Source organism: Telluria sp. ZT3P26, from assembly GCF_059686035.1.
The window spans coordinates 113540-171210 of sequence record NZ_JCASII010000002.1 but is presented as its reverse complement, the minus strand read 5'-3'; the positions used below and the strand labels follow the sequence as shown (position 1 = coordinate 171210).

Here is a 57671-nt window from a genome sequence, read left to right as displayed (position 1 = left end):
AGCCGCGATGCGTGCCCTGTCCGGGTTCGCCGGTAGCACCATTTTTTGCATCACATGAGCAATATGTCACAAAAATGTGACGGTCGAGATATACTAGCTGGTCAATATCTTGCTTGTAACTGTTGGTGAAGAAAGAGTCCGAATGAAGTCCAGTCCGATTGCCGCCACCGCGTCTGCCATCCCGGCTCCTGATCACAAGGATGAGCTGCTCACGGCCCGGCAACTGCGCACGATCGCCGAACTGGGCGATGATGTGGCATTTGCCATTGCGCTGCCTGCGGGGAGCGTGCGCTATCTGAGCCCGGCGTTTGCCGCGCTCAGCGGCTATGACGCCGGGACGTTGCAGGGCGCGCTCGACGGCGACAGTGCCTCGCCGCTGGCGCCACTGGCGGCGTGGTTGCGCACGACGGCAGCCGGCACGCCGGGGGTGCGCAACCGGCGCGAATTCGATCTGTTCGATGCCGAGCGCCGCCCGCTGGCGCTGGAAGCGCTGGCCATCGTGTCGCCGGACGACACCTCCACGCTGGTCGGCCTGTTGCGTGACCTGTCGGTCCGGCGCGGCCATGACAGCGAACACAAGCGGTTTGCCAGCATGCTCAATCACGAATTCCGTACGCCGCTGGCGACGATCGATGGCGCGATCCAGCGGCTGGAAGCGACCTCCAGCCATGCCGAGGAATCGGTGCGTGTCCGCTACCGCAAGATTGGCGCCGCGGTCGATCGCCTGATCGGGATGCTCGACGAATACCTGTCGCCGGACCGCATGGCCACGCTCGGGCGCACCCGCCAGCCCAACACGATCACGGTCGGTGAACTGGTCGAGACGGGCGCGGCCCAGATCCGCGCCGCCGGGCGCGTGGCCGTGTTGCAGCTGGAGGATGTCGAATCGATCCTGCGCGGCGAACCGGAAGGCCTGCGGCTGGCGCTGAAGGTCATGATCGACAATGCGCTGGCGTTTTCGCCGCCCGCCAGCGACGTCACCGTGCGCGTGCGGCGCAGCGGCGGCGGGGTCGAGATCGCCGTACTCGATTGTGGTGCGGGCGTGCCGCCGGACGACGCCTCGCGGGTCTTTGACAAGGGGTATCGCGGCCGCAACGCCGCCGGGCTGCCGGGCAGTGGCCTGGGGCTGTACATGGCGCGCTCGATCATCGAAGTCCACGGCGGCGTATTGAGCCTGGCCGCGGGGCAGCAGGGCGCCGGCGCCGAGTTCCGGCTCTGGATGCCGGCGCTGGTCTTATAGAGGATATAGAGGAATAACTCCTTGCTTCGGGTAGCCTCAGCAGTGATAATCGGGACCGCGCTTCCGCGTGGATAACGCTACCATCGGTATCAACGACGGACAGGTGACTAATATGGCAAAGGCATGACGCAGATACTGATAGTTGAAGACAATGGCGAATACGCCGACGACATGGCCGAGTTCCTGAACGAGCTGGACCACGACGTCACGATCGCCAGGACCGCCAGTGAGATGTGGGCGGCGCTGACGCGCACGCCGGCTGCGGTCGTGGTGCTCGACCTCGGGTTGCCAGACGAAGATGGCTTCAATGTCATCCCGCGCATGCGCCAGCTGTACCCGGAAATCGGGCTGCTGGTACTGACGGGCCGGGTAGCGTTCGACCACCGCATCCTGGGCCTGCGCCTGGGCGCCGACCATTATCTGACCAAGCCGATCAAGTTCCCGGAACTGGCCGCCCACATCGAGGCACTCGACCGCCGGGTGCGCCCGCAGGATCCGGCACCGGCACCAAGCAAGTGGATGCTGCGCGTAAGCGCGCGCCAGCTCGAGCTGATGGGCAAGGTCGTCGACCTGACCGAAAAGGAATGCAACTTCCTGCACCTGCTGACGATCAACACGCGCCCGGTGCCGCGTCACGTGATCGTCGCCGGCATGGGGGGCGACGACCCGGACGCCAGCCGCCGCGTCGACATGCTGGTCTACCGCCTGCGCAAGAAAGCCCGCTCCGGCCTCGGCCAGGACCTCCCCCTGCGCAGCGCCTATGGCGAAGGCTACAGCCTCTCCGCCGGCTTCACCCTCTCCTGACCGCCGCCTCTGCCCTCCCACAATGAGGGTCAGAGTCGAATTATTGGCCAATTTCCACTCAGACAATTAGGGTCAGAGTCGAATTATTGGCCAATTTTCTTTGGTCAATTGGCTGAATGACTCACTTTGGCACAAAAAATCTTGGCAGAAATTGCGCCTGGGTTCTAGCTTGATTAATTGGGGACAGAGTCAGGCCAATGTTGAGGGTGCTTGCGATTAATTAGGGACAGAGTCGTTTTCCATTGTAGAATTTGGGCTCTTCGCACACATCCGACGCCATGGCACGCCAACCTCGACTCATCGTTCCCGAGCAACCGCACCACGTGATCCAACGCGGCAATAACCGCCAGATCATTTACAGGGAAGAGGCGGATTACCAGCGATTTCTCGTCTGGCTCAAGGAAGGCGCGCGGTTTTATGACGTGGCGATCCACGCTTATGTCCTGATGCCGAACCATGTGCACTTGCTGGCAACCCCCAGTGACGCCACCGGCCTGGCGCTGATGATGCAGAAGGTTGGCCGACTCTATGTTCCGTGGTTTAACCATAAGTACGAGCGCAGCGGAGGCTTGTTCGAAGGCCGCTTCCGCACGTCGCTGATCGACTCGGACCGCTATTTCATGACCTGCAGCCGCTACATCGAGCTCAATCCGGTGCGCGCGCAGTTGTCGGCGGGCCCGGCGGAGTATCCGTGGTCGAGCTATGCCCATCACGCCGGGGCGCGCCTCGATACGCTCGTTAGCGATCACAGCCTGTTCTGGGCCCTGGGCAACACGCCATTCCAGCGCGAGGCGGCGTATATCGACATGGTGCAGCAAGGTCTGTCATCCGAGGAGGTCGATTTCATCACCAGCTCGATCCTGCGAAACAAGCCACTGGGTTCCGACACCTTCAAGAGCCAGCTCGAGCAAAAAACACAACGCCAGATCCTGCCAGCCAAGCGTGGCCGACCGTTTAATCCGCCCCTTCCACCGCTCGCGCAAGCGTAAAAAGCGCAATTCCCGACACCACGGCACGGTTATTCGTGCCGTTTTTTATTGGCTAAATGCTTTACGAATCAATGGCTTAGGTTCCAATGATAAGCATGCCCACAAACCAGAATGACTCTGTCCCCAATTATTGGATTTCTCAAAAAGTTGTCAAACAATTCGACTCTGACCCTAATTATTGAGGTTGACGGGGGATTTTGCATTGCACTATTCTCGGCATTCGATCCCGTAAAGATGTGGAGAATGTCGCATGATTGCCCAAGGTTTGTATGATCCCGCCAATGAACACGATGCTTGCGGTGTTGGCTTCATCGCCCATATCAAGGGCAACAAGAGTCATTCGATTGTTGAACAGGGTCTGCTGATCCTGAAGAACCTCGACCACCGGGGCGCCGTGGGCGCCGATGCGCTGATGGGCGACGGGGCGGGGATCCTGATCCAGATTCCGGACCAGTACTACCGCGACGAGATGGCGCGCCAGGGCGTCGAGTTGCCCCCGCCGGGCGAGTACGGCGTCGGCATGGTGTTCTTGCCGAAAGAGCATGCGTCGCGCATCGCCTGCGAGCAGGAGATCGAGCGCGCCGTGCGCATCGAAGGCCAGGTCGTCCTCGGCTGGCGCAACGTGCCGGTCGATGCGACGATGCCGATGTCGCCGTTCGTGCGCGCCAAGGAGCCGGTGATCCGCCAGATCTTCATCGGCCGCGGTCCGGACATTATGGTCACCGATGCACTCGAGCGTAAGCTGTACGTCATCCGCAAATCGTCCGGTCACGCGATCCAGGCCTTGAAACTCCTGCACGGCAAGGAGTTCTTCGTGCCGTCGATGTCGGCGCGCACCGTCGTCTACAAGGGCCTGCTGCTGGCCGACCAGGTGGGCGTGTTCTACAAGGATCTGCAGGATCCGCGCTGCATCTCGGCGCTGGCCCTGGTCCACCAGCGCTTCTCGACCAACACCTTCCCCGAGTGGCCGCTGGCCCACCCGTACCGCCTGATCGCCCACAACGGCGAGATCAATACCGTCAAGGGCAACTTCAACTGGACCCGCGCGCGCGAAGGCATCCTCAAGTCGGCCGTGCTGGGCGACGACCTGAACAAGCTGTTCCCGCTGATCTATGAAGGCCAGTCGGATACCGCCTGCTTCGACAACGCGCTTGAACTCCTGATCATGGCCGGCTACCCGATCGCCCAGGCGATGATGATGATGATCCCGGAAGCCTGGGAGAACCACGCGTCGATGGACGACAACCGCCGCGCCTTCTACGAATACCACGCCGCGATGATGGAGCCGTGGGACGGCCCGGCTGCGATGGCCTTCACCGACGGCCGCCACATCGGCGGTACGCTCGACCGCAACGGCCTGCGCCCGGCGCGCTACGTCATCACCGAGGACGACCTGGTCGTCATGGCGTCCGAATCGGGCGTGCTGCCGATTCCCGAATCGCGCATCGTCAAGAAGTGGCGCCTCCAGCCGGGCAAGATGTTCCTGATCGACCTCGAAGCGGGTCGCATCATCGACGACAAGGAACTGAAGGACACCTACGCCAACGCCAAGCCATACAAGGCGTGGATCAAGTCGGTGCGCATCAAACTGAATGAAATCAAGCTGACCGAATCGCAGCTGGCCGCCGGCCGCGCGAAGGATGCGCAGGGCGAAAAGCCGGCGCTGACGCTGCTCGACCGCCAGCAGGCGTTCGGCTACACGCAGGAAGACCTGAAGTTCCTGATGGCGCCGATGGCGGTGCTGGGCGAAGAAGCCACCGGCTCGATGGGCAACGATTCGCCACTGGCCGTCACGTCCAACAAACTCAAGCCGCTGTATAACTACTTCAAGCAGCTGTTCGCGCAGGTGACCAATCCGCCGATCGATCCGATCCGCGAAAGCATGGTCATGTCGCTGGTTTCGTTCATCGGCCCCAAGCCGAACATCCTCGACACCAACAACGTCAATCCGCCGATGCGCCTCGAGGTCGCGCAGCCGATCCTGAACTTCGACGACATGGCGCGCCTGCGCAATATCGGCCAGCATACCGGCGGCAAGTTCAAGGCCTATGAGCTGAACATCTGCTACCCGGTCGCCTGGGGCAAGGAAGGCATCGAAGCGTCGCTGGCCTCGCTGTGCGCCGAAGCGGTCGATGCCGTCAAGTCGGGCCACAACATCCTGATCGTGTCGGATCGCCGCATGTCGCCCGACCTGGTCGCGATCCCTGCGCTGTTGGCCACGTCGAGCGTGCACCAGCACCTGGTGGCGCGCGGCCTGCGCGCCTCCGCCGGCCTCGTGATCGAAACCGGTTCGGCACGCGAGACGCACCACTTTGCGCTGCTGGCCGGCTACGGCGCCGAAGCCGTGCACCCGTACCTGGCGCTCGAAACGCTGGCCGAGCTGGCGCATGGCCTGCCGCAGGAATTGTCGCTTGATACGGTCAGCTACAACTACATCAAGGCCGTCGGCAAGGGCCTGATGAAGGTGATGTCAAAGATGGGCATCTCCACCTACATGTCGTACTGCGGCGCGCAGATCTTCGAGGCCGTGGGCCTGAACAAATCGCTGGTCGACAAGTACTTCAAGGGCACCTCGTCGAACATCGAAGGCATCGGCCTGTTCGAAGTGGCCGAAGAAGCGCTGCGCCTGCACGCGCTGGCCTTTGGCGCCGATCCGGTGCTGGCCAATGCGCTGGACGTGGGCGGCGAGTACGCCTTCCGCGTGCGCGGCGAAGACCACCTGTGGACGCCTGACACGATCGCCAAGCTGCAGCACGCAACCCGTGCCAACAACTTCTCGACCTATAAGGAATACGCGCAGCTGATCAACGACCAGACGCGCCGTCACCTGACGCTGCGCGGCCTGTTCGAATTCAAGATCGACCGCGACAAGGCGATCCCGATCGAAGAAGTCGAATCGGCCAAGGACATCGTCAAGCGCTTTGCCACCGGCGCCATGTCGCTCGGCTCGATCAGCACCGAAGCCCACGCCACGCTGGCCATCGCGATGAACCGCATCGGCGGCAAGAGCAATACGGGCGAGGGCGGCGAAGATCCGGCGCGCTACATGAATGAATTCAAGGGCATCGCCATCAAGAAGGGCGAGTCGCTGGCCTCGCGCCTGGGCGATGGCCGCGTCGTGGTCGACATCCCGCTCGAAGACGGCGACTCGCTGCGCTCAAAAATCAAGCAGGTGGCGTCGGGCCGCTTTGGCGTCACCGCCGAATACCTGAACTCGGCCGATCAGATCCAGATCAAGATGGCGCAGGGCGCCAAGCCGGGCGAAGGCGGCCAGCTGCCGGGCCATAAAGTGTCCGAGTACATCGCGTCCCTGCGTTTCTCGGTGCCGGGTGTCGGCCTGATTTCGCCGCCGCCGCACCACGACATCTATTCGATCGAAGATCTGGCCCAGCTGATCCACGACCTGAAAAACGTGAACCCGCGCGCCTCGATCTCGGTCAAGCTGGTCTCGGAAGTGGGCATCGGCACGGTTGCTGCCGGTGTCTCGAAAGCCAAGGCCGATCACATCGTCGTGGCCGGCCACGATGGCGGCACGGGCGCCTCGCCCCTGTCGTCGGTCAAGCACGCCGGCACGCCGTGGGAGCTGGGCCTGGCCGAGACCCAGCAGACGCTGGTGCTCAATGGTTTGCGCAGCCGCATCCGTCTGCAAGCCGACGGCCAGATGCGCACCGGCCGCGACGTCGTCATCGCGGCGATGCTGGGCGCCGACGAAGTGGGCTTTGCCACTGCGCCGCTCGTGGTCGAAGGTTGCATCATGATGCGCAAGTGCCACCTGAATACCTGCCCGGTGGGCGTGGCCACGCAAGATCCGGTGCTGCGCGCGAAATTCCAGGGCAAACCCGAGCACGTGGTGAACTACTTCTTCTTCGTGGCCGAAGAAGCGCGCCAGATCATGGCGCAGCTGGGTATCCGCACCTATGACGAACTGATTGGCCGCGCCGACCTGCTCGACAAATCCAAGGCGATCGGGCACTGGAAGGCGCAGGGCCTGGACTTCTCGAACATCTTCTACCAGCCGAAAGTCGAGAGCCAGCGCGCCCTGTTCCACACCGAAGGCCAGGACCATGGCCTGGATAAGGCGCTCGATCACAAGCTGATCGCGCAAGCCAAGGCAGCCCTTGAAAAGGGCGAGCGCGTCTCGTTCATCTCGCCGGTCAAGAACCTGAACCGCACCGTCGGCGCCATGCTGTCGGGCGAAGTCGCCACGCGCTACGGCCATGCCGGCCTGCCGGACGACACGATCCACATCCAGCTGCAAGGCACGGCGGGCCAGTCTGCTGCTGCCTTCCTGGCCGGCGGCATCACGATGGACCTGGTCGGCGAAGGCAACGACTACGTTGGCAAGGGCCTGTCGGGCGGGCGCATCATCGTGCGGCCGAACACCGAGTTCCGTGGCTGGGCAGTCGACAACATCATCGTCGGTAACACCGTGCTGTATGGCGCGATCTCGGGCGAAGCCTTCTTCAACGGCGTGGCCGGCGAGCGCTTCGCGGTGCGCAACTCGGGCGCCACGGCCGTCGTCGAAGGCTGCGGCGACCACGGTTGCGAGTACATGACCGGCGGGACGGTGGCAGTGCTGGGCGATACGGGCCGCAACTTCGCGGCCGGCATGTCGGGCGGTGTCGCCTTCGTGTATGACCCGAAGGGCGAATTCGAAGCGCGCTGCAACACGACGATGGTCAATCTCGAGCGGGTGCTGGCGTCGAAAGACCAGACCGACCCGGCAGCCTGGCACAGCCAGTCGCGCACCAGCGAGCGCGAGTCGGACGAAGCGATCCTGCGCCGCCTGATCGAGCGCCACTTCAAGTACACCGGCAGCACGCGCGCGCGCAACCTGCTCGACGACTGGGCCAACAGCCGCAGCAAGTTCGTCAAGGTGTTCCCGACCGACTACAAGCGCGCGCTCGAAGAAATGCACTTCTCGAGCATGGAAGAAGCGAACGACAAGATCGATCAGGCCGCGTAAGCAGCCGCGGACCAACGACCAAGGAAAATATTGTGGGCAAAATTACCGGCTTCATGGAATTCGAACGGCAGGAAGAGGATCATCTCGAACCGGTCGCGCGTCTGAAGAACTACAAGGAATTCGTCATCACGCTGACCGACGCGCAGGCGAAGGTGCAGGGTGCGCGCTGCATGGATTGCGGCATCCCGTTCTGTAATACGGGCTGCCCGGTCAACAACATCATCCCGGACTGGAACGACCTGGTCTTCCATGGCAATTACCGCCACGCGCTTGAGAACCTGCACTCGACGAACAACTTCCCCGAGTTCACCGGCCGCATCTGCCCGGCGCCGTGCGAATCCGCCTGCACGCTCGGGATCAACGATGACCCGGTCGGCATCAAGTCGATCGAGCGCAAGATCATCGACACCGGCTGGGAGCACGGCTGGGTGGTGCCGCAGCCACCCGAGCAGCGCACGGGCCGCAAGGTCGCCGTCGTCGGTTCGGGGCCTGCCGGCCTGGCCGCGGCCCAGCAACTGGCGCGGGTCGGCCATGACGTGACGGTATTTGAAAAGAGCGATCGCCTGGGCGGCCTGCTGCGCTACGGGATCCCCGACTTCAAGATGGAAAAGGACCTGATCGACCGCCGCGTCGAGCAGATGCAGGCCGAGGGTGTCACGTTCCGCACCGGTGTGTTGATCGGCAAGGACTTCCCGGCGAGCGTGAGCAATATGGCGCGCGACACCATCTTCCCGGAAGACCTGGAAAAAGAATTCGACGCCGTCATCATGGCCGGCGGCGCCGAGCAGCCACGCGACCTGCCGGTGCCGGGCCGCCAGCTCAAGGGAGTGCACTTTGCGATGGACTTCCTGCCGCAGCAAAACCGTGTCAATGCCGGCGACAAGCTGAAGGACCAGCTGAAAGCCACCGGCAAGCACGTGATCGTCATCGGCGGCGGCGACACCGGCTCGGACTGCGTCGGCACCTCGAACCGCCACGGCGCGGCGTCGGTGACCCAGTTCGAACTGCTGCCACAGCCACCGGAGCACGAAAACAAGCCGCTGGTCTGGCCCTACTGGCCGACGCGCCTGCGCACCTCGTCGTCGCACGAAGAAGGCTGCGAGCGCGATTGGGCGGTGGCGACCAAGCGCCTGGAAGGCAAGGGCGGCAAGGTGGAAAAGCTGATCGCCTGCCGCGTCGAATGGAAGGACGGCAAGATGACGGAAGTGCCGGACTCCGAATTCGAACTGAAAGCCGATCTGGTGCTGCTGGCGATGGGCTTTGTGTCGCCCGTGCAGCAGGTGCTCGACGCCTTCGGCGTGCAGAAAGATCCACGCGGCAATGCACGCGCCACCACCGAGGGCGACCTGGCCTACCAGACGTCGAACCCGAAGGTGTTTACGGCGGGCGACATGCGGCGTGGACAATCGCTGGTGGTATGGGCGATCCGCGAGGGCCGTCAATGCGCGCGTGCGGTCGACGAGTTCCTGATGGGTTCGTCTGTCTTGCCACGCTAAGACATCAAGTGAATGGCGGCCGTGCAATGCGGCCGCCATCTTCGCCGGCTCCCCTGCAACCCGGCGACAATTGCATGACAAACTATTTATAAACTGTCACTTGCTAATTCGCAAAGCCATCCCCAATTGATGCTGCGGTGCAAAATAGCCTGGCACGCTGTTGTCGGATAAAGCGGTGTGTCCAGTTTGACTTATGTAAATATGTTTCAATTAGTTTGATTCCTAACAAGGAATTGCAATATTGTCATATATGCATAATCCAATAAAAACAATTGCTTACAACGTTAAATAGCTGACCACATAGTTATTAGTGTTGTAATGTCACGTCGTCTGCCGGGGGTAAAATCGGGTCCCCCAAGCGGGTAAATAGCTTTCTGCACTACAATACCGGATTCCCTAACCTCAAATGATGCTGTGTCGAACCTAGTCGAAATCCGCGATCTGCATTTTGCTTACGGTGAGCGTTCCATTCTGTCGAATCTGCGCATGGATTTCCCACGTGGCAAGCTCATTGCTGTCATGGGCGGGTCCGGTTGCGGCAAGACGACGGTGTTACGTCTCATCGGCGGCCAGATTCGCCCCCAGCGTGGCGAAGTCCGCATTGGCGGCGAAGTCGTGCACAGCCTTGATACGCAGGGCTTGTACCGCCTGCGCCGGCGCATGGGCATGCTGTTCCAGTTTGGCGCACTGTTTACCGACCTGTCGGTATTCGATAACGTGGCGTTTCCGCTGCGCGAGCACACCGACCTGCCCGAAGAACTCATCCGCGACCTCGTGCTCATGAAGCTCAACGCCGTGGGCCTGCGCAATGCGCACCGCCTCAAGCCGGCCGAGATTTCGGGCGGCATGGCGCGCCGTGTGGCCGTCGCGCGCGCCGTGGCGCTGGACCCTGAACTGATCATGTACGACGAGCCGTTCGCCGGCCTCGACCCGATCTCGATGGGCGTGACCGCGAACCTGATCCGCAACCTGAACGACGCCCTCGGCTCGACCTCGATCCTCGTCTCGCACGATGTGAAAGAGTGCTTCGCCATTGCCGACTACGTCTACTTCATGTCCGCTGGCAAAATCGTTGCAGAAGGCACGCCGACCGAACTGCGTGTGTCGACCGACCCGTACGTGCGCCAGTTCGTCAACGCCGAACCAGACGGCCCGGTGCCGTTCCATTATCCCGGCAAGACGCTGGCCGACGACCTGGGCCTGGGAGCGCGCACATGATCGCCCGTTTCCTCGGTTACATCGGCTGTACCGTGCGCGAAGGGCTGGCCGGTCTCGGCTTTGCCATCCGCTCGTTCCTCAGCATCCTGCGCGTGTCGCCAGGCGCATTCCGCCGTCCGGGTTTGATTTCCGAGCAGATTCACTTCATCGGTAACTATTCGCTGGTGATCATTGCCGTGTCGGGCCTGTTCGTCGGCATGGTGCTGGGCCTGCAGGGTTACTACACGCTGAACCAGTACGGCGCCGAGCAGATGCTGGGCCAGGTGGTCGCGTTGTCGCTCGTGCGCGAACTGGGTCCGGTCGTCACCGCGCTGCTGTTTGCCGGTCGCGCCGGCACCTCGCTGACGGCGCAGATCGGCCTCATGAAGGCGGGCGAGCAATTGTCGGCCATGGAAATGATGGCGATTAATCCGGTCCAACGGGTGCTGGCGCCGCGTTTCTGGGCAGGCGTGATCGCCATGCCGGTGCTGGCGACCGTGTTTTCGGCCGTTGGCGTGATGGGCGGCTATCTCGTCGGCGTGAAATTGATCGGCGTGGATGAAGGTTCTTTCTGGGCGCAGATGCAATCTGGCGTCGATGTGCGCGCTGACGTACTGAACGGCGTGATTAAAAGCTTTATCTTTGGCATCGCCGTGACCTTTACTGCCCTGTTCCAGGGGTACCAGGCCCAGCCGACGCCGGAAGACGTCTCGCGTGCGACCACGCGTACTGTCGTGATCGCATCGCTGCTGGTCTGGGGGCTGAACTTCGTCATGACCGCCCTGATGTTCAATAAATAACTAACACGGTTTTAGGGTAATAAAATGCATCGCAAAACTATCGACGTCTGGGTTGGCCTGTTCGTGCTGCTGGGTTTGGCGGCACTGCTGTTCCTGGCATTCCAGGCCGGCAATCTGAAGTCCATGTCGTTCGGGCAGACGTATTCCGTCAGCGGCCGGTTCGACAATATCGGTGGCCTCAAGCCGCAGGCGCCCGTCAAGAGCGCCGGTGTGGTGGTCGGCCGCGTGGGCGAGATTGCCTTTGACGACAAGAGCTTCCAGGCATCTGTGCGCCTCGATCTGGACACTGACTATAAATTCCCAAAAGATAGTTCGTTGAAGATCCTGACCGCGGGCCTGCTTGGCGAGCAATACATCGGTATCGAAGCCGGTGGCGACACGAACAACCTGGCTGAAGGCGATCGCATCATTCGCACCCAGTCGGCGACAGTCCTCGAAGACTTGATCAATCAATTTATCTACAGCAAGGCTGCTGATGGAAAGGAAGGTAGTCAATGAACTACACCAACACGCTTTCGCACCTGCGTCTCTGTGCCGCTGCCGCTGCTGTCCTGGTTCTGACCGGTTGCGCGACGACCGCGAACAATCCGCAGGATCCGCTCGAAGGCTATAACCGCGCCGTCTACTCGTTCAACGATGCCGTTGACCGCACCGTGCTCAAGCCGACCGCGACCGCCTACAAGAAGGTTGTACCGGGCTTCGCCCAGACGGGCGTGAACAATTTCTTTGGCAACCTGTCGGATGCCTGGAGCTCGATCAATAACTTCCTGCAAGGCAAGGGCGAAGCCGGCGCGACCGATTTTGGCCGCGTGGCAGTCAATTCGACCTTCGGCATCTTCGGCCTGCTGGACATCGCGTCCGAAGCCGGCATGCAGAAGCACAACGAAGATTTCGGCCAGACGCTGGGAAAATGGGGTGTGCCGAGCGGTCCGTACTTGATGTTGCCGCTGCTGGGCCCATCTACGGTGCGTGACACCGCAGCGCTGCCGGCGGACAGTGCCGGCAACATCTGGCGTTACAAAACGCCGGTCAACTGGCGCAATGTCGGCACCGGTGTCAACCTGATCGACAAACGCGCTACGCTGCTCGACGCCTCGGGCCTGATGGAAGACGCCGCACTGGACCGCTACGAGTTCCTGCGCGACGGCTATCTGCAGCGCCGCCAGAGCCAGGTCTACGACGGCAATGTGCCGCGCCAGGCTGATGACGTCGCCGAGCCAGCACCTTCCGAAACGAAGTAAGTTGAAAGGAATACGATGAAACCATTCATGCACCTGATCGCCGCCGCCGCAGTCACCGCTGCCTTTTCCACGAGTGTGATCGCCCAGCCTGCCGCCAGCGCCGAAGCGCCGGACGTGCTGGTCAAGCGCATCAGCGCCGAAGTGATCGACAGCGTCAAGAACGACAAGGCGATCCAGTCGGGCGACCGCAGCAAGATCATGGGTCTGGTCAATACCAAGATCCTGCCGTACGTCGATGCCGAAAAAATGACGCAGCAAGCAGCTGGCCGCCACTGGCGCACCGCCACGCCGGACCAGCAAAAGCGCCTGACCACCGAGTTCCGTAACCTGCTGGTCTACACGTACTCCGGTGCGCTGTCGACCATCAAGAACGAAACCGTGGAGTTCAAGCCGATGCGCGCTGCTGCCACCGATACCGATGTCGAAGTGCGCTCGCAGGTCAATGTCGCGCGCGGCGAGCCGATCACGCTGAACTATCGCCTGGCCAAAGAGAACAACAACGGCTGGAAGATCTATGACGTGAACATCCTGGGCGCCTGGCTGGTCGAGACCTACAAGAGCACCTTCAACAGCGAGATCAGCAAGAGCGGCGTCGATGGCCTGATCAAGCGCCTGGCCGACCGCAATGCGCAACTGGCGTCCAAGCCGCTGGCAGCGCCGGGCAAGTAATGGCCGAGGCAAATCCCATGCTGACGATCGATGCCATGACCTTCGACAGCGCCCGCCTGGCGCTGGCGCAGGGTGAAGCGGCGATCGGTCTTGGCGAGACCGTGTTCGACCTAGCCGGCGTGAAGTCGGCCGATTCGTCGGGCGTGGCCCTGCTGCTGGCCTGGCAGCGCCGCGCACTGAGCGCCGGGCACCGGCTCACGTTCATCAACGTGCCGGACAACGTGCGCAAGCTGGCGGCCCTGTACGGGGTCGACACGCTGGTCGCACCAGCATGAATACGGGCAGCTTCGGCTGCCCGTTTTGTTTGCGCGTTTCACCATCAGTGCCTGCACGGCCTCCGCCGGGTTTCTCCGCCTGGCCCGCTTGACATGGCAATTTCACCTATAATGGACTGTTTCCCCGCACGGTCCTGGTGCGTCCCCCAGCCGGCCTCCGTTTTGTTTTGACTATCGCGCGTCGCGCCTCCCATTTCGCATGACTGCAATCCAGATTGACCGTGTCGAGAAGAGCTACAAGGGCTTCAAGGCGCTCAAGGGCGTGTCCCTTTCCATCGAAGAGGGCGAGTTCTTTGGCCTGCTGGGCCCGAATGGCGCCGGCAAGACCACCCTTATTTCCACCATCGCGGGCCTGATCCGTCCCGACGCCGGCAGCGTGAAAATCCACGGCCACGATGTCGTGACCGATTTTCGCGAAGCGCGCAAGCGCCTGGGCGTCGTGCCGCAAGAGCTGGTGTTCGATCCGTTCTTCACGGTGCGCGAAACGCTGCGCCTGCAGTCGGGCTACTTCGACATCCGCAACAACGATGGCTGGATCGACGAAGTGATGCACAACCTCGACCTGACCGACAAGGCCGACGTCAACATGCGCGCGCTGTCGGGCGGCATGAAGCGGCGCGTGCTGGTGGCGCAGGCGCTCGTGCACCGTCCGCCCGTGATCGTGCTGGATGAACCGACCGCCGGCGTCGACGTCGAACTGCGCCAGACGCTGTGGAAATTCATCGCGCGCCTGAATCGCGAAGGCGGCCACACGGTGGTGCTCACCACCCACTATCTCGAAGAAGCGCAGGCCATGTGCCAGCGCGTGGCGATGCTCAAGCAGGGCAATGTGGTGGCGCTCGACACGATGAGCACCCTGCTGCGCCGCGTCTCGGGTTCGCAACTGGTCGTGCACCTGAAGTCCGGCGCACTGCCGGCTGAACTGCGTCCGCTCGTGTCGCACGACGAACCTGCCAACAACAACAAATACACGCTGCGCGTGAACGACTACGCCGATGTCGAGCCGATCCTGGCGCGCCTGCGCGAAGCCGGCGCCGTCATCGACGAGATGCAGCTGCAGCAGGCCGATCTGGAAGACATCTTCATCCAGATCATGGAAGAGGGTAAGCAATGAATCTGTTTTCGATCGGGTTCCGCACCCTGTTCTACAAAGAGTCGCTGCGTTTCTGGAAGGTGGCCACGCAGACCGTCGCCGCGCCCGTCGTCACCGCGATGCTGTATCTCGTCATCTTCGGCCACGTGCTCGATGGCCGGGTCGAGATGCTCGAAGGCGTGGCCTACACGTCGTTCCTGATTCCTGGCCTGGTGATGATGAGCGTGCTGCAAAACGCGTTCGCCAATTCGTCGTCGTCGCTGATCCAGTCCAAGATCAGCGGCAACCTGGTGTTCATCCTGCTCGCGCCGCTGTCGCACGCCGAGATCCTGGCGGCGTATGTCGGCGCGGCGGTGCTGCGCGGGATCGCGGTCGGCGCCGGCGTGTTTGCGATTACCGCCTGGTTCGCACACCTGACGTTTGTCGCGCCGGTGTGGATCGTCGTGTTCGCGATTCTGGGCGCTGCGATTCTCGGCACCATGGGCGTCATTGCCGGCATCTGGGCCGAAAAATTCGACCAGCTGGCCGCGTTCCAGAACTTCCTGATCATGCCGGCCACGTTCCTGGCCGGGGTGTTCTATTCGGTACAAAAACTGCCGCCATTCTGGCTGGCCGTCTCGCATTTCAACCCGTTCTTTTATATGATTGACGGGTTCCGTTACGGGTTCTTCGGGCAGTCCGACGTGTCGCCCTGGACCAGCCTGGCCATCGTGTCCGTGTTCTTCGCGGTGCTGACGGCCATGGCGATCAACCTGCTCAAGCGCGGCTACAAGCTGCGCCACTAAAAATTTTTGGAGTTATCGTGGCCACCACACCCGAACTGATACACGGCTATCTCAGCGCCGGCCTGGAATGCACCCACCTGACCGTCAATGGCGACGGCCAGCACTTCGAGGCGGTGATCGTCTCGCCAGCGTTCGTCGGCAAGCGCCCGATCCAGCGCCACCAGATCGTGTACGCCGCGCTGGGCGACCGCATGCGCGAGGAAATCCACGCGCTGTCGATGAAAACCCTGACCCCTGAAGAATTCAAAGGCTAATCATGGACAAGCTCCAGATCGTTGGCGGCAAACGCCTGCAAGGTGACATCGCGATTTCCGGCGCCAAGAATGCGGCGTTGCCCATCCTGTGCGCGGGCCTGCTCACCGCGGGTGACCTGCACCTGTCCAACGTGCCGCGCCTGCATGACGTGCGCACGATGCTCAAGCTGCTGGAAACCACCGGCCTGAAAATCGATCTGGACGACGAAAACGTCACCATGAACGGCAGCGCGATCAACAACCTGGTCGCGCCGTACGAACTGGTAAAAACCATGCGCGCCTCGATCCTGGTGCTGGGCCCCCTGCTGGCGCGCTTCGGCGAAGCCAAGGTGTCGCTGCCGGGCGGCTGCGCCATCGGCTCGCGCCCGGTCGACCAGCACATCCAGGGCCTGCGCGCGATGGGCGCCGAGATCACGATCGAAGGCGGCTATATCCACGCCAGGGCCACGAAGCTCAAGGGCGCGCGCATCCGCACCGACATGATCACCGTCACCGGCACCGAGAACCTGCTCATGGCCGCAACGCTGGCCGACGGCGAGACGGTGCTTGAAAACGCCGCGCGCGAGCCGGAAGTGACCGACCTGGCCAATCTGCTGGTGGCCATGGGCGCGAAGATCGAGGGCATCGGCACCGACCGCCTGGTGATCCAGGGCGTGCCGGAACTGCATTGCGCCAGCCATGCCGTGATCTCGGACCGCATCGAAGCGGCGACCTTCCTGTGCGCCGTCGCGGCCACCGGGGGCGACATCCAGCTGACCAACACCCGCACCGACATCTTCGACGTGGCGCTTGATAAACTGCGCGAAATCGGCCTGCAACTGACCGTCGGCACCGACACCATCCGCGCCAGGATGGATGGCCGCCCGCAGCCGGTGTCGTTCCGCACGACCGAGTATCCGGGCTTCCCGACCGACATGCAGGCGCAGTTCATGGCCGTCAACACGATCGCCGGCGGCGCCTCGCGCGTGACCGAGACGATCTTCGAGAACCGCTTCATGCACGTGCAAGAGATGAACCGCCTCGGCGCGCAGATCACGACCGACGGCAATACCGCGTTCATCGATGGCGTCACGCGCCTGATCGGCGCACCGGTCATGGCAACCGACCTGCGCGCGTCCGCTTCGCTCGTCATCGCCGGCATGGCCGCCGAAGGCACGACGCTGATCGACCGCATCTACCACCTCGACCGCGGCTACGACCGCATGGAAGTGAAGCTGTCGGCGGTGGGCGCCGACATCGTCCGCATCAAGTAATCACATCGAATCACCATGACTTTTACCAGCAATACGGACGAGACCCAGCTGATCCTGGCGCTGTCCAAGGGCCGCATCTTCGAAGACACCCTGCCGCTGCTGTCGGCGGCCGGGATCGAGGTGCTGGAAAATCCCGAGACCTCGCGCAAGCTGATCCTGCCGACCAATGACCCGGGCGTGCGCGTGCTGATCGTGCGCGCCTCCGACGTGCCGACCTACGTCCAGTACGGCGCCGCCGATTTCGGCGTGGCCGGCAAGGACGTGCTGCTCGAGCATGGCGGCGAAGGGCTGTACCAGCCGATCGACCTGCGCATCGCCGAATGCCGCATGTCGGTCGCGGTCAACGCGGGCTTCGACTACGACAGCGCTGTGCGCCAGGGCGCGCGCCTGCGCGTGGCGACCAAGTTCGTCAACACGGCGCGCGAGCACTTTGCCCGCAAGGGCGTGCACGTCGACCTGATCAAGCTGTATGGCTCGATGGAGCTGGCACCGCTGGTGGGCCTGTCCGACGCCATCGTCGACGTGGTCTCGACCGGCGGCACGCTGCGCGCCAACAACCTGGTCGAAGTCGAAAAGATCATGGACATCTCCTCGCGCCTGGTGGTCAACCAGGCTGCGCTCAAGCTCAAGCGCGAGCGCCTGCAACCGATCCTGGACGCGTTCGAACGCGCCTCCAACGCAAAAGGCTAGACGCAAAATGGCAGTACAGATCCGCAAGCTCGATTCGACCGCACCCGACTTTGCCACCACGCTGAGCGCGCTGCTCGCGTTTGAAGCCGAAACCGACGATGCCATCGAACTGGCCGTGGCCGGCATCCTGCGCGATGTAAAAGCGCGGGGCGACGCCGCCGTGCTCGACTACACGAACAAATTCGACCGCATCCCGAACGGCGGCGCGACCTCGATGGCGCAGTTCGACGTCAAGCAGGCCGAGCTTGAAGCAGCGCTGGCCGCGCTGCCCGACGACCAGCGCGCCGCGCTGCAGGTCGCGGCCGACCGTGTGCGCGTGTACCACGAACGCCAGAAGGAATCGTCGACCGGCTTTACCTTCACCGAACCTGACGGCACCGTGTTGGGTCAGCGCGTCACGCCCCTGGACCGGGTCGGCATCTATGTCCCGGGCGGCAAGGCGGCGTATCCGTCGTCGGTCCTGATGAACGCGATTCCGGCCCACGTGGCCGGCGTCAAGGAAATCATCATGGTGGTGCCGACCCCGGACGGCGTGAAGAACCAGATGGTGCTGGCTGCGGCGGCGATTGCCGGCGTCACGCGCGTGATCACCATTGGCGGCGCGCAGGCAGTCGGCGCGCTGGCGTATGGCACCGAAACCATCGGGGCCGTCGACAAGATCGTCGGCCCGGGCAACGCGTATGTCGCCGCCGCCAAACGCCGCGTGTTCGGCACGGTCGGCATCGACATGATCGCGGGCCCGTCCGAAATCCTCGTGCTGTGCGATGGCACGACCGATCCCGACTGGGTCGCGATGGACCTGTTTTCGCAGGCCGAGCACGACGAACTGGCGCAAGCCATTCTGCTGTGCCCTGACGCCGACTACATCGCCAGGGTCGAAGCCAGCATCCACAAGCTGCTGCCAACGATGCCGCGCGCGGCCACCATCACGACGTCGCTGGGCGACCGTGGCGCGTTGATCAAGGTGCGCAGCATGGATGAAGCCTGCGAGATCGCCAGCAGCATCGCGGCCGAACACCTCGAGATCTCTGCTGAAGATCCACAACAGTGGGCCGATAAAATCCGCCACGCCGGCGCGATGTTCCTGGGCCGTTATTCGTCCGAGTCGCTGGGCGACTATTGCTGCGGTCCGAACCACGTGCTGCCGACGTCGCGCACGGCGCGCTTCTCGTCGCCGCTGGGCGTGTACGATTTCCAGAAACGTTCGTCGATCATCCAGGTCAGCGAAGCGGGCGCGCAAACGCTGGGCAAGGTCGCGGCCACGCTGGCGTATGGCGAAGGCCTGCAGGCGCACGCGCGCAGTGCGGAACTACGGCTGAACACCGTCCCACCCCAGGCATCATGAGCGACTGGGTCAACCAGGTATTCTGCGAGGATGCGCTGTCAGGGCTGGCGCGCATCCCGGACGGGTCCATCGACCTGATCCTGACTGACCCGCCGTACAACCTGGGCAAGGACTACGGCAACGCCTCGGACCAGCAAAGCGTCGAAGCCTACCTGGCCTGGACCGAGCAGTGGATCGACGCGGCGGTGCCGAAGCTCAAGCCCAACGGCAGCCTGTACATCTTTCTCACGTGGCGCTTCACGCCCGAGATCTTCGTGATGCTGAAAAAACGCATGACGATGATGAACGAGATCATTTGGGACCGCCGCGTGCCGTCGATGGGCGGCAGCGTGCGCAGCTTCTCGTCGGTGCACGACACGATCGGGTTTTTCGCCAACCGCAAGGACTACTACTTCGACCTGGACGCGGTGCGCATCCCGTATGACGCCGCGACCAAGAAAGCCCGCTCGCGCTCGATCTTCATCGGCGCCAAGTGGCTCGAAGTGGGCTACAACCCGAAAGACGTCTGGAGCGTGTCGCGCCTGCACCGCGAGCATCCGGAGCGCGCCGACCACCCGACGCAAAAGCCGCTCGAGATCATCGAGCGCATGGTCAAGGCCTCGTGCCCGCCGGGCGGCATCGTGCTCGACCCGTTCATGGGCAGCGGCACGACGGCCATCGCCGCCAAGCGCCTGGGGCGCCAGTACACCGGCTTCGAACTCAATCCCGCGTATTGCGCCATCATCCACGAGCGCCTGGCTGCGCCGGAGGTGCCGCTGACCGGGGCAAAAAAACGCAAGGCGGCCAAGGCCGCCATGGCCACACTCTCCACGGAAGAAACTTCATGACCGACATCGCCAAACTGATCGAGAACACCATCCGCGCCGACGTGCGCGCCGTGGGCAGCTACCACGTGCCGGACTCGATCGGCTACGTCAAGCTCGACGCGATGGAAAACCCGTACCAGCTGCCGGACGCGCTGCGCACGCAGCTCGCCGAGCGCCTGGCCGATGCGGCGCTGAACCGGTATCCGGTACCGTCGTACCGCACGCTGAAGGACGCCATTTGCGCCAGGCTGGGTATCCCGGCGGGCTACGACGTCCTGCTCGGCAATGGCTCGGATGAGCTGATCACGATCCTGGCGACCACGATCGCGCGCCAGGAGCGCGACGGTTCGAAGCGCGCCGTGGTGATGGCGCCAGTGCCGGCATTCGTGATGTTTTCGCGTTCGGCGCAGTTTGCCGGCGCGGATTTTGTCGGCGTGCCGATCAAGCCCGACTTTTCGCTGGACCTGCCGGCGATGCTGGCCGCCATCGACGAGCACAAGCCGTCGCTGGTCTTCCTCGCGTACCCGAACAACCCGACCGGCAACCTGTACGACGCAGCCGACATGGAAGCGATCATCACCGCGCTGGGCGAGCATGGCGTCGTTGTCGTGGACGAAGCCTACCAGCCGTTCGCCAAGGTCAGCTTCATGGACCGCCTGCCGCAGTACCCGAACCTGATCGTGATGCGCACGCTGTCCAAGCTTGGCCTGGCTGGCATCCGCCTCGGCTACATGGCGGCGGCCGCGCCGCTGCTGGCCGAATTCGAGAAGGTGCGCCCACCGTACAACGTGAATATCCTGACCCAGGTGGCGGCCGAATTCGCCCTCGAGCACCTGGACGTGCTGGATCGCCAGGCCGAGCTGCTCAACGTCGAGCGCACCCGCCTGGCCGCGGAACTGGCTGCCCTGCCAGGTGTGGAAGTGTTCCCGTCGGCCGCCAATTTCATCGCGCTGCGCGTGCCCGACGCCGAGCGCGCCTGCAAGCTTCTCCATGGCGAGAAGGTCCTGATCAAAAATTTGAGTAAAATGCACACATTGCTGGCCAACTGCATCCGCGTCACGGTCAGCACGCCGCAAGAGAACGACCAGTTCCTGACCGCCCTGAAGGCTTCCCTGTAGTAGTGTTCTTATAAAAGCACCCGAGCAATGACCCGCACCGCCGACATTACCCGCAATACCAACGAAACGCAGATCCGCGTCTCGATCAACCTGGACGGCACCGGCCGCCAGAAGCTCAACACGGGCGTGCCGTTCCTCGACCACATGCTCGACCAGATCGCGCGCCACGGCATGTTCGACCTCGAAGTCGAGGCCGTGGGCGACCTGCACATCGATGCGCACCACACGGTCGAAGACACCGGCATCACGCTCGGCATGGCCGTGGCCAAGGCCATTGGCGACCGCAAGGGTATCCGCCGCTATGGCCACGCCTACGTGCCGCTGGACGAAGCGCTGTCGCGCGTCGTGATCGACTTCTCGGGCCGCCCGGGTCTGGAAATGCACATCCCGTTCACGCGCGCCATGATTGGCACCTTCGACGTCGACCTGACCGGTGAATTCTTCCGCGGCTTCGTCAACCACGCCGGCGTGACGCTGCACATCGATAACCTGCGCGGTGTGAATGCCCACCACCAGTGCGAAACCGTGTTCAAGGCATTTGGCCGCGCGCTGCGCATGGCCAGCGAGCTCGATGAACGCGCCGCCGGCATCATCCCGTCGACCAAGGGCAGCCTGTAAGGCGAGACGCGACATGGCCAATAAAATTGTTGTGGTCGACGGACTGGGCAACCTGCGCTCGGTGGTCCAGGCGCTGCGCGCCGCCGCGCCCGAAGCCGACGTGCTCGTTTCCAGCTCGGCCGCTGATCTCGATGCGGCCGACCGCATCGTGCTGCCGGGGCAGGGCGCGATGCGCGACTGCATGAGCAGCCTGCGTGAATCGGGCCTGGAAGACGCGCTGCTGCGCGCCGCAAAAACGCGCCCGATCATGGGCGTGTGCGTGGGCGAGCAGATGCTGTTCGACGCCAGCGAAGAAAATGGCGGCACGCCGGGCCTGGGCCTGTTGCCGGGCAAGGTCGTCCGGTTTCAGCTCGACGGCAAATTGCAGAACGACGGCTCGCGCTTCAAGGTCCCGCAAATGGGCTGGAACCGCGTGCGCCAGTCGCGCGCACACCCGCTGTGGGACGGCGTCGACGACAACAGCTACTTCTATTTCGTGCACAGTTATTACGCAGCGCCCGAAAACGCGCATGATGTGATCGGCGAAGCCGATTACGGCGGCCCGTTCTGCTGCGCCGTCGGCCGCGATAATATCGTCGCCACCCAGTTCCACCCGGAGAAAAGTGCGGCAGCGGGCTTGCGCCTGTACCGCAATTTCATTCACTGGAATCCTTGATTCACCCTTTGTTTTTAACCCGTTAACTCTACCGACAACGACCATGCTGCTGATCCCCGCCATCGACCTGAAAGACGGTCACTGCGTTCGCCTCCAACAAGGCGATATGGAACTCGCCACCGTGTTCTCCGAAGATCCCGCCGAAATGGCGCTGCACTGGCTCAAGCAAGGCGCGCGGCGCCTGCACCTGGTCGACCTGAACGGCGCATTCGCGGGCAAGCCAAAAAATGAATCGGCCATCAAGTCGATCCTGCAGATCGTGCAGGAATACGCCGAAGACAATGGTATCGACGAGATCCCGGTCCAGCTGGGCGGCGGCATCCGTGACCTCGACACCATCGAGCGCTACCTGGATGACGGCATCAGCTACATCATCGTCGGCACCGCCGCGGTGAAGAACCCGGGCTTCCTGCACGACGCCTGTGGCGCCTTCCCGGGCCACATCATCGTTGGCCTGGACGCGCGCGACGGCAAGGTCGCCACCGACGGCTGGAGCAAGATGTCGGGCCACGAAGTGATCGACCTGGCCAAGAAATTCGAAGGCTATGGCGTCGAATCGATCGTCTACACCGACATTGGCCGCGACGGCATGATGGGCGGCGTGAACATCGACGCGACCGTCAAGCTGGCGCGCGCGGTGAAGATTCCCGTGATCGCCTCGGGCGGCGTGCACGTGCTGGCCGACGTCGAAGCGCTGTGCGCGGTGCAGGACGAAGGCATCGAGGGCGTGATCTGCGGCCGCTCGATCTACGAAGGCACGCTCGACCTGGCCTCGGCCCAGGACCGCGCCGATGAACTGACCGAAGGGACGCAGGCGTAAAGCCGGGCCTACCGCCCCCAAGCCGTCGTTCCCGCGAAGGCGGGAACCCAAGTCCTCAAGCGCAGTCGATGTGCGTGCAGACTTGGGTCCCCGCCTTCGCGGGGATGACGTGCATAAGCTAACGCAGAGATTTCTATGCTCGCAAAACGCATCATCCCCTGCCTGGACGTCACCGGCGGCCGGGTCGTCAAGGGCGTCAACTTCAACGAGTTGCGCGACGCCGGCGATCCGGTCGAAATCGCGCGCCGTTATGACGCGCAAGGCGCCGACGAAATCACCTTTCTCGACATCACCGCCTCGAGCGATGGCCGCGACCTGATCCTGCCGATCATTGAAGCCGTTGCCTCGACCGTGTTCATTCCGCTCACCGTCGGTGGCGGCGTGCGCAAGGTGGAAGACGTGCGCCGGCTGCTCAATGCCGGCGCCGACAAGGTCAGCATGAATACGTCGGCCGTCACCAACCCGCAACTGGTATTCGACTGCGCCCACAAGCACGGTTCGCAGTGCATCGTGGTGGCGATCGACGCCAAGCAGATCGCGCCGGGCCGCTGGGAAGTCTTCACGCATGGCGGGCGCAATGCGACGGGGCTGGACGCCGTCGAATGGGCGCGCAAGATGGAAAGCCTCGGCGCCGGTGAGTTACTGCTCACGTCGATGGACCGCGACGGCACCAAGTCGGGCTTCGATCTGGGCCTGACGCGCGCCGTGTCCGATGCCGTGGGCATCCCCGTGATCGCCTCGGGTGGCGTCGGCGGCCTGGAAGACCTCGCCAACGGCATCCTGCAGGGCCACGCTGACGCGGTCCTGGCGGCCAGCATTTTCCACTACGGGCAGCACACGGTCGGCGAAGCCAAGCGCTTCATGCACGAGCGCGGCATCCCGATGCGCCTGGAGTAACCCATGCCGACCAATGCCAAATGGCTCAATAAAGTGCGCTGGGACGAACACGGCCTGGTGCCCGTCATCGCGCAGGAAGCAACCAGCGGCGACGTGCTGATGTTCGCCTGGATGAACCGTGAAGCGCTTACCCGTACTGTCGAATCGGGCGAAGCCGTGTACTGGAGCCGCTCGCGCAAGAAGCTGTGGCACAAGGGCGAAGAGTCCGGCCACATCCAGAAGGTGAGCGAGATCCGCCTGGACTGCGACGAAGACGTCGTCCTGCTCAAGATCGAGCAGGTCGGCGGGATTGCCTGCCACACCGGGCGCCACTCGTGCTTCTTCCAGAAATACGACAACGGCGACTGGCACAGCGTCGAACCGGTGCTGCAGGATCCCGACACGATTTACTCAAAAGACAAGAAGACCCCATGAGCGTTACCCTGGCCCGCGTCGCGGCCGTGATCGAATCGCGCAAACCCGCCAATGGCGGCGACCCGGCCGCATCGTATGTCGCCAAGCTGTTCGCCAAGGGCGACGACGCCATCCTGAAAAAGATCGGCGAGGAAGCCACCGAACTGGTGATGGCCGCCAAGGACGCCCGCGTCGATGGCGATGCCAGCAAGGTGCTGTACGAATGCGCCGACCTGTGGTTCCACTCGCTCGTGCTGCTGGCCAAGTTCGACCTCACGCCGCAGCAGGTGCTCGACGAGCTGGCGCGGCGCGAAGGCGTCTCCGGGCTGGACGAGAAAGCCGCGCGCACCGACGCCTGAGCCTGCACGCCGGCCGGCGTGCATGGCTGGCGTGCCAACCCGCCGAACCGGTGTCATAATCAGTCCCTCGTCGTCATGGCGATGTCATGGAGCCTTGGTACGATGCCGGTGCTCGCTTGCGTGTCATGCAATGTAATCATCTGGAGACCGAATGGATAACTGCATTTTTTGCAAGATCGTTGCCAAGCAAATTCCGGCTGCCATCGTCTATGAAGACGACGACGTGCTGGCGTTCAAGGACATCAATCCGGCAGCGCCCGTGCACTTGCTGGTGATTCCGAAGGTGCACGTGGCCACGTTGTCCGATTGCACCGACGAGCATGCGGCATTGCTGGGCAAGATGCTGGCGCTGGCGCCGAAACTTGCCGAGCAAAATGGTATTGCCGTGAAGACGGCTGCCGATGGCACGCCGGGCGGCGGTTTCAAGACGCTGATCAATGCCGGTCCGGATGGCGGGCAAGAGGTGTATCACCTGCACCTGCACATGTACGGCGGTCCGCGTCCATGGCGCGGGCTGGGGCTGTAAGATGCGTCTAAGTTTGGCCTAAGTTCGATTGGGAGCAACGGGCTCCCGCATCGCATATACTCGGTGTGTATGCAGTTTGCGCAGCACTAATTTTTCAGGCGCCAGGCGCCATCAGGAGAACAATATGGGTGGATTGAGTATTTGGCACTGGGTCATCGTGCTGGTGGTCGTGATGCTGATTTTCGGCACCAAAAAGATCAGCAATATGGGTTCCGATCTGGGCAAGGCCGTCAAGGGCTTCAAGGATGGCGTCAAGGGCGACGAAGAGCGGGCTGCCGAAGCAGAAGCCGCACGTGTCCAGGCAACGCAGCAGGTGGCCGACAAGTCGACCATCGACGTGGAAGCCCGCGACAAGACCCGCCTGTAATCCGGCGTCCTCATGATTGATCTTGGACTGTCGAAAATCGCGATCATCGGCGTGGTCGCGCTGATCGTGATCGGGCCGCAAAAGCTGCCCAAGGTGGCGCGCATGGCTGGCACGCTCTATGGGCGTGCCCAGCGTTACCTGCATGACATCAAGTCCGAGGTCAGCCGTGAAATCGAACTCGACGAACTGCGCAACCTGCACAAAGAGGTGCAGGACCGCGCGCAGTCGTTCAAGAACGACGTCGAATCGGCAACGAGCGAATTCGGCTCGTCCGTGACCAGCCATGTCGATGAAGTCGAGGCATTGTGGGACGAGCGCGGCTCGGATGCGACCGCGCACGCGATCACGCCCACCGTGGCCGACATCGACCGCAAGGCCAAGGACTTCCGCCGCAAGAAGCTGGTGCGCACCTCGAGCGTGCCGGCCTGGTACAAGAACCGCCATGGCACCAAGCGCCATGTGATGTCGGGCGCGGCCCGCGTGCGCAAGTACCGTCCCGGTGCCGGCGCGAACTCCACTTCCTCTTTTTTCTGATCGCCTAGCTGATGACTGACCAAGCCGCCGGCGAAGATACCTTCATCTCGCACCTTGTCGAGCTGCGTGACCGCCTGGTCAAGGCCTCGATCGGCATTGCGATCGTGTGCGCCGCGCTGATGGCGTGGCCTGGCCCGTCCCAGATCTACGACCTGATTGCCGCGCCAATGATTGCGTCGCTGCCGCCCGGTTCGACCATGATCGCCACCGGCGTGATTTCGCCGTTCCTCGTCCCGATGAAGGTCACGCTGCTGCTGTCCTTCATCCTGGCGCTGCCGTGGGTGTTCTACCAGGCCTGGGCCTTCATCGCGCCGGGCCTGTACGCGCATGAAAAACGCCTGGTGATGCCGCTCGTGATTTCGTCGTCGCTGCTGTTCATCGGCGGCGTGGCGTTCTGTTACTTCTTCGTGTTCGGGCGCGTGTTCCACTTCATCAGCGCGTTTGCGCCGACGTCGATCGCCGTCACACCGGATATTGAAAACTACCTCGATTTCGTGATGTCGATGTGCCTGGCGTTTGGCGCCTCGTTCGAAGTGCCGGTGGTTGTCGTGATCCTGGTGCGCATGGGCATCGTGCCGATCGAGAAGCTGCGCGAAGTGCGCTCGTACGTGATCGTCGGCGCATTCGTCATCTCGGCGATCGTCACGCCGCCGGACGTGGTCAGCCAGCTGGCGCTGGCCATTCCAATGTGCCTGCTCTACGAGCTGGGCCTGATGGTTGCACCCATGTTCGCCCGCGCCACGCGCGCGCCGGAAGAAACCGCGTAACCGAAGCCCGCAGCCGGGCTTCGTCACCGCACCCCAACCCACGTCGTTCCCGCGCAGGCGGGAACCCAAGTCAGCAGGCATGCCCTGCGGCGTGAGCCAAAGCCGGCACGACGCGACGAACTGGGGTTCCCGCCTTCGCGGGAACGACGTACGGGGGCTATCACATAATTCCCGTGTCCCAGCCGTCGTCCAATCCACGCCGTTCCCGCCTTCGCGGAAACGACGTACCGGACGCTACTGCACCATTACTGCATCAACTCCGAAATCATCTTGACCGGCGCATTGCCGTAGCTCAGGAACTGGTCGTGGAACGCCTTCAGGTTGAAACGCTCGCCCAGTTGCGCCTTGCGACGCTCGCGCAGTTCCATGATCTGCTCGTAGCCGCTGTAGTAGCTGGTCAGCTGGACCGACGTCAGCGTGGCGCGGCGCCACTTTTCATCGGCTTCTTGGCGTGTCTGGAAGGCCTGGCGCGTCAGCAGGTCGATCGCCTGCGCCTGGTTCATGCCGTTCACGTGCACGCTGTAGTCGAGGATCGTGTTGGTTACGCTGCGCAGGTTCCACTTCGAGTACATCAGCCACATCTCGGGCGCGTTGTCGCCATAACCCGATTCGAGCATCATGCGCTCGCCGTAGACCGCCCAGCCCTCGACCATCGCGCCATTGCCAAACAGGGACTTGATCAGCGACGGTGAACGGTTCGCGTGCACCAGCTGCGCGTAGTGGCCCGGAATCGCTTCGTGGATGTTCAGGATCTGCAGGATCCATTCGTTGTACTCGCGCAGGCTGCTTTCGGCCTGGGCATCCGTCAGGCTGTCCATCGGCGTGACGTTGTAGTACGTCTTGTCCTTCGAGCGGTACGGTCCGGGCGCATCGATGCTCGCGCCGGCCACGCCGCGCTGGTACATCGGCGTCTCGCGCACTTCGAGCGGCTTGCTCGGGTCGAGCGTCAGCAGGTCATGCTTGATGACCCAGTCCTGCAGCAGCGGGATCTGGCGCCGGATCTCGGTGAAGAAGTCCTCGCGCTTGACGTGGCGGGCGGACAGCTTGTCGATCATCATGCCGATCTTCTGGAAGCGCTCCGCTGGCTTGGTCACGCCGGCCATGTAGCGCGGCCACAGCTCGTCCGAGATCTTGTCCATGTGCGTGAGCAGCTCTTCGCGCGTGGCCAGCGCCTTGCGGTAGGTCTGCTCGGCGCTGCTCGACGACTGGATGTCGAGCGCGAACTTCTGCTCGTACAGCGCCTTGCCGATGCGGAACGGCCGCGCCTGGCCATTGGCGGCCTGGCGCTTCTCCATGTCGGTCAAGAAGTCGACGTAGCCCAGCACCGCCGTGCCGGCGTTGGCGATGCGCTGCGCGAAGATGGTCTTTTCCTGCGTGGTCAGGATCGATTCCTGGGCCGCCTTGCCCAGGTCGGCCAGCACCGCCAGCGTGCCCGGCGCCTGGCTGATCGCCAGCTGGGTGTGCTCGCGGGTCGGCGTCTTGATCGATGCCTGTGCAGCCGCGTAATAGGCTGGCACGTCGGTCAGGCGCTTGAGGATCGTGCGCAGGCGCTGCGGCTTGGCTGCGTACTCGGTATTCAGGATCAGGTCGAGCGGCGCGGCGATGTTGTAGGCCGACGGGTTCCACTCGAACTCGCGCCAGGTGGTCAATGCCCAGCGGTCCTTTTCCAGCTTGTTGAGCAGCAGGACCAGGTCGGTGCGGTAGCGCGGCGAGAGCTGCTTCGGATCGAGCTTGCCGAATTTTTCCAGCCACTCATTGGCAAAGGCCAGCTTGCTGGCGCGGGTCGCGGGATCGGGCAGCGTCAGGTTCGCGGCCTGGTCGAACTTGCCGACATAGATGCCGCCTTCCGGGTCGACGCGCCACAGCGCGGTCAGGTATTGCATGCTCAGCGTGGCCATGCGGCGATCCAGGCGGCCTTCGCTGGCCTTCGCCGGCGCGGCGCTGTCACTGGCGCTGGCGCTCTTGCTGGCGGCAGCGGCAGTCGCGCCAATGGCGGCGGCGCCGACGACGGCCTTCTTGGCCTTGGTCGACTTCTTGACGACCTTGGTCGATTTGGCCTTGCTCTTGGCTGGCTTGGCAGCGGCGGCGCTGGCCGGCGCCAGTGCGAAGCAGGCCAGCACGGCTGCCAGCGCGATTTTCGTTTTTATCATCGTATTCGGCCCTGTAACAAGTGTGAATTCGTGATCCGCAACGGCGCGAATCGCGTGCAGGTTAGCACCAAACCCGCCGTTTGCGGACGGATGAAACATTCCGACACGAACGGGACAAAGTGCAATATTACTGTTCTATCAAGGCAGCGCTACCTGCCCAGTCCCGTGCGCAGCATGTCGAGCATGTCCGCTGGCGACATCCGCGCGGCCATCTCGGTGCCTTCCAGCAGGCTGTCGGCCAGGTCGCGCTTGTGGCGATGCAGGTCGACGATGCCTTCTTCGATCGTGCCGCGCGCGACCAGCCGGTAGATCGTCACCGGGCGCTGCTGCCCCATGCGATGCGCGCGGTCCGAGGCCTGGTCTTCCACCGCCGGGTTCCACCACGGGTCCATGTGGATCACGTAGTCGGCCGCCGTCAGGTTGATGCCCACGCCGCCCGCCTTCAGGCTGATCAGGAACATGTCGCCATCGCCCGCCTGGAACGCGTCGACCCGCTTCTTGCGCTCCTGCATCGGCGTGGACCCGTCGAGGTACTGGTAGCGCACGCCCTGCGCGTCGAGATATTGGCGGATCAGGCTCAGGTGATCGACGAACTGGCTGAACACCAGCACCTTGTGGCGGTTCTCGATCAGGTCGGCCGTGAGCCGCGCGAACGCGGCCAGCTTGCTGCTGATGATGCCGGCGCCGGGTGCGACCAGCTCGGGATTGCAGCAGGCGCGGCGCAGCCGCATCATCTCGGCCAGGATCTCGATCGACTTCTGGCCTTCGGGCGCTTCCAGTGCGGCCAGCTTGTCGAGTGCCTGGCGCCGCAGCGATTCGTACAGCGCGCTTTCCTCGGCGCTCAGTTCGACCGGGATCACGATCTCGGTGCGCGGCGGCAGTTCGGCCAGCACCTGCGCCTTGGTGCGGCGCAGGATGAACGGCGCGGTCAGGCGCCGCAGGCGCGCGCGGGCGGCGACTTCGGCGCGCCGGTCCTTCACTTTCTCGGACTGGGCTTTTTCAATGGGGCCGGCAAAGCGCAGCTGGAACTGCTCGGCGCTGCCCAATAAACCCGGATTGATGAAGCGGAACAGGTTCCACAACTCGCCCAGATGATTTTCGAGCGGCGTGCCGGTGGCCGCCATCCGGAAGTCGCCCTGCAGCGCCATCACGGCCTGCGAACGCTTGGTGTGCATGTTCTTGATCGCCTGTGCCTCGTCCAGCACGATGCTGTGCCAGCGGCGGCCCTTGAAGCGCGCCGCCTCCTGCTGCAGCAGGCCGTAGCTGACGATGACGACGTCGAACGGTCCGGCGTCGTCCACGGTCGCCGCGCGCTCGCCCGGCCCGAACAGTTTCAGGTTCAGCGTCGGCGCAAAGCGCGCCGCTTCGTCGATCCAGTTCAGGCACACGGTCGTCGGCGCGACCACCAGCGCCGGGCCGTCCTTGGCGCGCGTGAGCAGCAGCGCCAGCGCCTGCAGCGTTTTACCCAGGCCCATATCGTCGGCCAGGCAAGCGCCCACGCCCCAGTGGGCCAGGCGCGCCAGCCACTCGAAGCCGTCGAGCTGATAGTCCCGTAGCTCGGCCTGCAGCGTCGACGGCAGCGTGGGCGTGAAGGCGGCGCTGTCGGCCATGCGCTTCAGGTGCGCCTGCCAGGCCTTGTCCCCGTCGACGCTGCCGGCATCATGTGCCAATTCGCCCAGCGCGAAGCTGGCCAGCGCGTGGGTGCGGATACCGTCGCCATGCAGTTCGCCATACGCGCCCAGTTCCATCAGGCGCCGGTGCAGTTCGTCGGACAGCGCCAGGTAATCGTTCTCGCCCAGCGCGACAAAGCGGCTGCCGCTCTCGCGCAGCTTTTCCAGCAGCGTGCGCAGGCTCATCACGCGGCCTTCGTCGATGACGATGTCGCCGCTGGCGGCAAACCAGTCGCGCTCGCGCCGGATCTGGACCCGCACCGATTTCGAGGTCGCTTTTTTCGTGACGCGGAACGATTCGCCCTCGGGCCAGGCCACGACGATCGAGGCCGGATCCAGTCCCCTGAGCTCCTCGACCAGTTCGAGTGCCAGCACCGGCTGCCCGAGCAGCCATTCGCCGTGTTCCTGCTCGCCCTGTTCGAGCACGAGGCAGGCGCCGACGAGTTGACGTTCGGCCTCGCGCTCCGCGTTCATGTCACGCTGCGCTTCGGTGCGGATACCGTCGACATCGGCGATCACGCTGGCCGCGCCTTCGCCGGGGCCGTAGTAGGCGCCGGCGGGCAGGGGGCGCACCAGCAACTGCATGCGCAAACCTTGCTGGTAGGGCCGCAGGTGAATGTGCATGCGCGCGTCGGCCGGCACGGTCTCGATGTCGGCGCTGCTCGCGCCGATGTCCGACTGCACGGTGACGCTGGATGCCACCGCGCCGATGGCGCGCAGCACGCGCCGCTCGGCCGACAGCGGCACGTCCAGCCCGGCGCCGACGATGGCGGCGATGCGGCGGTGTTCGTCGTTGATGCGCACCAGGCGCAGGCGCGTGGGCGTCTCGAGCGTGATGACCACGTCGCCGTCTTCGTTGTCGATCGGCGGGTGCAGCGCAATGGACACCTTGTCGCCCTGTTTTTTCACCAGCAGTTCCGGCTCGCCCGGCAGCAGCTCGACGCGCGTGCCGGGGGAGGCCATCCAGAACAGCAGCGGGTGGCCGACCAGCGCCGCCAGCGCCTTGTGCACTTCGAGTTCGAAGCGGATGCCACTGCCGGCGTAGTAACGGCGCCCGGCAATCGCATTGATCGCCTGCAGGTCCTGCGCCGTGAGGAACTCGAGCTGCGCGCCTTCTTCGGCCAGGCGTTTCAGGCCCAGCGCGCGCCCACGGCTCCACGCACCTTGCGCATCGCGCTTCTGCTCGCGCGGTTCGATTTCCTGCACGCCCAGATGCGGGTCATGGCGGATCAGCCAGACCAGGCGCGACTCCTTGACCTGCTCCACCGTGAGGGCGGGTTGCAGGTTGATCAGCGCATTGAGCTGGCGCTCCCACGGCTCTTCGCGCGTGAACCAGAGCGCCATGTCGGGCAAGCGGTGGCGCTGGCGCAGCTCGCCCGCGCGCGTCTCGTGAATCAGATAACCCGCCTGGCCCATCTGTGCCAGCACGCCCGCCAGCTGCGCCGACCACAGGTCGAACCCGGCCAGCTCGGATTGGGCCAGCATGTCTTCCAGGCGCGCACGCTGGCTGTTCAATGCGGGCAGTGCCAGCCAATAGTGGATCAGCGCGCGGAACACGGTCGGCTCCAGCGACAGTTCCCAGCTGCGGGTGGCGAACAGGCTTGCATCGACAGTGCCGCGCCGGATTTCGTGCAGCATGCCGAGCTGGAACCAGACCGCATTGTCGGGCCGCTGCACGGCGCGCGTTTCGATCTCGAGCCAGGCATCGGCCAGCTTGCGGTGCGCCGGCTCGCTGCTGCGCAGCAGGGCTGCCACGGCGATATGCGCGCAGTGGCCGCCAAAGGTGGCCTTGCGCTTGCCGGTCTCGCGCCGCAGCTGCTTGAGGGCTGCTTCGACGCCCGCCAGGCCGCCGTCGACATCGTCGCGCAGCAGCTGGACGACGCTGCGCAGGAACAGGCCCGGTGAATCGGTCATCTCGGCGACCAGTTCAAGCGCATCGTCCAGACGCCCGCACAGGATGTAGTGTTCGCCGAGCGCCCGGCGCAGCAGGCTTTCCGGGCTGCTGCGCGTGATGTAGCCCTCGGCGCAGGCGCGCACCGCCGGGGCCAGCGCGGGCTCGCTGCGCACATGTATCACCAGGATGTGCAGCACGGTCTCGCGCAGGCGCGGGTGGATGCGCTCGATCAGCGCCGGCGTGAACGGGCGCGCGCAGACGTCGACCAGCGGGTGCAGGTAGCTCGCCTCATGACAGGCCAGACAGGCGTCGAGCAGCGGCGTGACGACGTCGATGTCTTGCCGCGTCAGCAGCGCGATGCGCAGCAGGGCCAGGCCCTGGCGATAACTGCGCAGCATCAGGTGGCCCTGCCAGTCGCGGCGTACGGTCGATACCGCGCCATACGCACCGGCCACGACGTCGAACAGGCCGCTGTCGAGGGCAAAGTCGAGCACGGGCCAGCTGGCCGCCGGGGCCAGCCCCAACCCGCGTTCGTTGGCGTCGACCAGCAAGCCTTCGGCCTTCAGGCGCGCCAGTTCGTCGGCCCATTGCGCGGCCGGCAACGGGGCATTCAGCGCCCGCATGTGCTCGAGGATGCGCTGGCGGCCCATCGGCTCGCCGGCGATCGCCAGCAGCGTCAGGATCGCGTGTTCTTCGGCGCTGCAGGCCGCCAGCTGCGCCCGGATGTCGCCTGGCAGTGGGCCACCCTTCATGCGGCGAGATTCTCGATCTCGATGGCGGGCAGGTCGGCCGGCACGGCAATGCCGAACACGCGCAGGTAGAAATACAGCTCGGCTTCGAGCGTGCGCACCACGCTGTCGGCCTTGCGGAAGCCATGGCCTTCGCCTTCGAGCGTCAGGTAGGCCACCGGCAGCTTTTGCGCGCGCAGCGCGTCGACCATGCTTTCGGACTGCTGCGGCGGCACGACCTTGTCGTCCAGGCCCTGGAAGAAGATCATCGGGCTGCGCAACTTGTCGCTGTGGTGGATCGGCGAGCGTTCGCGGTACACGGCCTGGGCGCGCTCGGGCGGCGCGGTCAGGTAGGCGTTGTAGCGCGACTCGAACTTGTGCGAATCCGCATCCAGCCCGGCCAGGTCGGACACGCCGTAATAGCTGGCGCCGGCCTTGAACACGTCGTGGAAGGCCAGTGCCGACAGCACCGTCAGGCCGCCGGCGCTGCTGCCGCGAATCAGCAGGCGCTCGGGATCGACCGCCCCGATGGCCGCCAGGTGGCGCGCGCCGGCCACGCAATCCTCGACATCGACCACGCCCCACTGGTGCTGGAGCAGGTTCCGGTAATCGCGCCCGAAGCCCGTGCTGCCGCCGTAGTTCACGTCCAGCACCGCGAAACCGCGGCTGGTCCAGTATTGGGTGGAGAGCTTCAGCGTGCTGGTGGCCATGCTGGTCGGGCCGCCATGGCCGATCACGATCAGCGGTGGCAGCTCGTCCGGCAGTGGTGCGTAATCCGGATTGGCTGGCGCGTAGTAGAAGGCATGCGCAGTGCGGCCGTTGGCGCTTGGATAGCTGATTGCCAGCGGGACGGCCAGGTACGACGTGGCCGGCAGTTGCGGAATCGAGTGCGCCAGCACCTCGAGCGGCGCGCCAGCCAGGTCGATGCGCGCCAGTTCGGGCGCGATGGTCGGCGCGCCGCCCAGCAGCGTCACGATGTCGCCGCTGATTTTGACGTCGCGGATGTCTTCATACGGCGTTTCCAGCGGCGTCAGGCTGCCGTCGTGGGTAGAGACGATGCCCAGGTGGCTCACGCCCATTTCGATATACGCACAGACGATCTGTTCTTCGGAACGGAAAGCGTACTGCGACCCGCCGAAGTTCCACTGCGGGACGCCGAATTCGGCCGCGCGTTCGCACAGGGCGTCGACAGCGTCAGCGGCGTAACGGTACAGGTTCCACCAGCCGCTGCGATCGGACACGAAGTGCAGCACGCCGCCCGGTGACCATTCAGGCTGGCAGATCGCTTCATCCACCCCGCCGGCGATCAGGCGCCGGTTGACGATCGCGCCGTCGGCGGCCACGTCGCCCAGCCACAGTGCGGTGCCTTCCCACGGCATGTGCGGCAGCTCCCAGCACAGCCAGGCCAGCTGGCGGCCATCGGGCGACAGGCGCGGCGCGGCATAGAAGTCGCTGCCTTCGACCAGCACGGTCTCGGCGCCGTCAAAGCCCACCGCGCACAGCGTGTTGACGGGGTAGGTCGCGCCCAGCGAATGGTCTTCGCGCACCGCCACCAGGCGACGTCGCCCGGCGTCGAGCACGAAGTCGGCAAAGCGATGCCCGGTGTCAGCCGCCGTGACGGCGACCGGCTGGCCATTTCCCTCGACCCGGTACAGGCGGTTGTCCGCATGGTGCGAAAACCAGGCTACGCCGCCACTGAGCAGGTAGGCGCCGCCACCGTATTCATGCACGCGGCTGCGCACATTGAACGGCGCCGGCGTCAGCTCGCGCGTGCCGTCGGCGTCGTGCACCATCAGCGTCATGCGCCCGCCTTCGCTGGTGCGCCCCTCGAGCCAGCCGATGGCGGCGCCGTCGGGCATCGGCTGCGCCAGCGGCACGGCGCCGGCAGCAACGACGGCAGCAGTGATCGGGGAAGTCCAGGCGCCGCATGGCGTGGCTTGTTTGCTGGTGGCAACGGTCATAGAGGGGCTTTTTCGAAGGGTGGACGAGCATTATAGTGCGCCCCCAAGAATGCGATAATAGGCGTCTGCCTATCAAACCGATGCCTCCCATGCCACAATTTGCCCCGCTCCAGAACGACACCTTCCTGCGTGCGCTGCTGCGCCAGCCGACCGACTACACGCCGGTATGGCTGATGCGCCAGGCGGGCCGCTATCTGCCGGAATACCGCGCCACCCGCGCGCGCGCCGGCTCGTTCCTGGGCCTGGCAAAAAATCCCGACTACGCCACCGAAGTCACGCTCCAGCCGCTCGACCGCTTCCCGCTGGACGCGTCGATCCTGTTCTCGGACATCCTGACTGTGCCGGATGCGATGGGCCTGGGCCTGTATTTCGCCGATGGCGAGGGCCCGAAGTTCGAGCGTCCGCTGCGCACCGAAGAGCAGGTCCATGCGCTGGAAGTGCCCGACATGGTGTCGCTCGACTACGTGTTCAAGGCCGTCACGCAGATCCGCGGCGCCCTCAATGGCCGCGTGCCGCTGATCGGCTTCTCGGGCAGCCCGTGGACGCTGGCCTGCTATATGGTCGAAGGCGCCGGTTCGCGCGAGTTCCACACCGTCAAGAAGATGCTGTACAGCCGGCCCGACCTGATGCACCGCATCCTCGACATCAATGCCCAGGCCGTCACCGCCTACCTGAACGCGCAGATCGACGCCGGCGCGCAAGCCGTGATGATCTTCGATTCGTGGGGCGGGGCGCTGGCCGACGGCGCCTACCAGACCTTCTCGCTGCGCTACATGCAGCAGATCCTGGCCGGCCTGCAGCGTGAAAAGGATGGCGTGCGCATCCCGGCTGTCGTGTTCACCAAGGGCGGCGGCATCTGGCTCGACCAGATGGCCGATATCGGCGCCGATGCGCTGGGCCTGGACTGGACCGTGAACCTGGGCACGGCACGCGCGCTGGTCGGTGACCGCGTGGCGCTGCAGGGCAACCTCGACCCGGCGATCCTGTTTGCTGCGCCGGACCAGATCGCAGCCGAAGTCGAGCGCTCGCTGACGGCGTATGGCACGCCGTCAAACGGCCACGGCCACGTGTTCAACCTGGGCCACGGCATCTCGCAATTCACCCCGCCGGAATCGGTCACCGCGATGGTCGAAGCGGTGCACAGCTTCAGCCGCAAGCAGCGCGCCGCGTAATCCTGGCCACGGCCTGCGGCGCACTTGCAAGAGCGTGTTGGCAGGCCGACTTCCTCACTTGTTCACAACTTCCGCAAATCCGATAAACGTTCCTGTGGACATCTCGATTTTTCGTGTTTACGCGCAAGTCAATGATTCATAAGCGTTTTATGCCAGGGTTATGCGATCTGGCTGTCTTGTTGATGAAGGTTGTCCAGCAGAATTCAGCCGGATTCGGCGCCTTGTTCACAAAGTTATCAACAGGCCTTGCAAGAACGGGGAAAAGTGCTTGGTTTACCGGGACTTAGCGTCACACTTCATGTATCGCCTTAACTATATGACGCAGTGCAGTGAGTTTTCCACGGAAAATTGCAGAGTTATGCACAAGGCGCGAAATGTGGTCGAGGTTGTTAACAGGTTTTTCGGTGAATTTCCAAGCCATTGATTACAAAGACTAAAATTGTCTTGAATTCGAGAATTATCGTCTGTGACTTGATCTAACGTAAACCTTTGATGGGGTCAAGTCCCCCGCTATTCACAAAGTTCTCCACAGATTTGCACAGGACCCAGATTGTCAACCAGCATGCATGCACCGGTCGAACCGCACTGCTTCCTCGAAGTGGTGATCGACACGCCGCTCAACAGCAGTTTCGATTACCGCTGGCCCTGCCAACCCGGTGACGAACCGCTGCCCGGCCAGCTGGCGCTGGTGTCGTTTGCGCGGCGCGAGGTGATGGCCCTGATCGTCGCGGTCAAGTTTACCAGCGACGTGCCGCCCGAAAAACTCAAGGATGCGCTGGCCGTGCGCAGCGAGCTGGCGCCGCTGTCCGCGCGCTGGCTCGCGCTGGCGCGGTTTGCCGCCGAGTATTACCAGCGCCCGCTCGGCGAAGTCGCGCTGCCCGGCCTGCCGAAGAACCTGCGGGTACCCAAAACGGTGGCGCTGGGGCGCGCGCTGAAAAAGCTGGCCAGGCTCGACGCCGCGCAGGACGCCACTGCGGTGGGCATGCCAGTGCTGAACACGGCCCAGCAGGAGGCGGCCGACGCCATCGGCGGCGCCACCGGTTTCAAACCGTTCCTGTTATGGGGCGTGACCGGCAGCGGCAAGACCGAGGTCTATCTGCAAGCCTGCGCCCAGGTGCTGGCGCGCGACCCGCAGGCGCAGATCCTGATCATGGTGCCCGAGATCAACCTCACGCCGCAGCTCGAAGGCAATATCCGGGCGCGCTTCCCGGGCATGATGCTCGCCACGCTGCACAGCAGCCTGTCCGAAGGCGAGCGCATGCTGCACTGGCTGGCGGCGCACCTGGGCCAGGCGCGCATCGTGCTCGGTACGCGGCTCTCGCTGCTGGCCTCGCTGCCGCATTTGCAGCTGATCGTGATCGACGAAGAACACGACCCGTCATATAAGCAGCAGGAAGGCTTGCGCTATTCGGCGCGCGACCTGGCCGTCTGGCGCGCGCACCAGCTCGGCATTCCGATCGTCATGGGCTCGGCCACGCCATCGCTCGAATCGTGGCACCACGCGCGCTCGGGGCGCTACACACGGCTCGACCTGCGCGAGCGCGCCGTCCAGGATGCCGTGCTGCCGCGCGTGCGCCTGATCGACATGGAGCGCGACCGCGGGCGCGACGGCCTGACCGCCGAGATGGTCGCCGCGCTGCGCCTGCGCCTGGAGCGTGGTGAGCAGTCACTGCTGTTCCTGAACCGGCGCGGCTACGCCCCCGTGATTTCGTGCGACGCCTGCGGCTGGATCAGCGACTGCACGCGCTGTACCGCCTTCATGGTGCTGCACAAGCCCGAGAACCGGCTGCGCTGCCACCACTGCAGCCTGGAGCTGCGCATCCCGCGCTCGTGCCCGACCTGCGGCAACGTCGACATCCAGCCACTGGGCCGGGGCACGCAGCGCGTCGAAGAAGGCTTGCGGGCGATGTTCCCCGAAGCGCGCATCCTGCGCATCGACGCCGACTCCACGCGCCTGAAGGGCAGCGCGCAGGCGGCGTTCGACAGCGTGCACCGGGGCGAAGTCGATATCCTGATCGGCACCCAGATGGTCGCCAAGGGCCACGACTTCAAGAAGCTCACGCTGGTGGGCATCCTGAACCCGGATACGGCGCTGTTCTCGCAGGACTACCGCGCCAGCGAGCGCCTGTTTGCGCAGCTGATGCAGGTGGCGGGACGGGCAGGGCGGGCTGGCGCGCCGTCCGAGGTACTGGTGCAGACGCGTTACGTGCAGCATCCGCTGTACGGCGCGGTGATGCGCCACGATTACGAGCGCTTTGCCGGCCAGTTGCTGGATGAACGGCGCGAAGCGGGGCTACCGCCGTACATGTACCAGGCCTTGCTGCGGGCCGAGGCGCGCGAGCTGCCGATCGCGATTGCATTTCTGGAGACGGCGCGTGATTGCCTGGCGCACGACGGGATCCTGATCAACGACCCGATCCCGATGACGATGACGCGGGTGCACAATATGGACCGCGCGCAGTTGCTGGTGGAGTCCAGCTCGCGCCCGGCCCTGCAGGCCTTCCTGCGCGAGTGGATGGAAACGCTGCGGGCCATGAAGGCCCGCGTGAAATGGTCGCTCGAAGTCGACCCGCTCGATATTTAAGCCACGCTGGCAGCCTTGCGCGCCGCCTGGCGCCGGCGGTTCGCGTAGCCCATCATGGCCAGGCCGGCGCCCAGCAGCAGGCCGGTGGCTGGCTCAGGTACTTCCGCGCTGGCGGGTTCCACGCCAAACGTGATGGTGCCGAAGTTCCAGATGCCATCGGCGCCGTCGATGTCGTCGAAATCAGTTTCAAAGAATTCCAGGCGCAGGATACCGTCGGCGCCGACTGCAAAACTCAGGCCGAGGTCGACCAGGTCAGCGAAACCGGAATAGGTTCCAGTCCCTGGATTTTCGTCGATGAAGCCTGGATTGAAGAAGAGGCCGTTAGCCTGGCTGGAGTCCTCGAACCCGAGCGTCAGTTCCGACAAATAGCTCGGACTGAACGCCGTCAGGTTGAACGTGTAGCTGACGGTGGTAATGATCGAATTGGCGCCGACATTGAACGTCAGCACGGTATTCGTCTCATCGCCGTAGAGGCCATGGCTCTCGATCCCACTGACATTGACGGCCAGGGGCGCGGCAAACACGGATGAGCAAACGAACAGCGACAGGCTGACCAGCAATCTGTTGAGCGAAGCGAATGTCATGACATCTCCTGGGGTGGGGTTGAGCCCGGGATGCATGCAAATACCGTGCCGCAGTGAAGAACTCATCCATGTTGTTGATTCCGTTAGGAAAAATCAAAGCAATATAAATTGTCATTCAGAATCTGTAAAAGTGGTCGACATTGCTTGCTGTACTGTTGGTTGCAAGCCTTGGGCGCGCCAGTGGGCATCCAGCCTGAAATGCCACCTGCGCACGTGAAATAGCGTATCGTTTTGCCTGTCAACAGCGAAAGAGCACCATGAAACAACTGAACGTGGATGTCGCCGTCATCGGCACCGGCACCGCCGGCATGACGGCCTATCGCGCGGCCAAGGCCCAGGGCGCGCGCACGGTGGTGATCGAGAGCGCACATTACGGCACCACCTGCGCCCGGGTCGGCTGCATGCCGAGCAAGCTCCTGATCGCTGCGGCCGAGACGGCGCACACGCTGCACACGTCCGGTCCGTTCGGCGTGCATGCCGGCGAAGTGCGGATCGATGGCCCGGCCGTGATGGCGCGCGTCCAGCGCGAACGCGACCGCTTCGTCGGCTTCGTGCTCGAGGCCGTGGAAGCCATTCCCGCCCAGGACCGCCTGCAGGGCCACGCGCGCTTTACCGGCCCGTGCACGCTGCAGGTCGACGACCATACCGAAATCCACACCGGGCGCGTCGTCATCGCCACCGGCTCGACGCCGCTGCGCCTGCCGCAGCTCGATAATGTCGGTCCCGGCATCGTCACCAGCGACGACGTGTTCTACTGGAATGACCTGCCAGCGTCTGTCGCCGTGATCGGCACCGGCGTGATCGGCCTGGAACTGGGCCAGGCCCTGAGCCGGCTCGGCGTGCGCGTGCGTTTCTACGCGCGCGGCGGCTCCATCGCCAATATCAGCGACCCCGAAGTGCTGCGCTGCGCGGCGCAGGTGCTGGGTGAGGAGGTCGATATCGCGTTCCAGACCGAGGTCGTGGGTGCGAAGCAGGAGGGCGACGAGGTGGTCTTGCATGTGCGCGACGCGCTGGGCAAGGAAAGCAGCGAACGCTTCCAGTACGTGCTGATGGCAGCCGGGCGCACGCCGAACGTGCATGACCTGGGGCTCGAACTGACTGGCCTGGAGCGGGGCGATGACGGCATCCCGACCTTCGACGCGCGCACGATGCAATGCGGCACCAGCCATATCTTCATCGCAGGCGACGCCAACAACGAGCGCCCGCTGCTGCACGACGCGGCCGATCACGGCAAGATCGCCGGCGACAATGCGGGCCGCTATCCCGACGTGCGCCCGGGCCTGCGCCGCACGCCGATCGCGGTGGCCTTCACCGAGCCGAATATCGCTACCCTGGGCAAGAGCTACCGGGAATTGTGCGCAGGGGGCCAACGCAAGTTCGCCGTTGGCAGCGTGTCGTTCGAGAACCAGGGCCGCAGCCGCGTCATGTTGCAGAACAAGGGGATGCTGCGCGTGTATGCCGAATACGGCTCGCGCCTGTTCCTGGGCGCCGAGATGATCGCGCCGCGCGCCGAACACCTGGCGCACCTGCTGTCATGGGCATGCCAGATGCGCCTGACGGTCGACCAGATGCTGGAGATGCCGTTCTACCATCCGGTGATCGAGGAAGGTGTACGCACGGCGCTGCGCGCCCTGGCGACCAGCCTGTCGCAGGGCGAGAGCGCGACCTACGCAGCCGAGACCCAGCCGGGCATCTAGGCCGCGTCGCCGGACCGCCGGACCGCCGGATCGCCGGACCGCCGGATCGCCGGACCGCCGGATCAGTTGAGCAGGGTGGTCGCGAGCTTGCCCTGGCCGGCCAGCTGGCGCAGGATGCGCACGGTGTCGATGTCGGCTTCTTCGTAGGCCGACTTCTTGAATTCGTCGTACATCGCATTGGCCTGGTCGACGTGTTCGCCCATGCCGTCGTCGTAGCAGAAGCGCACCAGCAGCATGGCCTCGGTGGGCGCCTCGATCATCATGCGCAGCGTCGAGGCAGCGATGTCGCCCTGGGCCGGCACGTCGTAATGCACTTCCTGCAGCGGGGTCAGGGTCACCTTGTCTTCGATCACCAGCGGGCCGAAGGTCAGGCGGCGGCGCATGACGCCGGCGTCGCGCTCGAGGATCTCGCAGGCATCCAGGTGCGGGATGAACAGCTTCGGCTGCTCGGCGCGCAGCACCAGGCCGTGCCACAGCTGCTCGCGGGTGAGCGTGTCGAGCAGCGGGTTCATCGGATCGTTGATTTCGACGAGATGTTCGAATTTCATGGGGCAGATTTCCAGAAAAATAGGGCGACGGCGTCGCGCGTGGCGCAGCGCCTGCAAAGGTCGCATGGTACCCGATCCCGGTCTGCCTCGCAGGCGCATGCGGGGAAGCAGGCGCGCAACGGCGGCCTGTTGCAATCCGGCCTTGGTTGCCGCGCGCCATCGCCCGCTGCGCCCGCCACATTGTTACAATCGCTCTCTGTCCCACCGAAAACTTCCCCATGTCAAACGCACCAAAGTTCGGCCTAAACGGGCCGCAGAGCGAAGCCGCGCTGTATCTGGACGGCCCTTGCCTGGTGCTCGCTGGCGCCGGGTCCGGCAAGACGCGCGTGATCACGCAAAAGATCGCCTACATGATCGAGCACTGCGGCTACGATCCCCGCACGATTGCCGCCCTGACCTTTACCAACAAGGCGGCGCTCGAGATGCAGGAGCGCATCGCCAAACTGCTCAAGCAGCCGAAGCAGGCCAAGCAACTGACCGTGTCCACCTTCCACTCGCTGGGCGTGCGCATCCTGCGCCAGGAAGCGGCCGGGGTGGGGCTGAAGGACAAGTTTTCGATCATGGACAGCGACGATTGCTACACGATCGTCTCCGACCTGGCGCTGAGCACCGACAAACAGGAAATTCGCCGCATCCAGAACACGATTTCACTGTGGAAGAACGGCTTGGTCGATCCGGAAGACGCGATCAAGGCCGCGCGCGACGAAGACGAGGCGCAGGCCGGGCGCGTCTACCGCAGCTATGTGGCCACGCTGCAGGCCTACCAGGCGGTCGACTTCGATGACCTGATCCGCCTGCCGGTGGAACTGTTCCGCAACAACGAGCCGATCCGCGACCGCTGGCAGCGCCGCCTGCGCTACCTGTTGATGGACGAATACCAGGACACCAATACCTGCCAGTACGAGCTGGTCAAGCTGCTGGTGACGGGCCTGGGCAAGAAGCCGATGTTTACCGCCGTGGGCGACGATGACCAGGCGATCTACGCGTGGCGCGGCGCCTCGGTCGAGAACCTGAAAACGCTGCAGGTCGATTTCCCCGACCTGCGCGTGATCAAGCTCGAGCAGAACTATCGCTCCACGACGCGCATCCTGCAGGCTGCCAATGCCGTGATCGGCAACAACCCGAAAATCTTTGAGAAGTCGCTGTGGTCCGAGCACGGCCTGGGCGAGCCGATCAAGGTGATGGGCATGCAGAACGACGATCAGGAAGCCGACCAGATCGCAATGCTGATTTCGTCCGAGCACTTTCAGCGCAAGAACAACTGGTCTGATTTCGCCATCCTGTATCGCGGCAACCACCAGGCGCGCGTGATGGAGCAGGCGCTGCGCAAGGAGCGCATCCCGTACACGATGTCGGGCGGCCAGAGCTTCTTCGACAAGGCCGAGATCAAGGACATCATTGCCTACCTGCGCCTGATCGCGAACCAGGACGACGACCCGGCCTTCATCCGCGCGATCACGACGCCCAAGCGCGGGGTCGGCATGGCCACGCTGGAGGTGCTGGGCGAATTTTCGAAGCAGTGGAACTGCTCGCTGTTCGAGGCGGCGCGCAAGGGCGGCATCGAAGCCAAGCTGGCCGAGCGGCAACTGGGATCGGTGCGCAACTTCTGCCACTTCATCAGCGAGCTGGAAGACCGCGCGACGCGGCCCGGCCCGCTGGGCGCCGGCGACCACGCGGCCGAGGTGCTCGACGACATGATGAAGGAAATGAATTACGAGCATTACCTGTACGAGGGCTTCGATGACCGTGCAGCCCAGGCCAAGTGGCAGAACGTGCTCGAATTTACCAACTGGCTCAAGGACCGGGGCCGTGGCGGGCGCGACCGCGATGGCGAAGAAAAAAACCTGCTGGAACTGACGCAGATGGTGGCGCTGATGTCGATGCTCGAAGGCCAGGACGAGGAACAGGATGCGGTGCGCATGTCGACGCTGCACGCGTCGAAAGGGCTGGAGTATCCGCACGTGTACCTGGTCGGCGTGGAAGAGGGCATCCTGCCGCACAAGGGCGATCCGGACGCCTCCATCGAAACGATCTCGGCGCGCATCCAGGAAGAACGGCGCCTGATGTACGTGGGCATCACGCGCGCCCAGCGCACGCTGCACGTGAGCTGGTGCAAACGGAGGAAACGCGCGGGCGAGCTGGTCAATTGCGACCCGTCGCGCTTTATCAAGGAAATGGCGCTGGACGTCGGTGAGGCCGCACCGATGGAGTCGGAAATACTGAGTCCAAAGGCAAGATTGGCGAGTTTGAAAGCCTTGTTGGCAACACCAAGGCCGGTTCCGGAATAAACCGTTGTGCGCAAGCCTTGATCGATCGGCAAGTCGTGCGCACGATTGAAATGCTATTTGACTTCATGTGTCGAGCAAGAAATACTTGCCGGGATAACGAGATTTTGATATCTAAATTCCCACGGCATTTACCTTGCTGCAATAATTTTCGACTGATTCATGGCTACTCCTTCCGACATCACCGTCACCCCGCTTACCGGACTGAACCACATCGACGCCTTGCTGGACAAGGGCCCGGACTGGAACTACCTCAGCAATAACAACGCCAACGTCCTGTTCTACACGTTCTCGATCACTGCGGGCAATGAAAGCGGCCGGACTGGCCAGGAAGCGTTCAGCGCATCCCAGCAAACCAATGCGCGTACCGCGTTCAGCTATCTGCAGCAAGTGACCGGGATCCAGTTCCAGGAAACGGCATCCGGTACGGGCGCCCAGTTCCATCTGGCCAATCTGGACCTGGATGGCGCCTACACGACGGGCCTGAACAGCTGGATATCGCAACGCAGTGGCACCGAGACCACGCTGACCGCGTACAACGCGAATGCCTACGTGTACCTGGACAACGCCGAGTGGCGCGGGATGACGCAGAACCTGACAGTCGGTACCCAGGGTTACGAAACCCTGCTGCACGAACTGGGCCACGCCCTTGGCCTGAAGCACCCGTTCCCGGAACCGGGTGACGAAGGACAGCCCGTGCTGCCAGGCAGCGAAGACAACACGAACAATACGATCATGTCGTACACCAGCGCCGGCGGCTGGCACAGCACCTACAGCCCCTACGACATCGCCGCACTGAACTGGCTGTATGGCGGCGATGGCCTGCGTGGCGAGCTCGGCATCAACAGCACGACGGGCGGACGCTATCTGACGGGCAGCTACAAGGACGACGTCCTGAACGGCACCCAATTCAACGACACATTGCAAGGCAACGGAGGTAACGACATGATTGACGGCGGCGCAGGAACGGATACGGTAATTTTCAACAGCAATCGTGGTGCATATGCATTCTCCACGCTGGCCGATGGCGCGCTGTCGGTGTCGGGCGCCGATGGCACCGATACGCTGCGCAATATCGAATGGCTGCAGTTTGCCGACATGCGCGTCGAGCGCGCGAATGTGACGTCGGACATGACCGCGCCATCGGCCCCGGTCATGGCGGTAACGCAGAACAGCGCGAATTACGCGACGACTGGCAACATTCTTGCCATGAACGGCAGTGCCGAAGCGAACTCGACAGTCAAAGTCTATATCGGCGACAAGGTGATCGCGACCACGGTGGCAAATGCAGCCGGCTTGTGGAGCGTGCGTGCGACGGACGCGCTGCCCGATGCGCTGGGTTACCGCGCCTTCGCCACCGCGACAGATGCAGCAGGCAATGTGTCCGGCGCCAGCAATCAAGTGCTGTTCCATATTGATTCGACGCCGCCATCGGTTCCGACCATGAACGTGGCACTGACGAGTGGCGGCAATCTGCCGGTATTTACCGGGACCGGGGAAGCCGGCAGCACGATCGAGCTGTACCGCGATGGGGATTTCATCAAGATCGGCACGACCAAGGTCGGTGCAGATGGCAACTGGGCATTCGCGTCGCAGCCGCTGCCGAACGGTAATTACAATGTCATCGTGGCGTCTGTCGACGGCGCCGGCAATGCGCGCGCAGGACAAGTGACCAGCGCGTTGACGATCAATCACAATGGCTTCCAGGCAGGCACGGCCGGTGCCGACCAGGTGACGATGAATGCAGGCAGCAATGCCTTCGATGGCGGCGCGGGTCTCGATGTCGCGGTGTATGGCGGCTCGCGCGATGCCTACACGATCAAGAAGGAAACCTGGGGTTACTCGGTGACTGCGCCAAACGGCGAAGTCGATGGCCTGTTCAACGTTGAACGCATCAAGTTCGACAATGGCTGGAAAGCCATCGACGACACGTCGGCCCAGATTTTCCGCCTGTATGCGGCAGTCCTGGACCGTCCTGCAGAAGAAGTTGGCCTCGGTTACTGGAACTGGCGCATGGACGGCGGCACCTCGCTGCAACAGGTTGCAGCGGAGTTCATGAAGCAGACCGAATTTTATACACTGTATGGCGAGAACCCGACCGACGAACGGTTCATCGAGGCGCTGTATCTGAATGTGCTGGGTCGTCAACCGGATGTCGGTGGCCAGTTGTACTGGTCGCAGGTGATCGGCCAGAACGGCCGCGCCCAGACGCTGATCGACTTCGCGGAAAGCCCGGAAAACCAGGCGCTCGTCATCGAGACGGTCGGCAAGGGCCTGGACTTCATTCCGTACGCCTGACCTGCCAGGTGCGCGGCGCACCCGGCCATGCTGGCATAATGCCGGCTTTACCGGAGTGCGCCGTGGACCAGGAAGAACGTTTCGTCAATCTTGAAATCAAGCTCTCCCAGCAGGAAGACCTGCTCGATGAGCTGAACAAGACCATCTACCGCCAGGAGCGCCGTATCGACGAGCTCGAGGCGATGGTCGGCAAGCTGGCCGACCACTTGCGCTCGCTGCGCGACGCCGGCCAGGCGCCCCTCAACGAACGCCCCCCGCACTATTAAGTCACCCGACTCGCGCCAGGTGCTGCCCCAGGCGCTTGCCCAGGCATAGCAGGGTGAGCGTCGGCGGCAAGCCCCATGGCTGCGGGATCACCGACGCATCGCACACATATAACCCTGGCGCGCGCGTGCGCAGATCGGCGTCGACCCCGGCGCCAATGCGCACGCTGCCGCCCGGGTGCGCGGCGAAATGCCAGCTCTTGAACACGTGCCGCGCGCCGGCCGCCTGCAGGATCGTGCGCGCCATCCGTTCGCCCGTTTGCAGACGCGCGCGATCGCCGTCGCTCAGGCGCTTGTCGGCCCAGCGCGGGCCGATGCGCCCGCTGATATCGTCACGAATCTTGACCATGATGCAGAGGGTGCGCCGGTGCGCGAACAAGCGGTCCACGCGCCCGACCTGCGTCGCAAACGCCTGGTACATCGGGCGCGGCAGGGTCAGGTCGGCCAGCGCAATGCCCGCCTCCGTGTCATGCCAGCCGGCGGCCATCGGCACTTCGGCGCCGCCATCGATATCGGCCACGCTACCCATCACGGCCACCACCGGATCGCTGAAGAACGGCGCATCGCGCGGCCCCAGGCCTGAGGCATGCAGGATGCGCGGGCTGCCGATCCCGCCGCCACTGAGGATCACCAGCGGCGCGCTGATGGTCTGCAGCTGTCCGCCATGCTTCACCTCGACACCGCTGGCCCGGCCTCCCTCCAGCAGCACGCGCGTGACGCGGCTGCCTGTCTGCAGCACGGCGCCCAGCCCCACCGCCTGTTCGACGAAATCACGGGCACTCCACTTGGCGCCGTACGGGCAGCCATAGGTGCAGCGCCAGCAGCCGCTGCGGCACAGCGCCGGGCGGATCATCTTGTCGAGCTTGTTCCAGTCGATGCCGGCCGCGCGCGCCGCCGTCATGATGCGCGTGGCCATGGGACCGACCAGCGCATCAGGCAGGGGTGCCAGCGGCAATTCCGCGCGCAGTGCGGCCAGGCTCGGTGCCAGGTCGATGCCATACGCGGCAAAGTAGGCCGCTGGCGGTGCGGCCGCCGTGGCGAAGTTGACCGCGGAGCTGCCGCCCAGCGTCGTGCCGCCCACCAGCAGCGACGCATCGCGGTGGATGAAGGCGCCGCGCCCTGGCACGGCCGCCATCGACGCCATCTGCGTGACCGTGCCGGCGAGCGGCGCGGCGCCGCCCTGTTCGAGCAACAGGACCCGGCTGCCGGCTGCCGCCAGTTCGCGCGCGACGCTGGCCCCGCCAGGGCCGGTACCGACCACGATGGCATCGAAAGAAGAGGAAGAAAGGGTCATGGAAAGGGGCGGCAAAGGGGCCCCGATGCTAGCACGGTCGCCACGAAACACCGTCAATACAGCACCCGTGGATTGATACATTGCGCTACTTTTTAATTGTTACAAGGGCCATGCAAGCCTGCTATGATCTTCAGCGCACTGCTGTCGAGCCGTAGGCGACAGCGCCCTTCCTCAGTGTTAGCGAAAGACCTCATGATCCGTCCTCAACTGCTCATCGTGGCAGCCAGCGTCGCGCTGGCGTGTTCCGCCATCGCAGCGCCCGCCGCCCCTGCCCTCGACGCTTCCAACCCGTTCGCCAAGCCCAGCAGCCTGCCGCTGCAATACCCGGCGTTCGACAAGATCAAGGATGCGCACTACCTGCCTGCATTCGCTGCCGGCATGCGCGAAGAACTGCGCGAAGTCGAGGCGATTGCCAACGACAAGGCGGCGCCGACGTTCGACAACACGATCGTGGCGCTGGAAAAATCCGGCCAGTTGCTGGCGCGCGTGAACGCGACCTTCAGCAACCTGCACGGCGCCAACACCAACGACACGCTCGACGCGGTCGATCGCGAGATGTCGCCCAAGCTGGCGGCGCACACCGATGCGATCCACCTGAACGCGAAGCTGTTCGCACGCGTCAAGGCGCTGCACGACAAGCGCGCCTCGCTGGGCCTGGACGCCGAATCGACGCACCTGCTCGAGCGCTACTACAAGGAATTCGTGCGCGCCGGCGCCAACCTGTCGGCGGCCAACCAGGCGAAGCTGAAGGCCTACAACGGCGAGATCGCCTCGCTGCAGTCGGACTTCCAGCAGCGCGTGCTCAAGGGCGCGAATGCCGCCGCCCTGATCGTGAATACCCGCGCTGAACTGGCGGGCCTGTCCGATGCCGAGATCAATGCTGCTGCTGCGGAAGCCACGAAACGCGGCCAGAAGGGCAAATTCGCGATCCCGATCGTCAACACGTCGATCCAGCCTGGCCTGTCGACCCTGACGCACCGCGCCACGCGCGAGCGCCTGATGAAAGCCTCGCTCGAGCGCGGCACCAAGGGCGGCGAATTCGACACGACCAAGCAGGTGCTGCGCCTGGCCAAGCTGCGCGCCGAACGCGCCGTGCTGCTGGGTTACCCGAATTTCGCAGCCTATTCGCAGGAACTGGAAACCGCGCGCAATCCGGCCGCCGTCAACAAGCTGCTGGGCGACCTGGCCAAGCCAGCCGTCAACAACGCCAAGAAGGAAGCTGTCGAGATCCAGGCCGCGATCAACAAGGACGGCGGCAAATTCGAGGTGGCAAGCTGGGACTGGCCGCTGTACGCCGACAAGGTGCGCGCCGAGAAATTCAACTTCGACGACAGCCAGCTGCGCCCGTACTTTGAACTGAACCGCGTGCTGGTCGATGGCGTGTTCTTCGCCGCGACCAAGGAATACGGCATCACGTTCAAGGAACGCAAGGACCTGCCAACGTACGACGCCGACGTGCGCACCTTTGACGTGTACGACGTCGACGGCAAGCTGCTGACGATCTTCATCTTCGACCCGTACGCACGCAGCAACAAGCAGGGCGGCGCCTGGATGAACGAGTACGTCTCCCAGTCGCACCTGCTGGGTCAGAAGCCCGTCATCGGCAACCACCTGAACATTCCGAAGCCGCCGGCCGGCGAGCCGACGCTGCTGACGTATGACGAAGTGGTCACCACGTTCCACGAATTCGGTCACGCGCTGCACGGCATGTTCTCGGATGTGAAGTACCCGAAATTCTCGGGCACGAACGTGCCGCGCGACTTCGTCGAGTATCCGTCGCAGGTCAACGAAATGTGGGTGACCTGGCCTGAAGTGCTGGCCAACTACGCCAAGCATTACAAGACCGGCGCGCCGATGCCGAAGGACTTGCTGGACAAGGTCGTCGCGTCGAAGAAGTTCGGCCAGGGCTACACCACCACGGCCTATCTGGCAGCGGCGCTGCTTGACCAGCGCTGGCACCAGATCACGCCAAGCCAGGTGCCGACCGATGTCTTGAGCTTCGAAGCGAAGGCGCTGGCCGATGCCGGCGTCGCGTACGCGCCGGTGCCGCCGCGTTACCGCAGCGCGTACTTCTCGCACTCGATGGGTGGCGGCTATTCGGCCGGTTACTACGCCTATCTGTGGAGCGAGCGCCTGGACGCCGAGACGGTCAAGTGGTTCACCGAAAGCGGTGGCCTGACGCGCAAGAACGGCGACCATTTCCGCAAGACGCTGCTGTCGCGCGGCGGCACGCAAGAAGCGATGGACCTGTTCCGCAACTTCCGTGGCCGCGATCCGGTCATCGAACCCCTGCTGGAACGCCGCGGCCTGACCGCGACGCCGTCGAACAACTGATGCCCAAGCCAGCGTCACGTCTGCACCGCCACGAGCGGTGCAGGCGGGACGCTGCGCCACTGACCCACCTTTTTTCTCCCATCGCACAAGAGACTCCATGAACCGTCCAAAACTGCTGCTGATCGCGGCCGGCGTTGCCCTTGCCACCCTCGCGTTTTCCAAGTCGGCCAGCGCTGCGCTGCCAGCCTCGAATCCGTTCGCCAAGCCGAGCACCTTGCAGTACGGCTATCCGGCCTTCGACAAGATCAAGAACGAGCACTTCGCGCCGGCGTTCGACGAAGGCATGCGCGAGCAGGCCGCTGAAATCGGCAAGATCGCCAACAACAAGGCTGCGCCGACGTTCGACAACACGATCGTGGCGATGGAGCGTTCGGGCCAGCTGCTGGGCCGCGTGCGCGCCGTGTTCTACACGCTGACCGGTTCGTACACCAACGACACGCTGCAGGCACTGGACAAGGACCTGGCGCCGAAATTCGCCGCCCACAGCGATGCGATCCGCCTGAACCCGGCCCTGTTCGCCCGCATCAAGACGCTGCACGACAAGCGCGCCACGCTTGGCCTGGATGCCGAATCGGCGTTCCTGCTCGAGCGCTACTACAAGGACTTCGTGCGCGCCGGCGCCAACCTGTCCGCTGCCGACAAGGTCAAGCTGAAGGACTACAACGGCAAGCTGGCCGCGCTGCAGACCCAGTTCAGCCAGAACGTGCTGAAGGAAGTCAATGCCTCGGCCTTCGTCGTCGATACCCGCGCCGAACTGGCCGGCCTGCCCGAGAAGGCGATCGATGCGGCCGCCGCTGAAGCGAAAAAGCGCGGCCTGGATGGCAAGTTCGTCATCCCAGTCGTCAACACCACGCAGCAAGCGCCGCTGGCCGTGCTGACCAACCGCGCCACGCGCGAAAAACTGCTCACCACGTCGATGATCCGCGGCAGCCGCGGCGGCGAATTCGACAACCGCGACGTCGTGCTGCAACTGGCGAAGCTGCGCGCCGAACGCGCCGAGCTGCTGGGCTACGAGAATTACGCCGCCTATTCGCTCGAAGACCAGACCGCGAAGAACACCACGTCGGTCAACAAGCTGCTGGGCGACCTGACCGCGCCGGCCGTGCGCAACGCGAAGAAGGAAGCGGCCGAGATCCAGGCCGTGATCGATGCAGAGAAGGGCGGCTTCAAGCTGGCCGCGCAGGACTGGGCAATCTACAGCGACAAGGTGCGCACCGCCAAGTACGCGTTTGACGCCAACCAGCTCAAGCCGTACTTCGAATTCGACAACGTGCTGGAGAAAGGCACGTTCTTCGCTGCGACCAAACTCTGGGGCATCACCTTCAAGCGCCGCACCGACCTGCCGACCTACGACGCCGATGTGCGCGTGTATGACGTGTTCGAAGAAAACGGCGCGCACCTGGCCATCTTCGTGGTCGACCCGTACGCGCGCCCGAACAAGCGCGGTGGCGCATGGATGAGTTCGCTGGTCGACCAGAGCTTCCTGCTCGACAAGAAGCCGGTCATCACCAACAACCTGAACCTGACCAAGCCGGCCGCAGGCGAGCCGACCCTGCTCACCTGGGACGAAGTGCGCACGACGTTCCATGAATTTGGCCACGCGACCCACGGCTGGTTCTCGAAGGTCAAGTACCCGCGCTTCTCGGGCACCAGCGTGCCGCGCGACTATGTCGAACTGCCGTCGCAGGTCTACGAAATGTGGATGGCCTGGCCCGAAGTGATGGCCAGCTACGCGAAGCACTACCAGACTGGCGCCGTGATGCCGAAGGAACTGCTCGACAAGCTGCGCGCGTCGCAGAAGTTCAATGAAGGCTACCGCACCACCGAATACCTGGCTGCTGCCGTGCTCGACCAGCGCTGGCACCAGCTGGGCTCGAAAGCGATCCCGACCGACGTGAAGACGTTCGAGCAGCAGGCGCTGAAGGATGCAGGCCTGGACTTCGCACCGGTCCCGCCGCGCTACAGCAGCACCTACTTCTCGCACGCGATGGGCGGCGGCTATTCGGCCGGCTACTACAGCTATCTGTGGGCCGAGCGCCTCGACGCCGATGCCGGCGAGTGGTTCAAGGAAAACGGCGGCCTGCAGCGCAAGAACGGCGACCGCTTCCGCACGATGGTGCTGTCGAAGGGCGGCACCGTCGATGCGGTCGAGATGTACCGCGCCTTCCGTGGCCGCGATCCGGTCATCGAGCCGCTGCTCGAGCGCCGCGGCCTGAATTGATGCCAGGGCAGCCGGCCTGCGCCGGCTGCCAGCAGGACCTTATCCTTATCGTGAAAAGCACAAGAACATGAAACGTACGCATATCATCCTGGCCGCTGCCATCAGCGCTGCCTTTGCCAATGTCGCGCTGGCCGCACCCGCGCCCGCACCTGCTGCACCCATGACCGCCGCGGCGCCGTTCGACGCGAGCAACCCGTTCGCCAAAGAGAGCGGCCTGCAATACAACTACCCGGCCTGGGACAAGATCAAGAACGAGCACTTCGCCCCGGCCTACGCCGAAGCCATGCGCCAGCACGCGGCGGAGATCGAGAAGATCGCCAACAACAAGGCAGCGCCGACGTTCGAGAACACCATCGTCGCGATGGAGCGCTCGGGCCGCATGCTCAATCGCGTCAGCACCGCCTTCGGCACGCTGTCGGGTTCCTACACCAACGACACGCTGATCGCGCTGGGTCGCGACATCGCGCCGAAGCTGTCGCAGCACAGCGACGCGATCCGCCTGAACGGCAAGCTGTACGCCCGCATCAAGGCGCTGTACGACAAGCGCGCCAGCCTGAAGCTCGACAGCGAATCGGCGTATCTGCTGGACCGCTACAACAATGACTTCGAGCGCGCCGGCGCCAAGCTGTCGGACGCCGACAAGGAAAAGCTGAAGGCCTTCAACAGCCAGCTGGCCGCCCTGCAGACCAAGTTCGCCCAGGACACGCTGAAAGAAGCCAACGCCTCGGCGCTGGTCGTCGATTCGCGCGCCGAACTGGCGGGCATGAGCGACAAGGCCATCGACGGCGCTGCTGCGGAAGCAAAAAAACGCGGCCTGGATGGCAAGTTCGTCCTGCCGGTCGTGAACACCACGCAGCAGGCATCGCTGTCGGTGCTGACCAACCGCGCCACGCGCGAAAAGCTGCTGGCCGCCTCGATGGCACGCGGCAGCCGTGGCGGTGAATTCGACACCCGCAACACCGTGCTGCAGATCGCCAAGGCGCGCGCCGAACGCGCCGTGCTGCTGGGCTTCCCGAACCACGCCGCCTACAACCTGGAAGAGCAGACCGCCAAGACCACCGACGCCGTCAACAGCCTGCTGGCCGAACTGGCCACGCCTGCCGTGAACAACGCGAAGAAGGAAGCGGCCGACATCCAGAAGGTGATCGACGCGGAGAAGGGGGGCTTCAAGGCTGCCGCCCATGACTGGAGCTTCTACAGCGACAAGGTGCGCGCCGAGCGTTACGCGTTCGACGCCAGCCAGCTGCGCCCGTACTTCGAACTGAACCGCGTGCTGGTCGATGGCGTGTTCTTTGCCGCCACCAAGGAATTCGGCATCACTTTCAAGGAACGCAAGGACCTGCCGGGCTACAACGAAGACGTGCGCATGTTCGACGTGTTCGACGTCGATGGCAAGCAACTGGCGATCTTCACGTTCGACCCGTATGCCCGCTCGAACAAGCGTGGCGGCGCCTGGGCCAACGCCTGGGCCAGCCAGAGCAAGCTGCTGGGCACGAAGCCCATCATCGCCAACAACCTGAACATCCCGAAGCCGGCCGCCGGCGAGCCGACGCTGCTGACCTACGACGAAGTGCGCACGACGTTCCACGAATTCGGCCACGCGCTGCACGGCATGTTCTCAAACGTGCAGTACCCGCGCTTCTCGGGTTCGCGCGTGCCGCGTGACTACGTCGAGTTCCCGTCGCAGGTCAACGAGATGTGGATGACCTGGCCGGAAGTGCTGGCCAACTACGCCAAGCATTACCAGACCGGCGAGCCGATGCCGAAGGCGCTGCTGGACAAGGTGCAGGCGTCGTCGCAGTTCAACGAAGGCTTCCGCACCACCGAGTACCTGGCTGCCGCGCTGCTGGACCAGGCCTGGCACCAGCTGGCGCCGAACCAGATCCCGACCGATGTGCTGGCGTTCGAGGCGCAGGCGCTCAAGAAAGCCGGCGTTGACTTCGCCCTGGTGCCGCCGCGTTATCGCAGCACGTACTTCTCGCACACGTTCTCGGGCGGTTACTCGGCCGGTTACTACGGCTATCTGTGGGCTGAGAAGCTCGACGCCGATACGGTCGAGTGGTTCAAGGCCAACGGCGGCCTGACGCGCAAGAACGGCGACCATTTCCGCAAGACGCTGCTGTCGCGTGGCGGCACGCTGGACGCGATGCAGATGTACCGTAACTTCCGCGGCAAGGATGCGGATATCAAGCCGCTGCTGGAGCGTCGCGGCTTGACGGGTAATTAACGACGTTGCAGCTTTGCTGGCTGCTTGGGCTCCCGCCTTCGCGGGAGCGACGTGCTTGAGATGGCTAAAGAGTGCAACTTGGCTCTTCCGGCAAACTTGAACAACGTCGCTCCCGCGCAGGCGGGAGCCCAAGTCCGTATGCACACCGTCACAGCCGTGTTCTCTCCCACGCCCCCCATGCCTTACAATGAAATCGACCAATCCACGGAGACCACGATGCAACCCGAATACGATGCCGACCTGAAGGCACGCCTGAAAGCCCTGCACCGCGAACTGCAGGAAACCGGTGAGACCGATGTCGAACTGGAAACGCTGCTGCGCCAGCTCGATGGCGATATCGAGAAAGTCCTCGACCGCCGCGCCGAGCAGGAGCTCGATGCCAACACCTATGGCCTGGGCTCACGCACGCAGGAGCTGGCTGCCCGTTTTGCCGCCCGTCACCCGCGCGTGGAGCATGGCCTGCGCGAACTGGGTCAGATCCTGTCGAACATGGGCATTTGACCTGCGCTGCTGAAATAGTAGGCTTATAGCCACAAGTCATTGATTTTAAGCCATTTTTCGGGGCCTTCCATGCTCCGTAAATGGTTTTCCGGTACAATGCCGGGCAATGAACTCCCCTGCCAATCTCTTTGCGACGGTCGCCAAGCGCTCCAGCCGCGCCCCGACCGCACCCTTCCTCCCGATGTCCCGCGCCGAAATGGACGCTCTGGGCTGGGATTCGTGCGACATCATCCTGATCACGGGTGACGCCTACATCGACCACCCGAGCTTCGGCATGGCGCTGGTCGGCCGGTTGCTCGAAGCGCAGGGGTACCGGGTCGGCATCATCAGCCAGCCCGACTGGACTTCGGTCGAACCGTTCCGCGCACTGGGCAAACCCAATCTGTACTGGGGCGTCACCGCCGGCAATATGGACTCGATGGTCAACCGCTACACGGCCGACCGCAAGATCCGCTCCGACGACGCCTATACGCCCGAAGGCGCGCCGAACAAGCGCCCGGATCGCGCCGTGACCGTGTATTGCCAGCGCGCCCGCGAAGCATTCCCGGGCGTGCCGGTGATCGCCGGCAGTATCGAGGCCTCGCTGCGCCGCATCGCCCACTACGACTACTGGTCCGATAAGGTGCGCCGCTCGGTGCTGTTCGAATCGAAGGCCGACCTGCTCATCTTCGGCAACGCCGAGCGCGCGCTGGTCGACCTGACGCGCCGCATCGCTGCGGGCGAAAACATCAAGACGATCCGCGACCTGCGTGGCACGGCGTTCCTGGTGCCGCTGGGCTGGCTGCCGGACGAAGAGTGGAGCGTGCACAATTCCACCCGCGTGGACGTGCCGGGCCGCATCGACAAGCAGCCGAATCCGTACGCGATGGCGCTGGAAGACCCGAAAGCCTGCGCGCTGGACAACGCGGCGCCGGAGCCCGAGGTCAAGCCGATCATGATCATGACGCGCGAGCAGCGCCAGGCCGCGGCCCGTGAAAAAGCGGCCAAGACCGTCGTGCGCCTGCCGAGCTTTGAAACGGTCAGCGTCGACCCGGTGATGTATGCGCACACGTCGCGCGTGTTCCACCTCGAGTCGAACCCGGGCAATGCGCGCGCGCTGGTGCAGGCGCACGGCGACCGCGACGTCTGGCTGAACCCGCCGCCGCTGCCGCTGGCGATGGACGAGATGGACAATGTCTACGACATGGCCTATGCCCGCGCGCCGCACCCGAGCTACGGCAAGGCGCACATCCCGGCCTGGGAAATGATCCGCTACTCGGTCAACATCATGCGCGGCTGCTTCGGCGGCTGCACCTTCTGCTCCATCACCGAGCACGAAGGGCGCATCATCCAGAGCCGTTCCGAGCCGTCGATCCTGCGCGAAATCGAGCTGATCCGCGACACGACCAAGAACTTCGCCGGCACCATCACCGACCTCGGTGGCCCCACCGCGAACATGTACCGCCTGGCGTGCAAGGACAAGACGATCGAGGAAAGCTGCCGTCGCCTGTCGTGCGTGTACCCGACCATCTGCAGCAACCTGGGCACCGACCACAGCAAGCTGATCTCGCTGTACCGCAAGGCGCGCGCGATCCCCGGCATCAAGAAGATCCTGATCGGTTCCGGCCTGCGCTACGACCTGGCCGTGCGCTCGCCCGAGTACGTCAAAGAGCTGGTCACCCACCACGTGGGCGGCCTGCTCAAGATCGCGCCGGAGCACACCGAAGCGGGCACGCTGTCGAAGATGATGAAGCCTGGCATCGGCGCCTATGACGAATTCAAGCGCATGTTCGACAAGTACTCGCTCGAAGCCGGCAAGAAGCAGTACCTGATCCCGTACTTCATCGCCGCCCACCCGGGCTCGACCGACGAAGACATGCTGAACCTGGCGCTGTGGCTGAAGAAAAACAACTTCAAGCTCGACCAGGTGCAGACGTTTACGCCAACGCCGATGGCGATGGCCACGACGATGTACCACTCGCGCCGCAACCCGCTGGCCAAGGTGACCGAGGATTCGGAAATCGTCGAGACGGCAAAGAGCGGCAAGACGCGTAAACTCCACAAAGCGTTCCTGCGCTATTACGACCCGGAGAACTGGCCGATCCTGCGCGAGGGCCTGTATCGCATGGGCCGTGGCGATCTGATCGGCAACAGCGACCGGCACCTGATCCCGGCGCCGGGCGGCGAGATGGCCAGCGGCTCGCTGCGCGAAGAGCGCCGCGGTCCCGGCATGGTGCCGAAAGGGCGGCCGGCCGATGGCGCACAGAAGCGCACGATGGGCGCGGGCGCACCACGCGGGCGCACCGACCGCACGCCGGCCACCA

46 protein-coding genes (1 of these 46 cut by a window edge) are annotated in these 57671 nt (G+C 64.0%); 40 read left to right on the top strand and 6 right to left on the bottom strand.

Annotated elements, in window-relative coordinates; genetic code table 11:
- The first annotated feature begins 142 nt into the window (after window positions 1–142).
- From AC56LN_RS08555 to tatC, 29 genes are all read left to right on the top strand, one after another.
- Window positions 143–1240 carry a sensor histidine kinase gene (locus tag AC56LN_RS08555; RefSeq protein ID WP_499570940.1) on the top strand — a complete coding sequence of 366 codons (1098 nt, stop codon included), beginning with the start codon at window positions 143–145 and terminating at the stop codon, window positions 1238–1240.
- A 123-nt stretch (window positions 1241–1363) separates the two neighbouring features.
- Window positions 1364–2044, top strand: coding sequence for a response regulator transcription factor (locus AC56LN_RS08550; protein ID WP_482896649.1), 681 nt, complete (start codon window positions 1364–1366; stop codon window positions 2042–2044).
- A gap of 278 nt (window positions 2045–2322) precedes the next feature.
- Entirely contained in the window at window positions 2323–3033 is a 711-nt protein-coding gene (locus AC56LN_RS08545; protein WP_499570938.1) for a transposase, read from the top strand.
- Between the two features lie 250 nt (window positions 3034–3283).
- Window positions 3284–7999 carry a glutamate synthase-related protein gene (locus tag AC56LN_RS08540; RefSeq protein WP_499570936.1) on the top strand — a complete coding sequence of 1572 codons (4716 nt, stop codon included), beginning with the start codon at window positions 3284–3286 and terminating at the stop codon, window positions 7997–7999.
- Between the two features lie 32 nt (window positions 8000–8031).
- Complete coding sequence (locus tag AC56LN_RS08535) at window positions 8032–9495, top strand: glutamate synthase subunit beta (protein ID WP_499570934.1); 1464 nt, start codon at window positions 8032–8034, stop codon at window positions 9493–9495.
- 414 nt (window positions 9496–9909) lie between these two features.
- Complete coding sequence (locus AC56LN_RS08530) at window positions 9910–10713, top strand: ABC transporter ATP-binding protein (RefSeq protein WP_332531268.1); 804 nt, start codon at window positions 9910–9912, stop codon at window positions 10711–10713.
- Window positions 10710–11492 (top strand): lipid asymmetry maintenance ABC transporter permease subunit MlaE, encoded by a 783-nt coding sequence (gene mlaE, locus AC56LN_RS08525; protein ID WP_332531269.1) that lies wholly within the window; start codon window positions 10710–10712, stop codon window positions 11490–11492. The genes AC56LN_RS08530 and mlaE overlap by 4 nt, the downstream gene beginning before the upstream one ends.
- A gap of 24 nt (window positions 11493–11516) precedes the next feature.
- Window positions 11517–11990 carry an outer membrane lipid asymmetry maintenance protein MlaD gene (gene mlaD / locus AC56LN_RS08520; protein WP_183555097.1) on the top strand — a complete coding sequence of 158 codons (474 nt, stop codon included), beginning with the start codon at window positions 11517–11519 and terminating at the stop codon, window positions 11988–11990.
- The gene (locus AC56LN_RS08515) at window positions 11987–12733 is read left to right on the top strand and encodes an MlaA family lipoprotein (RefSeq protein WP_499570932.1); all 747 of its coding nucleotides are present in this window, start codon (window positions 11987–11989) and stop codon (window positions 12731–12733) included. Before mlaD ends, AC56LN_RS08515 begins: the two co-directional genes overlap by 4 nt.
- Window positions 12734–12748: 15 nt before the next feature.
- Entirely contained in the window at window positions 12749–13402 is a 654-nt protein-coding gene (locus tag AC56LN_RS08510) for an MlaC/ttg2D family ABC transporter substrate-binding protein (RefSeq protein ID WP_482896644.1), read from the top strand.
- Between the two features lie 17 nt (window positions 13403–13419).
- A complete protein-coding gene (locus AC56LN_RS08505; RefSeq protein ID WP_332531273.1) occupies window positions 13420–13677 on the top strand; it encodes an STAS domain-containing protein in 258 nt (85 codons plus the stop codon).
- Window positions 13678–13876: 199 nt separating this feature from the next.
- Window positions 13877–14791: an ABC transporter ATP-binding protein gene (locus tag AC56LN_RS08500; RefSeq protein WP_332531274.1), complete on the top strand. Its 915-nt coding sequence runs from the start codon at window positions 13877–13879 to the stop codon at window positions 14789–14791.
- A complete protein-coding gene (locus AC56LN_RS08495) occupies window positions 14788–15555 on the top strand; it encodes an ABC transporter permease (RefSeq protein ID WP_183555107.1) in 768 nt (255 codons plus the stop codon). Before AC56LN_RS08500 ends, AC56LN_RS08495 begins: the two co-directional genes overlap by 4 nt.
- A 17-nt stretch (window positions 15556–15572) precedes the next feature.
- Complete coding sequence (locus AC56LN_RS08490; protein WP_499570929.1) at window positions 15573–15809, top strand: BolA family protein; 237 nt, start codon at window positions 15573–15575, stop codon at window positions 15807–15809.
- Between the two features lie 2 nt (window positions 15810–15811).
- The gene (gene murA / locus AC56LN_RS08485; RefSeq protein ID WP_499570927.1) at window positions 15812–17062 is read left to right on the top strand and encodes a UDP-N-acetylglucosamine 1-carboxyvinyltransferase; all 1251 of its coding nucleotides are present in this window, start codon (window positions 15812–15814) and stop codon (window positions 17060–17062) included.
- Window positions 17063–17077: 15 nt separating this feature from the next.
- Entirely contained in the window at window positions 17078–17752 is a 675-nt protein-coding gene (gene hisG, locus AC56LN_RS08480; protein ID WP_499570925.1) for an ATP phosphoribosyltransferase, read from the top strand.
- A 7-nt stretch (window positions 17753–17759) separates the two neighbouring features.
- Entirely contained in the window at window positions 17760–19097 is a 1338-nt protein-coding gene (gene hisD, locus AC56LN_RS08475; RefSeq protein ID WP_499570923.1) for a histidinol dehydrogenase, read from the top strand.
- The gene (locus AC56LN_RS08470) at window positions 19094–19924 is read left to right on the top strand and encodes a DNA-methyltransferase (RefSeq protein WP_499570921.1); all 831 of its coding nucleotides are present in this window, start codon (window positions 19094–19096) and stop codon (window positions 19922–19924) included. Before hisD ends, AC56LN_RS08470 begins: the two co-directional genes overlap by 4 nt.
- Entirely contained in the window at window positions 19921–21021 is a 1101-nt protein-coding gene (gene hisC / locus AC56LN_RS08465; RefSeq protein WP_499570919.1) for a histidinol-phosphate transaminase, read from the top strand. Before AC56LN_RS08470 ends, hisC begins: the two co-directional genes overlap by 4 nt.
- A 27-nt stretch (window positions 21022–21048) precedes the next feature.
- Window positions 21049–21639: an imidazoleglycerol-phosphate dehydratase HisB gene (hisB, locus tag AC56LN_RS08460; protein WP_183555121.1), complete on the top strand. Its 591-nt coding sequence runs from the start codon at window positions 21049–21051 to the stop codon at window positions 21637–21639.
- Between the two features lie 13 nt (window positions 21640–21652).
- The gene (hisH, locus tag AC56LN_RS08455) at window positions 21653–22294 is read left to right on the top strand and encodes an imidazole glycerol phosphate synthase subunit HisH (protein WP_183555123.1); all 642 of its coding nucleotides are present in this window, start codon (window positions 21653–21655) and stop codon (window positions 22292–22294) included.
- Window positions 22295–22337: 43 nt separating this feature from the next.
- Window positions 22338–23114, top strand: coding sequence for a 1-(5-phosphoribosyl)-5-[(5-phosphoribosylamino)methylideneamino]imidazole-4-carboxamide isomerase (gene hisA, locus AC56LN_RS08450; protein WP_183555125.1), 777 nt, complete (start codon window positions 22338–22340; stop codon window positions 23112–23114).
- Between the two features lie 135 nt (window positions 23115–23249).
- Entirely contained in the window at window positions 23250–24011 is a 762-nt protein-coding gene (gene hisF / locus AC56LN_RS08445; protein WP_482896635.1) for an imidazole glycerol phosphate synthase subunit HisF, read from the top strand.
- Between the two features lie 3 nt (window positions 24012–24014).
- The gene (gene hisI / locus AC56LN_RS08440; RefSeq protein WP_482896634.1) at window positions 24015–24425 is read left to right on the top strand and encodes a phosphoribosyl-AMP cyclohydrolase; all 411 of its coding nucleotides are present in this window, start codon (window positions 24015–24017) and stop codon (window positions 24423–24425) included.
- A complete protein-coding gene (locus AC56LN_RS08435; RefSeq protein WP_183555131.1) occupies window positions 24422–24763 on the top strand; it encodes a phosphoribosyl-ATP diphosphatase in 342 nt (113 codons plus the stop codon). The genes hisI and AC56LN_RS08435 overlap by 4 nt, the downstream gene beginning before the upstream one ends.
- Before the next feature lie 151 nt (window positions 24764–24914).
- Window positions 24915–25289, top strand: a complete 375-nt coding sequence (locus AC56LN_RS08430; RefSeq protein ID WP_482896633.1) for a histidine triad nucleotide-binding protein — start codon at window positions 24915–24917, stop codon at window positions 25287–25289.
- Window positions 25290–25413: 124 nt separating this feature from the next.
- Window positions 25414–25656: a Sec-independent protein translocase subunit TatA gene (gene tatA, locus AC56LN_RS08425; RefSeq protein ID WP_183555135.1), complete on the top strand. Its 243-nt coding sequence runs from the start codon at window positions 25414–25416 to the stop codon at window positions 25654–25656.
- Window positions 25657–25668: 12 nt separating this feature from the next.
- The gene (gene tatB, locus AC56LN_RS08420; protein WP_482896632.1) at window positions 25669–26190 is read left to right on the top strand and encodes a Sec-independent protein translocase protein TatB; all 522 of its coding nucleotides are present in this window, start codon (window positions 25669–25671) and stop codon (window positions 26188–26190) included.
- A gap of 11 nt (window positions 26191–26201) precedes the next feature.
- Window positions 26202–26957 (top strand): twin-arginine translocase subunit TatC, encoded by a 756-nt coding sequence (gene tatC / locus AC56LN_RS08415; RefSeq protein WP_482896631.1) that lies wholly within the window; start codon window positions 26202–26204, stop codon window positions 26955–26957.
- 245 nt (window positions 26958–27202) lie between these two features.
- On the opposite strand, the gene AC56LN_RS08410 is transcribed toward tatC, so the two are convergent.
- The 3 genes from AC56LN_RS08410 to AC56LN_RS08400 form a co-directional block, all read right to left on the bottom strand.
- Window positions 27203–29107 carry a DUF885 domain-containing protein gene (locus tag AC56LN_RS08410; RefSeq protein WP_499570915.1) on the bottom strand — a complete coding sequence of 635 codons (1905 nt, stop codon included), beginning with the start codon at window positions 29105–29107 and terminating at the stop codon, window positions 27203–27205.
- Window positions 29108–29256: 149 nt separating this feature from the next.
- Window positions 29257–33423 (bottom strand): SNF2-related protein, encoded by a 4167-nt coding sequence (locus AC56LN_RS08405; protein WP_499570913.1) that lies wholly within the window; start codon window positions 33421–33423, stop codon window positions 29257–29259.
- A complete protein-coding gene (locus AC56LN_RS08400) occupies window positions 33420–35360 on the bottom strand; it encodes a dipeptidyl-peptidase 5 (protein WP_499570910.1) in 1941 nt (646 codons plus the stop codon). The genes AC56LN_RS08405 and AC56LN_RS08400 overlap by 4 nt, the downstream gene beginning before the upstream one ends.
- Window positions 35361–35449: 89 nt before the next feature.
- On the opposite strand from AC56LN_RS08400, the gene hemE reads away from it, so the two are divergent.
- Together hemE and AC56LN_RS08390 are read left to right on the top strand one after the other, a co-directional pair.
- The gene (gene hemE, locus AC56LN_RS08395) at window positions 35450–36532 is read left to right on the top strand and encodes a uroporphyrinogen decarboxylase (RefSeq protein ID WP_499570908.1); all 1083 of its coding nucleotides are present in this window, start codon (window positions 35450–35452) and stop codon (window positions 36530–36532) included.
- Between the two features lie 562 nt (window positions 36533–37094).
- Window positions 37095–39116 carry a primosomal protein N' gene (locus AC56LN_RS08390; RefSeq protein ID WP_499571597.1) on the top strand — a complete coding sequence of 674 codons (2022 nt, stop codon included), beginning with the start codon at window positions 37095–37097 and terminating at the stop codon, window positions 39114–39116.
- On the opposite strand, the gene AC56LN_RS08385 is transcribed toward AC56LN_RS08390, so the two are convergent.
- Complete coding sequence (locus AC56LN_RS08385; RefSeq protein WP_499570906.1) at window positions 39113–39700, bottom strand: PEP-CTERM sorting domain-containing protein; 588 nt, start codon at window positions 39698–39700, stop codon at window positions 39113–39115. The two genes, AC56LN_RS08390 and AC56LN_RS08385, sit on opposite strands and share 4 nt — an antisense overlap.
- A 257-nt stretch (window positions 39701–39957) precedes the next feature.
- Here AC56LN_RS08385 and AC56LN_RS08380 point away from each other — a divergent pair, with 257 nt between their 5' ends.
- On the top strand, window positions 39958–41397 hold the full coding sequence (locus tag AC56LN_RS08380) for a dihydrolipoyl dehydrogenase (RefSeq protein WP_499570904.1): 1440 nt from the start codon (window positions 39958–39960) through the stop codon (window positions 41395–41397).
- A 62-nt stretch (window positions 41398–41459) separates the two neighbouring features.
- On the opposite strand, the gene AC56LN_RS08375 is transcribed toward AC56LN_RS08380, so the two are convergent.
- The gene (locus AC56LN_RS08375) at window positions 41460–41945 is read right to left on the bottom strand and encodes an SRPBCC family protein (protein ID WP_499570902.1); all 486 of its coding nucleotides are present in this window, start codon (window positions 41943–41945) and stop codon (window positions 41460–41462) included.
- 218 nt (window positions 41946–42163) lie between these two features.
- Between AC56LN_RS08375 and AC56LN_RS08370 the strand changes: the two genes are divergently transcribed.
- The 3 genes from AC56LN_RS08370 (at window position 42164) to AC56LN_RS08360 (ending at window position 46794) form a co-directional block, all read left to right on the top strand.
- Window positions 42164–44233, top strand: a complete 2070-nt coding sequence (locus tag AC56LN_RS08370) for a UvrD-helicase domain-containing protein (RefSeq protein ID WP_183555152.1) — start codon at window positions 42164–42166, stop codon at window positions 44231–44233.
- 159 nt (window positions 44234–44392) lie between these two features.
- On the top strand, window positions 44393–46528 hold the full coding sequence (locus tag AC56LN_RS08365) for a DUF4214 domain-containing protein (RefSeq protein ID WP_499570900.1): 2136 nt from the start codon (window positions 44393–44395) through the stop codon (window positions 46526–46528).
- Between the two features lie 62 nt (window positions 46529–46590).
- Entirely contained in the window at window positions 46591–46794 is a 204-nt protein-coding gene (locus AC56LN_RS08360) for a SlyX family protein (protein ID WP_183555154.1), read from the top strand.
- Window position 46795: 1 nt separating this feature from the next.
- On the opposite strand, the gene AC56LN_RS08355 is transcribed toward AC56LN_RS08360, so the two are convergent.
- Complete coding sequence (locus tag AC56LN_RS08355) at window positions 46796–48085, bottom strand: GMC family oxidoreductase N-terminal domain-containing protein (RefSeq protein ID WP_499570898.1); 1290 nt, start codon at window positions 48083–48085, stop codon at window positions 46796–46798.
- Window positions 48086–48277: 192 nt separating this feature from the next.
- Between AC56LN_RS08355 and AC56LN_RS08350 the strand changes: the two genes are divergently transcribed.
- From AC56LN_RS08350 to AC56LN_RS08330, 5 genes are all read left to right on the top strand, one after another.
- Window positions 48278–50419 carry a M3 family metallopeptidase gene (locus AC56LN_RS08350; protein ID WP_499570896.1) on the top strand — a complete coding sequence of 714 codons (2142 nt, stop codon included), beginning with the start codon at window positions 48278–48280 and terminating at the stop codon, window positions 50417–50419.
- Between the two features lie 97 nt (window positions 50420–50516).
- Window positions 50517–52640 (top strand): M3 family metallopeptidase, encoded by a 2124-nt coding sequence (locus AC56LN_RS08345; protein ID WP_499570894.1) that lies wholly within the window; start codon window positions 50517–50519, stop codon window positions 52638–52640.
- Window positions 52641–52707: 67 nt separating this feature from the next.
- A complete protein-coding gene (locus tag AC56LN_RS08340; protein ID WP_499570892.1) occupies window positions 52708–54867 on the top strand; it encodes a M3 family metallopeptidase in 2160 nt (719 codons plus the stop codon).
- A gap of 216 nt (window positions 54868–55083) precedes the next feature.
- Window positions 55084–55368, top strand: coding sequence for a DUF4404 family protein (locus AC56LN_RS08335; protein ID WP_367609969.1), 285 nt, complete (start codon window positions 55084–55086; stop codon window positions 55366–55368).
- 106 nt (window positions 55369–55474) lie between these two features.
- Window positions 55475–57671 carry the 5' portion of a YgiQ family radical SAM protein gene (locus AC56LN_RS08330; RefSeq protein WP_499570890.1) on the top strand. 83 nt of this gene lie beyond the right edge of the window, so 2197 of the gene's 2280 nt are visible here — the first part of the coding sequence; it begins with the start codon at window positions 55475–55477; its stop codon lies off the right edge, out of view.

Coding starts and splice junctions, on each gene's coding strand:
- hemE (WP_499570908.1), top strand. CDS start 35,450: ATGCCACAATTTGCCCCGCTCCAGAACGACACCTTCCTGCGTGCGCTG.
- murA (WP_499570927.1), top strand. CDS start 15,812: ATGGACAAGCTCCAGATCGTTGGCGGCAAACGCCTGCAAGGTGACATC.
- mlaD (WP_183555097.1), top strand. CDS start 11,517: ATGCATCGCAAAACTATCGACGTCTGGGTTGGCCTGTTCGTGCTGCTG.
- tatC (WP_482896631.1), top strand. CDS start 26,202: ATGACTGACCAAGCCGCCGGCGAAGATACCTTCATCTCGCACCTTGTC.
- AC56LN_RS08500 (WP_332531274.1), top strand. CDS start 13,877: ATGACTGCAATCCAGATTGACCGTGTCGAGAAGAGCTACAAGGGCTTC.
- AC56LN_RS08375 (WP_499570902.1), bottom strand. CDS start 41,945: ATGAAATTCGAACATCTCGTCGAAATCAACGATCCGATGAACCCGCTG.
- hisC (WP_499570919.1), top strand. CDS start 19,921: ATGACCGACATCGCCAAACTGATCGAGAACACCATCCGCGCCGACGTG.
- AC56LN_RS08385 (WP_499570906.1), bottom strand. CDS start 39,700: ATGACATTCGCTTCGCTCAACAGATTGCTGGTCAGCCTGTCGCTGTTC.
- AC56LN_RS08495 (WP_183555107.1), top strand. CDS start 14,788: ATGAATCTGTTTTCGATCGGGTTCCGCACCCTGTTCTACAAAGAGTCG.
- AC56LN_RS08550 (WP_482896649.1), top strand. CDS start 1,364: ATGACGCAGATACTGATAGTTGAAGACAATGGCGAATACGCCGACGAC.
- AC56LN_RS08505 (WP_332531273.1), top strand. CDS start 13,420: ATGCTGACGATCGATGCCATGACCTTCGACAGCGCCCGCCTGGCGCTG.
- hisF (WP_482896635.1), top strand. CDS start 23,250: ATGCTCGCAAAACGCATCATCCCCTGCCTGGACGTCACCGGCGGCCGG.
- AC56LN_RS08365 (WP_499570900.1), top strand. CDS start 44,393: ATGGCTACTCCTTCCGACATCACCGTCACCCCGCTTACCGGACTGAAC.
- AC56LN_RS08345 (WP_499570894.1), top strand. CDS start 50,517: ATGAACCGTCCAAAACTGCTGCTGATCGCGGCCGGCGTTGCCCTTGCC.
- AC56LN_RS08335 (WP_367609969.1), top strand. CDS start 55,084: ATGCAACCCGAATACGATGCCGACCTGAAGGCACGCCTGAAAGCCCTG.
- AC56LN_RS08390 (WP_499571597.1), top strand. CDS start 37,095: ATGCATGCACCGGTCGAACCGCACTGCTTCCTCGAAGTGGTGATCGAC.
- mlaE (WP_332531269.1), top strand. CDS start 10,710: ATGATCGCCCGTTTCCTCGGTTACATCGGCTGTACCGTGCGCGAAGGG.
- hisA (WP_183555125.1), top strand. CDS start 22,338: ATGCTGCTGATCCCCGCCATCGACCTGAAAGACGGTCACTGCGTTCGC.
- AC56LN_RS08340 (WP_499570892.1), top strand. CDS start 52,708: ATGAAACGTACGCATATCATCCTGGCCGCTGCCATCAGCGCTGCCTTT.
- AC56LN_RS08435 (WP_183555131.1), top strand. CDS start 24,422: ATGAGCGTTACCCTGGCCCGCGTCGCGGCCGTGATCGAATCGCGCAAA.
- AC56LN_RS08405 (WP_499570913.1), bottom strand. CDS start 33,423: ATGAAGGGTGGCCCACTGCCAGGCGACATCCGGGCGCAGCTGGCGGCC.
- AC56LN_RS08545 (WP_499570938.1), top strand. CDS start 2,323: ATGGCACGCCAACCTCGACTCATCGTTCCCGAGCAACCGCACCACGTG.
- AC56LN_RS08380 (WP_499570904.1), top strand. CDS start 39,958: ATGAAACAACTGAACGTGGATGTCGCCGTCATCGGCACCGGCACCGCC.
- hisH (WP_183555123.1), top strand. CDS start 21,653: ATGGCCAATAAAATTGTTGTGGTCGACGGACTGGGCAACCTGCGCTCG.
- AC56LN_RS08355 (WP_499570898.1), bottom strand. CDS start 48,085: ATGACCCTTTCTTCCTCTTCTTTCGATGCCATCGTGGTCGGTACCGGC.
- hisG (WP_499570925.1), top strand. CDS start 17,078: ATGACTTTTACCAGCAATACGGACGAGACCCAGCTGATCCTGGCGCTG.
- AC56LN_RS08515 (WP_499570932.1), top strand. CDS start 11,987: ATGAACTACACCAACACGCTTTCGCACCTGCGTCTCTGTGCCGCTGCC.
- hisD (WP_499570923.1), top strand. CDS start 17,760: ATGGCAGTACAGATCCGCAAGCTCGATTCGACCGCACCCGACTTTGCC.
- AC56LN_RS08370 (WP_183555152.1), top strand. CDS start 42,164: ATGTCAAACGCACCAAAGTTCGGCCTAAACGGGCCGCAGAGCGAAGCC.
- hisI (WP_482896634.1), top strand. CDS start 24,015: ATGCCGACCAATGCCAAATGGCTCAATAAAGTGCGCTGGGACGAACAC.
- AC56LN_RS08540 (WP_499570936.1), top strand. CDS start 3,284: ATGATTGCCCAAGGTTTGTATGATCCCGCCAATGAACACGATGCTTGC.
- AC56LN_RS08430 (WP_482896633.1), top strand. CDS start 24,915: ATGGATAACTGCATTTTTTGCAAGATCGTTGCCAAGCAAATTCCGGCT.
- AC56LN_RS08410 (WP_499570915.1), bottom strand. CDS start 29,107: ATGATAAAAACGAAAATCGCGCTGGCAGCCGTGCTGGCCTGCTTCGCA.
- tatA (WP_183555135.1), top strand. CDS start 25,414: ATGGGTGGATTGAGTATTTGGCACTGGGTCATCGTGCTGGTGGTCGTG.
- tatB (WP_482896632.1), top strand. CDS start 25,669: ATGATTGATCTTGGACTGTCGAAAATCGCGATCATCGGCGTGGTCGCG.
- AC56LN_RS08510 (WP_482896644.1), top strand. CDS start 12,749: ATGAAACCATTCATGCACCTGATCGCCGCCGCCGCAGTCACCGCTGCC.
- AC56LN_RS08555 (WP_499570940.1), top strand. CDS start 143: ATGAAGTCCAGTCCGATTGCCGCCACCGCGTCTGCCATCCCGGCTCCT.
- AC56LN_RS08470 (WP_499570921.1), top strand. CDS start 19,094: ATGAGCGACTGGGTCAACCAGGTATTCTGCGAGGATGCGCTGTCAGGG.
- AC56LN_RS08350 (WP_499570896.1), top strand. CDS start 48,278: ATGATCCGTCCTCAACTGCTCATCGTGGCAGCCAGCGTCGCGCTGGCG.
- hisB (WP_183555121.1), top strand. CDS start 21,049: ATGACCCGCACCGCCGACATTACCCGCAATACCAACGAAACGCAGATC.
- AC56LN_RS08400 (WP_499570910.1), bottom strand. CDS start 35,360: ATGACCGTTGCCACCAGCAAACAAGCCACGCCATGCGGCGCCTGGACT.